This window comes from Citrobacter farmeri, from assembly GCF_019048065.1.
GTDB classification, from domain to species: domain Bacteria; phylum Pseudomonadota; class Gammaproteobacteria; order Enterobacterales; family Enterobacteriaceae; genus Citrobacter_A; species Citrobacter_A farmeri.
The window spans coordinates 4025408-4082478 of sequence record NZ_CP077291.1; the positions used below are offsets into that span (position 1 = coordinate 4025408).

At 54.0% G+C, this 57071-nt stretch carries 56 protein-coding genes and 1 riboswitch (2 of these 57 running past the window's edge); of the genes, 20 read left to right on the forward strand and 36 right to left on the reverse strand.

Going from position 1 to position 57071, the window contains the following annotated elements:
* The 7 genes from hybC to yghX all read right to left on the reverse strand — a co-directional run.
* Window positions 1-1033 carry the 5' portion of a hydrogenase 2 large subunit gene (gene hybC, locus I6L53_RS18830; protein WP_042324183.1) on the reverse strand. It extends 671 nt beyond the left edge of the window, so 1033 of the gene's 1704 nt are visible here — the first part of the coding sequence; the start codon lies at window positions 1031-1033; its stop codon lies beyond the left edge, outside the window.
* Window positions 1030-2208 carry a Ni/Fe-hydrogenase cytochrome b subunit gene (gene hybB / locus I6L53_RS18835; protein ID WP_042324185.1) on the reverse strand — a complete coding sequence of 393 codons (1179 nt, stop codon included), beginning with the start codon at window positions 2206-2208 and terminating at the stop codon, window positions 1030-1032. Before hybB ends, hybC begins: the two co-directional genes overlap by 4 nt.
* Window positions 2198-3184, reverse strand: coding sequence for a hydrogenase 2 operon protein HybA (hybA, locus tag I6L53_RS18840; protein WP_042324187.1), 987 nt, complete (start codon window positions 3182-3184; stop codon window positions 2198-2200). Before hybA ends, hybB begins: the two co-directional genes overlap by 11 nt.
* Window positions 3185-3186: 2 nt before the next feature.
* A complete protein-coding gene (gene hybO, locus I6L53_RS18845; protein WP_042324189.1) occupies window positions 3187-4305 on the reverse strand; it encodes a hydrogenase 2 small subunit in 1119 nt (372 codons plus the stop codon).
* Window positions 4306-4494: 189 nt separating this feature from the next.
* Entirely contained in the window at window positions 4495-4782 is a 288-nt protein-coding gene (locus I6L53_RS18850; RefSeq protein ID WP_042324192.1) for a DUF2623 family protein, read from the reverse strand.
* Window positions 4783-4867: 85 nt separating this feature from the next.
* Entirely contained in the window at window positions 4868-6508 is a 1641-nt protein-coding gene (locus I6L53_RS18855; RefSeq protein ID WP_042324194.1) for a methyl-accepting chemotaxis protein, read from the reverse strand.
* Between the two features lie 189 nt (window positions 6509-6697).
* Entirely contained in the window at window positions 6698-7585 is an 888-nt protein-coding gene (gene yghX, locus I6L53_RS18860; RefSeq protein ID WP_042324197.1) for a YghX family hydrolase, read from the reverse strand.
* Window positions 7586-7666: 81 nt separating this feature from the next.
* Here yghX and I6L53_RS18865 point away from each other — a divergent pair, with 81 nt between their 5' ends.
* Window positions 7667-8707, forward strand: coding sequence for an aldo/keto reductase (locus I6L53_RS18865; RefSeq protein ID WP_042324199.1), 1041 nt, complete (start codon window positions 7667-7669; stop codon window positions 8705-8707).
* A gap of 43 nt (window positions 8708-8750) precedes the next feature.
* Here I6L53_RS18865 and I6L53_RS18870 read toward each other — a convergent pair whose 3' ends face one another.
* Together I6L53_RS18870 and I6L53_RS18875 are read right to left on the reverse strand one after the other, a co-directional pair.
* The gene (locus I6L53_RS18870; protein WP_042324201.1) at window positions 8751-9245 is read right to left on the reverse strand and encodes a TIGR00645 family protein; all 495 of its coding nucleotides are present in this window, start codon (window positions 9243-9245) and stop codon (window positions 8751-8753) included.
* A 71-nt stretch (window positions 9246-9316) separates the two neighbouring features.
* Window positions 9317-9820, reverse strand: a complete 504-nt coding sequence (locus I6L53_RS18875; RefSeq protein ID WP_042324203.1) for an ESA_00282 family adhesion-associated protein — start codon at window positions 9818-9820, stop codon at window positions 9317-9319.
* A 104-nt stretch (window positions 9821-9924) separates the two neighbouring features.
* Between I6L53_RS18875 and I6L53_RS18880 the strand changes: the two genes are divergently transcribed.
* Window positions 9925-10332, forward strand: a complete 408-nt coding sequence (locus I6L53_RS18880; RefSeq protein ID WP_042324205.1) for a hypothetical protein — start codon at window positions 9925-9927, stop codon at window positions 10330-10332.
* Window positions 10332-10763 carry a hypothetical protein gene (locus I6L53_RS18885; protein ID WP_042324343.1) on the forward strand — a complete coding sequence of 144 codons (432 nt, stop codon included), beginning with the start codon at window positions 10332-10334 and terminating at the stop codon, window positions 10761-10763. The genes I6L53_RS18880 and I6L53_RS18885 overlap by 1 nt, the downstream gene beginning before the upstream one ends.
* 64 nt (window positions 10764-10827) lie before the next feature.
* Here the strand turns inward: I6L53_RS18885 and exbD are convergent, their stop codons facing one another.
* Together exbD and exbB are read right to left on the reverse strand one after the other, a co-directional pair.
* Window positions 10828-11253, reverse strand: a complete 426-nt coding sequence (gene exbD, locus I6L53_RS18890) for a TonB system transport protein ExbD (RefSeq protein ID WP_042324207.1) — start codon at window positions 11251-11253, stop codon at window positions 10828-10830.
* A 6-nt stretch (window positions 11254-11259) separates the two neighbouring features.
* Entirely contained in the window at window positions 11260-11994 is a 735-nt protein-coding gene (exbB, locus tag I6L53_RS18895) for a tol-pal system-associated acyl-CoA thioesterase (RefSeq protein ID WP_042324209.1), read from the reverse strand.
* Window positions 11995-12243: 249 nt separating this feature from the next.
* On the opposite strand from exbB, the gene metC reads away from it, so the two are divergent.
* The gene (metC, locus tag I6L53_RS18900) at window positions 12244-13431 is read left to right on the forward strand and encodes a cystathionine beta-lyase (RefSeq protein ID WP_042324213.1); all 1188 of its coding nucleotides are present in this window, start codon (window positions 12244-12246) and stop codon (window positions 13429-13431) included.
* A gap of 139 nt (window positions 13432-13570) precedes the next feature.
* A complete protein-coding gene (gene yghB, locus I6L53_RS18905) occupies window positions 13571-14230 on the forward strand; it encodes a DedA family general envelope maintenance protein YghB (protein ID WP_042324215.1) in 660 nt (219 codons plus the stop codon).
* A 51-nt stretch (window positions 14231-14281) separates the two neighbouring features.
* On the opposite strand, the gene I6L53_RS18910 is transcribed toward yghB, so the two are convergent.
* Entirely contained in the window at window positions 14282-15181 is a 900-nt protein-coding gene (locus I6L53_RS18910) for an AraC family transcriptional regulator (RefSeq protein ID WP_042324217.1), read from the reverse strand.
* A 194-nt stretch (window positions 15182-15375) separates the two neighbouring features.
* Here I6L53_RS18910 and yqhD point away from each other — a divergent pair, with 194 nt between their 5' ends.
* Window positions 15376-16539, forward strand: a complete 1164-nt coding sequence (yqhD, locus tag I6L53_RS18915) for an alcohol dehydrogenase (protein WP_042324218.1) — start codon at window positions 15376-15378, stop codon at window positions 16537-16539.
* Window positions 16540-16643: 104 nt separating this feature from the next.
* A complete protein-coding gene (dkgA, locus tag I6L53_RS18920; RefSeq protein WP_042324221.1) occupies window positions 16644-17471 on the forward strand; it encodes a 2,5-didehydrogluconate reductase DkgA in 828 nt (275 codons plus the stop codon).
* A gap of 44 nt (window positions 17472-17515) precedes the next feature.
* On the opposite strand, the gene I6L53_RS18925 is transcribed toward dkgA, so the two are convergent.
* The 6 genes from I6L53_RS18925 to I6L53_RS18950 all read right to left on the reverse strand — a co-directional run bounded on the left by I6L53_RS18925 (window position 17516) and on the right by I6L53_RS18950 (window position 25640).
* Window positions 17516-18025 carry a carboxypeptidase-like regulatory domain-containing protein gene (locus I6L53_RS18925; RefSeq protein WP_232231105.1) on the reverse strand — a complete coding sequence of 170 codons (510 nt, stop codon included), beginning with the start codon at window positions 18023-18025 and terminating at the stop codon, window positions 17516-17518.
* A gap of 15 nt (window positions 18026-18040) precedes the next feature.
* Window positions 18041-20212 carry a YgiQ family radical SAM protein gene (locus tag I6L53_RS18930; protein ID WP_042324225.1) on the reverse strand — a complete coding sequence of 724 codons (2172 nt, stop codon included), beginning with the start codon at window positions 20210-20212 and terminating at the stop codon, window positions 18041-18043.
* Between the two features lie 109 nt (window positions 20213-20321).
* Window positions 20322-21734 carry a cell division protein FtsP gene (ftsP, locus tag I6L53_RS18935; RefSeq protein ID WP_042324227.1) on the reverse strand — a complete coding sequence of 471 codons (1413 nt, stop codon included), beginning with the start codon at window positions 21732-21734 and terminating at the stop codon, window positions 20322-20324.
* 122 nt (window positions 21735-21856) lie between these two features.
* Window positions 21857-22594, reverse strand: coding sequence for a 1-acylglycerol-3-phosphate O-acyltransferase (plsC, locus tag I6L53_RS18940; RefSeq protein ID WP_042324229.1), 738 nt, complete (start codon window positions 22592-22594; stop codon window positions 21857-21859).
* Between the two features lie 264 nt (window positions 22595-22858).
* The gene (gene parC, locus I6L53_RS18945; RefSeq protein ID WP_042324231.1) at window positions 22859-25117 is read right to left on the reverse strand and encodes a DNA topoisomerase IV subunit A; all 2259 of its coding nucleotides are present in this window, start codon (window positions 25115-25117) and stop codon (window positions 22859-22861) included.
* Window positions 25118-25247: 130 nt separating this feature from the next.
* Window positions 25248-25640 carry a YgiW/YdeI family stress tolerance OB fold protein gene (locus tag I6L53_RS18950; protein WP_042324346.1) on the reverse strand — a complete coding sequence of 131 codons (393 nt, stop codon included), beginning with the start codon at window positions 25638-25640 and terminating at the stop codon, window positions 25248-25250.
* Between the two features lie 152 nt (window positions 25641-25792).
* On the opposite strand from I6L53_RS18950, the gene qseB reads away from it, so the two are divergent.
* The 4 genes from qseB to I6L53_RS18970 all read left to right on the forward strand — a co-directional run bounded on the left by qseB (window position 25793) and on the right by I6L53_RS18970 (window position 28833).
* Window positions 25793-26458 carry a quorum sensing response regulator transcription factor QseB gene (gene qseB / locus I6L53_RS18955; RefSeq protein ID WP_042324233.1) on the forward strand — a complete coding sequence of 222 codons (666 nt, stop codon included), beginning with the start codon at window positions 25793-25795 and terminating at the stop codon, window positions 26456-26458.
* Window positions 26449-27798 carry a quorum sensing histidine kinase QseC gene (qseC, locus tag I6L53_RS18960; protein WP_042324235.1) on the forward strand — a complete coding sequence of 450 codons (1350 nt, stop codon included), beginning with the start codon at window positions 26449-26451 and terminating at the stop codon, window positions 27796-27798. The genes qseB and qseC overlap by 10 nt, the downstream gene beginning before the upstream one ends.
* Before the next feature lie 108 nt (window positions 27799-27906).
* Window positions 27907-28488: an NAD(P)H-dependent oxidoreductase gene (locus I6L53_RS18965; RefSeq protein ID WP_042324237.1), complete on the forward strand. Its 582-nt coding sequence runs from the start codon at window positions 27907-27909 to the stop codon at window positions 28486-28488.
* A 30-nt stretch (window positions 28489-28518) separates the two neighbouring features.
* Entirely contained in the window at window positions 28519-28833 is a 315-nt protein-coding gene (locus I6L53_RS18970; protein WP_042324239.1) for a putative quinol monooxygenase, read from the forward strand.
* 54 nt (window positions 28834-28887) lie between these two features.
* On the opposite strand, the gene I6L53_RS18975 is transcribed toward I6L53_RS18970, so the two are convergent.
* The 4 genes from I6L53_RS18975 to I6L53_RS18990 form a co-directional block, all read right to left on the reverse strand.
* Window positions 28888-30072: an aminotransferase-like domain-containing protein gene (locus I6L53_RS18975; RefSeq protein ID WP_042324241.1), complete on the reverse strand. Its 1185-nt coding sequence runs from the start codon at window positions 30070-30072 to the stop codon at window positions 28888-28890.
* 175 nt (window positions 30073-30247) lie between these two features.
* A complete protein-coding gene (locus tag I6L53_RS18980; protein WP_042324243.1) occupies window positions 30248-31438 on the reverse strand; it encodes a glycoside hydrolase family 88 protein in 1191 nt (396 codons plus the stop codon).
* Between the two features lie 23 nt (window positions 31439-31461).
* Complete coding sequence (locus I6L53_RS18985) at window positions 31462-32730, reverse strand: oligosaccharide MFS transporter (protein ID WP_042324245.1); 1269 nt, start codon at window positions 32728-32730, stop codon at window positions 31462-31464.
* 10 nt (window positions 32731-32740) lie between these two features.
* Window positions 32741-34561 (reverse strand): DUF2264 domain-containing protein, encoded by a 1821-nt coding sequence (locus I6L53_RS18990; protein ID WP_042324249.1) that lies wholly within the window; start codon window positions 34559-34561, stop codon window positions 32741-32743.
* 165 nt (window positions 34562-34726) lie between these two features.
* On the opposite strand from I6L53_RS18990, the gene I6L53_RS18995 reads away from it, so the two are divergent.
* Complete coding sequence (locus tag I6L53_RS18995; RefSeq protein ID WP_042324251.1) at window positions 34727-35575, forward strand: helix-turn-helix transcriptional regulator; 849 nt, start codon at window positions 34727-34729, stop codon at window positions 35573-35575.
* Between the two features lie 47 nt (window positions 35576-35622).
* On the opposite strand, the gene parE is transcribed toward I6L53_RS18995, so the two are convergent.
* Genes parE through nudF form a run of 5 tightly spaced genes read right to left on the reverse strand, consistent with a single transcriptional unit; the run spans window position 35623 to window position 40027 of the window.
* Complete coding sequence (gene parE / locus I6L53_RS19000) at window positions 35623-37515, reverse strand: DNA topoisomerase IV subunit B (protein ID WP_042324253.1); 1893 nt, start codon at window positions 37513-37515, stop codon at window positions 35623-35625.
* A gap of 27 nt (window positions 37516-37542) precedes the next feature.
* Window positions 37543-38124 (reverse strand): esterase YqiA, encoded by a 582-nt coding sequence (yqiA, locus tag I6L53_RS19005; RefSeq protein WP_042324257.1) that lies wholly within the window; start codon window positions 38122-38124, stop codon window positions 37543-37545.
* A complete protein-coding gene (gene cpdA, locus I6L53_RS19010; protein WP_042324258.1) occupies window positions 38124-38951 on the reverse strand; it encodes a 3',5'-cyclic-AMP phosphodiesterase in 828 nt (275 codons plus the stop codon). The genes yqiA and cpdA overlap by 1 nt, the downstream gene beginning before the upstream one ends.
* Window positions 38952-38975: 24 nt before the next feature.
* Window positions 38976-39398: a DUF1249 family protein gene (locus I6L53_RS19015; RefSeq protein WP_042324260.1), complete on the reverse strand. Its 423-nt coding sequence runs from the start codon at window positions 39396-39398 to the stop codon at window positions 38976-38978.
* Window positions 39395-40027 (reverse strand): ADP-ribose diphosphatase, encoded by a 633-nt coding sequence (nudF, locus tag I6L53_RS19020; protein ID WP_042324261.1) that lies wholly within the window; start codon window positions 40025-40027, stop codon window positions 39395-39397. The genes I6L53_RS19015 and nudF overlap by 4 nt, the downstream gene beginning before the upstream one ends.
* A gap of 205 nt (window positions 40028-40232) precedes the next feature.
* Between nudF and tolC the strand changes: the two genes are divergently transcribed.
* The 3 genes from tolC to I6L53_RS19035 all read left to right on the forward strand — a co-directional run bounded on the left by tolC (window position 40233) and on the right by I6L53_RS19035 (window position 43695).
* A complete protein-coding gene (tolC, locus tag I6L53_RS19025; RefSeq protein WP_042324263.1) occupies window positions 40233-41714 on the forward strand; it encodes an outer membrane channel protein TolC in 1482 nt (493 codons plus the stop codon).
* A gap of 149 nt (window positions 41715-41863) precedes the next feature.
* A complete protein-coding gene (locus I6L53_RS19030) occupies window positions 41864-42529 on the forward strand; it encodes a DUF1190 family protein (RefSeq protein ID WP_042324265.1) in 666 nt (221 codons plus the stop codon).
* Between the two features lie 5 nt (window positions 42530-42534).
* A complete protein-coding gene (locus I6L53_RS19035) occupies window positions 42535-43695 on the forward strand; it encodes a glutathionylspermidine synthase family protein (RefSeq protein ID WP_042324269.1) in 1161 nt (386 codons plus the stop codon).
* Between the two features lie 34 nt (window positions 43696-43729).
* Here the strand turns inward: I6L53_RS19035 and ygiD are convergent, their stop codons facing one another.
* Window positions 43730-44518, reverse strand: a complete 789-nt coding sequence (ygiD, locus tag I6L53_RS19040) for a 4,5-DOPA-extradiol-dioxygenase (protein WP_042324271.1) — start codon at window positions 44516-44518, stop codon at window positions 43730-43732.
* 132 nt (window positions 44519-44650) lie between these two features.
* Here ygiD and zupT point away from each other — a divergent pair, with 132 nt between their 5' ends.
* Window positions 44651-45424, forward strand: a complete 774-nt coding sequence (zupT, locus tag I6L53_RS19045) for a zinc transporter ZupT (RefSeq protein ID WP_042324273.1) — start codon at window positions 44651-44653, stop codon at window positions 45422-45424.
* Window positions 45425-45443: 19 nt separating this feature from the next.
* Here the strand turns inward: zupT and I6L53_RS19050 are convergent, their stop codons facing one another.
* Both I6L53_RS19050 and ribB read right to left on the reverse strand, forming a co-directional pair.
* Window positions 45444-45620, reverse strand: coding sequence for a hypothetical protein (locus tag I6L53_RS19050; protein WP_042324275.1), 177 nt, complete (start codon window positions 45618-45620; stop codon window positions 45444-45446).
* 212 nt (window positions 45621-45832) lie between these two features.
* A complete protein-coding gene (gene ribB / locus I6L53_RS19055) occupies window positions 45833-46486 on the reverse strand; it encodes a 3,4-dihydroxy-2-butanone-4-phosphate synthase (RefSeq protein WP_042324278.1) in 654 nt (217 codons plus the stop codon).
* A gap of 105 nt (window positions 46487-46591) precedes the next feature.
* Window positions 46592-46741: riboswitch (FMN riboswitch) on the reverse strand.
* Window positions 46742-46873: 132 nt separating this feature from the next.
* Between ribB and ubiK the strand changes: the two genes are divergently transcribed.
* Complete coding sequence (gene ubiK / locus I6L53_RS19060) at window positions 46874-47170, forward strand: ubiquinone biosynthesis accessory factor UbiK (RefSeq protein WP_042324283.1); 297 nt, start codon at window positions 46874-46876, stop codon at window positions 47168-47170.
* A gap of 33 nt (window positions 47171-47203) precedes the next feature.
* Here the strand turns inward: ubiK and glgS are convergent, their stop codons facing one another.
* From glgS to I6L53_RS19080, 4 genes are all read right to left on the reverse strand, one after another.
* On the reverse strand, window positions 47204-47410 hold the full coding sequence (gene glgS / locus I6L53_RS19065) for a cell surface composition regulator GlgS (RefSeq protein WP_084196648.1): 207 nt from the start codon (window positions 47408-47410) through the stop codon (window positions 47204-47206).
* A gap of 164 nt (window positions 47411-47574) precedes the next feature.
* Window positions 47575-49008 carry a bifunctional D-glycero-beta-D-manno-heptose-7-phosphate kinase/D-glycero-beta-D-manno-heptose 1-phosphate adenylyltransferase HldE gene (gene hldE, locus I6L53_RS19070; RefSeq protein WP_042324284.1) on the reverse strand — a complete coding sequence of 478 codons (1434 nt, stop codon included), beginning with the start codon at window positions 49006-49008 and terminating at the stop codon, window positions 47575-47577.
* Between the two features lie 50 nt (window positions 49009-49058).
* Window positions 49059-51896, reverse strand: coding sequence for a bifunctional [glutamate--ammonia ligase]-adenylyl-L-tyrosine phosphorylase/[glutamate--ammonia-ligase] adenylyltransferase (gene glnE, locus I6L53_RS19075; RefSeq protein ID WP_042324286.1), 2838 nt, complete (start codon window positions 51894-51896; stop codon window positions 49059-49061).
* 109 nt (window positions 51897-52005) lie between these two features.
* A complete protein-coding gene (locus tag I6L53_RS19080; RefSeq protein WP_042324288.1) occupies window positions 52006-53307 on the reverse strand; it encodes a CYTH domain-containing protein in 1302 nt (433 codons plus the stop codon).
* 241 nt (window positions 53308-53548) lie between these two features.
* Here I6L53_RS19080 and I6L53_RS19085 point away from each other — a divergent pair, with 241 nt between their 5' ends.
* Both I6L53_RS19085 and I6L53_RS19090 read left to right on the forward strand, forming a co-directional pair.
* Window positions 53549-54169, forward strand: a complete 621-nt coding sequence (locus tag I6L53_RS19085; RefSeq protein WP_042324289.1) for a TIGR04211 family SH3 domain-containing protein — start codon at window positions 53549-53551, stop codon at window positions 54167-54169.
* 65 nt (window positions 54170-54234) lie between these two features.
* The gene (locus tag I6L53_RS19090) at window positions 54235-55476 is read left to right on the forward strand and encodes a multifunctional CCA addition/repair protein (RefSeq protein ID WP_042324291.1); all 1242 of its coding nucleotides are present in this window, start codon (window positions 54235-54237) and stop codon (window positions 55474-55476) included.
* 104 nt (window positions 55477-55580) lie between these two features.
* On the opposite strand, the gene bacA is transcribed toward I6L53_RS19090, so the two are convergent.
* Window positions 55581-56402 carry an undecaprenyl-diphosphate phosphatase gene (bacA, locus tag I6L53_RS19095; RefSeq protein WP_042324294.1) on the reverse strand — a complete coding sequence of 274 codons (822 nt, stop codon included), beginning with the start codon at window positions 56400-56402 and terminating at the stop codon, window positions 55581-55583.
* Window positions 56403-56513: 111 nt separating this feature from the next.
* Complete coding sequence (gene folB, locus I6L53_RS19100) at window positions 56514-56879, reverse strand: bifunctional dihydroneopterin aldolase/7,8-dihydroneopterin epimerase (RefSeq protein ID WP_042324296.1); 366 nt, start codon at window positions 56877-56879, stop codon at window positions 56514-56516.
* A gap of 106 nt (window positions 56880-56985) precedes the next feature.
* Between folB and plsY the strand changes: the two genes are divergently transcribed.
* Window positions 56986-57071, forward strand: partial view of a glycerol-3-phosphate 1-O-acyltransferase PlsY gene (plsY, locus tag I6L53_RS19105; RefSeq protein ID WP_042324298.1) — the 5' end (the start) only. 532 nt of this gene lie beyond the right edge of the window; only the first 86 of its 618 coding nucleotides appear in the window; its start codon is at window positions 56986-56988; its stop codon lies beyond the right edge, outside the window.

The following is a 57071-nucleotide window of genomic DNA, read 5'->3' on the forward strand; positions in this document are numbered from 1 at the left end:
ACGGTGCCTGCGGGGCTTCGTCTTTATACCAGGCGTGTTTGGCACTCTCCTGAATCCCTTTGATCAGGTACTCGTCGGAGTGGGAGGAGATCGGGCGATAGCTCGACAGATCCGCATTTTCGATATAGCCGCCCGGGAACAGGAAGCTGCCGTTCTTACCGTCGGTCGGGAATTCCGGCGCAGCCAGATAGTTGACCGCCCCTTTACCATGCTCCAGCCAGTCCGGATAGAACGCGGCAATCACCGCCGTATCCACCTTGTAGACCTGTTCAACAAAGTCGCTCAGTTTATCGATGAAAGACTTGATGTACATCAGGCGTTCCAGGTTCAGTACGCCCAGGCCGTCGAGGTTGATCGGGTTGGCAACGCCACCCACCGCCAGGTTCTGGATGTGCGGTGTTTTACCGCCCAGCAACGCCACCACGCGGTTAGCATCACGCTGACATTCCAGCGCCTGCAGGTAGTGAGCAACAGCAATCAGGTTCACTTCCGGCGGCAGTTTCATCGCCGGATGTCCCCAGTAACCGTTGGCGAAAATCCCCAACTGGCCGCTGGCAACCAGGTCCTTGATCTTATTCTGAACCTTCGTGAACTCTTCCGCGCTGTTCAGGTGCCATGTCGACACGCCGTTCAGCATCGCTGACGCTTTTGCCGGATCGGCTTTCAGTGCCGAGGTGATGTCCACCCAGTCCAGCGCCGAGAGCTGATAGAAGTGCACAATGTGGTCATGGGTGGTATGCGCCGACAAAATGATGTTACGGATATACTGGGCGTTAACCGGAACGTCGATGTTCAGCGCGCTTTCTGCCGCACGAACGGAGGCAATCGCGTGCGTTGTCGTACAAACGCCGCAAATACGCTGCACAATCATCCACGCGTCACGCGGATCGCGATTCTTCACGATCTCTTCCATACCGCGCCACATGGTGCCGGAAGCCCATGCTTTTGAAACAACGCCATTTTCGATTTCGCAATCGATACGTAAGTGCCCCTCAATACGGGTTACAGGATCAATAGTAATTCTCTGGCTCATGCTTTGCTCGCCTCATGACGATTGTGATCGTTTTGTTTTAAAGGAGGAAGTATCGGCAGTAGACGAATGAGTACGATGTAAGCGCAAATCTCAATAGCCACAAAACCAATAGAAATCAACAGTTCTTCCCAGGTCGGGAAGTAGTGGTAGCCACCGCCTGGATTAAATGCCACCAGCGAATAGGACAGACGCCATGCAGCACAACCCAGAAGCGCACTGAGCGCAGACAGGTACAGCATACGAGAGTCATTGCGCAACTTCGCAACGCGCAGCACCACTATCGGGAAGACCATCAGCACGACTTCAAGCCAGAACATTGCTGAATAGAAATCGCCGGCAAAGGCATACGACAGCTTGTCCCGGTAAATCAGTTCACCAAAGCGAAGAACGACAAAGATCGCCAACATTACGCTGATGGTGTTCGTCAGCTTAATGAACAGGTTTTTCTCATCCGGACCGTTTCCTTTCAGACCAGCCTGAACCAGCGAGCCTTCAAAGATGACGATCGAGAAGCCCATAATAAAGGCCGTCAACACCGAGAACAGCGGCAACATTTCATAGCTTTGCCACAGCGGATGCACCTTGTAGCCTGCCGAGATCATCAAAGACCCCATTGAAGACTGGTGCATAGTTGGCAGCAGCGCACCGAGGGCGATGATGAAGAACATCAGCTTGTTCAGACGCTTCAGCGACACCTTCCAGCCCAGACGTTCAAACAACGCTGGGGCAAATTCCAGTGCCATCACCCCAATGTAGATGGTCATACAGACCGCCGTCTCGAACAGAACCGAGTTCACGTTGAAGTGACCTGGAATGTAGAAGTACGGCAGGTTCCAGTAACGCCCTACGTCAATGGTGATTGACAGGCCACCCAGAGAATAACCAAACAGGCTCGCCAGCAGCGCCGGACGTACCAGCGGATGGTATTGCCCCCGGTTGAAGACATATACCGCCCACGCCAGCGCCCAACCGCCACAGGCAAAGCCGGTGCCGATTAACAGGTCAAAGGCTATCCAGACCCCCCACGGGAAACCGCCGTTCAGATCGGAGACAGACCCCAATCCAAATACCAGACGCTTCACGATCAGGAGCATACAGAGGATGATTAACGGCCCGAAGATGATGACCGGTTTGCTGATAATTTTGCCGCCCAGCGGTTTAGGATCATGACTCATGATCGTCTCCTCCGTCGTGATGGTCGTTTTTGGTATTACGACGAACCAGCACGGTCAAGCCCGCCAGCACGGCCAGTGGTAGCATCATGCCTTTATACAGGGTGTGTTGAACATGTTCGGAACGCGCGCCGGTTGAAATCTCATCCAGCTTTGGCAGATCCAGATTCTCGTAAGGCACCCCGGTCAGTACCAACACCTGAGTTCCGCCGCCCTCTTTCTCACCGTAAAGATGCGGATAGTATTTCGGCACGGTATGCACGTAGGTATCGCCCGTTTTCACGGTTTGACGCGGATAGTGGTATTCGCTGCCGGGTTTCAGCGCCAGGCGTTTTTGCGCCTCGGCCATCAACTCTTCGCGGGTACCAAAAATGACTGCACCGGCAGGACAAACCTCGACACAGCCCGGCAAGCCGCCCTTATCGAGACGTTCAACGCCTTTCTGGTTGCACAGTTCACATTTGTGGAGCGCACCAAACGGGTTGTTGTAGTCATACTTCGGCACGTTGTACGGACAGGCAACCATGCAGTAACGGCAGCCGGTACAGACGTCTTTGTTATAATGGACGATGCCGGTTTTCGGATCTTTTTTCAGTGCGGAAACCGGACAGACGGAAACGCAGTTGGGATCGACGCAGTGCATACACTGTTTCTTGATGTATGCATAGCCATTCTCTTCCTGATCTTTATTCACGCCTGTACCGCTACGCCACACCTGAATGATGTTATTGGTATACGGCGACAGTTTGTCGTTATTCGACCAGGTCTGCTCCCCTTCCGGGTTACGCATCGGGAAGTTGATATCCTGACACTTGGTCACACAGGCCTGACAGCCCACGCACAGCGTTGAGTCATACAACATGCCCAGAGAACCGGGGATGGGCGGGCGATTTTCTGCAGCCGCGTGGCTGATAGACGGCGCAGCGCCTAACAGCAACGCCCCGCCGGAGGCTGCTTTGATAAAGTTACGTCTGTTCACGGTTATTCTCCCCGTGAGTCAGCGTTATCTTTCTTTTGCTGACGCCCCAGTTCACGTACCGCCATCACGCTGACGCCGGCCACCAGACCGACAACGCCGCCAAGCAACCCGATCGCGCCAGCAGAGATGTTGCCGCCCTCTTTCATGTTCACATCAGGTTTTTCGGAGCGTGGTGTCTGATTTTCCACATGAGCAAGTTGGTGAATACCCTTATGGAAACCAATGCCCTCTTCATTACAGCCGTAGCAAGGGTGACCAATCGCCACTGGCCATACGCCACCAACGTCGCAGAATTGCAGCGTCGAGCAGTTACCCCAGGTTTCTGGTCCTTTACAACCAAGATGGTAGAGGCACCAGCCTTCGCGGTGACCTTCATCGCCGAACTCTTTCGCAAAGCGACCGGCATCGAAGTGCGGGCGTCGTTCGCAGTGTTCGTGAATCAGGCGGCCATAGGCAAAGGTTGGACGGTTTTTCGCATCCAGCTTCGGCGGCTTGCCCCAGGTGATGATATGGGCAACTGTCGCCAGGAAGTTATGCGGGTTCGGCGGGCAGCCTGGAATATTGATGATGGTTTTACCTGGCAGAACCTCCTGCAGGCCAACCGCACCGGTCGGGTTCACGCCAGCAGCGGCGACACCGCCCCACGCTGCACAGGAACCGATAGCGATAATCGCTGCTGCGCCTTCTGCCGCTTTGCGGATATGGTCCACAATCGGCTCACCGGCAACCATACAGTAAATACCGTTATCTTTTAGTGGGATAGAACCATCAACGACCAACACATACTGCCCTTTATACTTCTCAAGCGCATTGTGTTTGTTCTCTTCAACCTGGTGGCCGAAGGCGGCGGAAAGTACCTCATGATATTCCAGAGAGATGGTCTCCAGAACGAGGGTTTCTACCGTGGGGTGGGTCGCACGAAGGAGGGATTCGGTACACCCTGTGCACTCCTGAGCACCAATCCAGACAACCGGCGGGCGCTGCGGACGGGATACCGATTCAGCCATTTCGGCGGCGGCTTTGCTACTGAGCCCCATCGTGGCGGCGAGTGCTGCACAAAGCTTCATGAAATCACGACGGTTTACGCCATGGGAATTAATGAGAGTGTTATCTCCAGTCATTTTATAGTTATTCCGTTACGAAGACCTGGCTCTTATTTTGCATCAATCGCAAAACCGTAACTGCGATCGGTGCGCCATTTACCACACTTTTGTTATGGTTATGTAGCCTATAATACTGCGCGGGAATAATAAAACGAAGGGAGTAGCGGCTAGTGTAAGTAATTAAAGCAAGATAATACCCCCTTTGGATCAACCTTCGAGTCGATAACCGGCCATGAAAAAGCGAATTGTGGTGCTGGATTGATTTTCCCGAAAGAAATCCATCACCATCTCTTTATCCAGGCCGTAGCGGCGCGTCAGGATCCCCGCTTCCCAGGCACTGAGTTGCCTGTCACCGGTTTTTTCAAACATACGATGTGAGAATCCTAATACGAAGCCGCGTTTATAATCCGAACAAAAATCCGCCACATTGCGGGCGCTGTCAGCCTGCGTGGCGCTTAATCCGGCCATCAGGCCCTTGCCAAAATGATTGTTCATGTCCCCTCCTTAATCGCTATATATCAAATTATATAGCGATCTTTTAAGCAAAGGCCAGAGGGGTCATCGACTTTTTTACTGTTCCTTAGAATGCCACCCACTCATCGCCTGGCGTAGCGGCTGCCGGGCGTCTTTGACCGGCGGGAGCTGCACTTTTGGCGGGGAGATTAGGCGTGTCATTTTGCGATAAGCGGAACTGCTGAACAGAACGCTGTAGATCTTCTGTTTGTCTCTCCAGCGCAGCGGCGGCGGCGGAGACTTGTTCCACCAGCGCCGCGTTTTGCTGCGTGACGCCATCCATCTGAGTAATCGCGACACCCACCTGAGAAATCCCTTTGCTCTGCTCTTCAGACGCCGAGGCAATTTGTTTCATGATGGTATTGACCTCCGTCACGCCGCTCAGGATCGCTTCCATCGTCGAACCGGTATCCTTCACCAGCACTGCACCATGGTCGACGCGGCGAGCAGATTCAGCAATCAACGTTTCAATCTCTTTTGCTGCGTTGGCGCTACGACTCGCCAGATTACGCACCTCGCCAGCAACGACGGCAAACCCACGCCCTTGCTCACCCGCACGTGCCGCTTCGACCGCAGCGTTCAATGCAAGAATGTTGGTCTGGAAGGCAATACTATTGATGACGGTCGTAATTTCAGCAATCTGCTTCGAGCTGGCGGAAATGCCGTCCATTGTCTCGACCACTTCAGACACCAGCGCCCCCCCTTTCCCTGCCGTCCGTGATGCAGCCTCAGCCAGAAGGCTAGCCTGGCGCGCGTTATCCGCATTCAGCTTCACCGTGGCGGTAAGCTGTTCCATGCTCGCGGCAGTCTCTTCCAGCGCAGCGGCCTGCTCTTCCGTTCGTGATGAAAGATCGTTGTTGCCGCTGGAGATTTCCGTGGCACCGCGCCAGATATTGTCGCTGCCTGAACGGATCGTGTGTACCGCATCGCGCAGGCTGTCCTGCATCCCGCGCAATAAAGGCACCAGTTGACCGACACAGTTGCGGCCAATGTCGTCAATCGGCTGGCTGAGATCGCCCTGAGCTATCTGGCGAAACTGTTGACGGATCCGCGCCAGCGGTTTCACCAGCATGGTCACCAGATAGCGATCGGTGAAGAAGAGGATCGCGATGCCCAGGATCGCCGCGCCGACGATCAGCGTACGGATGATCGACGTTTTACTATCCACCATCACGCGGGTTTGATCGAGAATAACGCCTGCGGCTTTATTAAAGCGCTCCGCACTGGCACCAAACGCCCGGCTCAATGCCGGCGTCACGTTGTTTGCCTGTTCGCTCCAGGCGCTCTGAGTCCCCTGTTGCGCCAGTTGCATTTGCGGCGTGACGCCTTTGTCGAGCAGATCCTGCCAGCTCGCCAGCACGGCGGCGGAGACGTCGGGATCCATTGGGCCTGGCGAAAGGGTTTTCATCTCTTGCAGTTTTTTGCTCATATTATCCAACGCCTGTTGCACGGGAGCGAAATCCGGCGTACCGCCGCTGGCTTTCAACTCCATCGCGCGACTGAGTCGGGTAACAAAGCGGAAATACTGATCGTTGCCCTGGCTGAGCACCGTCATCTGACGAACAAGATGGCGATCGACTTCGTTGCCATCAGCGACACGAGAAAGAGACCAGGTGCTGTACAAACCCACACCCACCCACATTAAACAGAAAATACCAAGGATCGTCAGCATGACTACCCGGATGGTGAAATTACGCAGTATGTGCATATATGTTCCTTGCCGTTAGGGAAAAGTCGCCCAGAGGCGAGTCTTAATCTCGTTATCGGCAAAGAACGAAGAATATATACTGCCTTTTGGTTTTTTTACTTTCATGGACAATATCCCCGTTGCTTATATTCCTATAATTAACAATGAAAAACAGCGGGAATATTATCTGGCGAATGATTATCCTGTTATTTATGACAGATATTTGTCAAACCATGCCAGCGTTCTTTGCCAGGCCAGGTCAGCAGCGGCCTGGTCATATCGCGGCGTAGAGTCATTATGAAAACCATGATTCACGCCGGGATAAATATAAGCCTCATAAACTTTATTATTCTCTTTCAGTGCGGCTTCATACGCTGGCCAGCCCTCATTGATATTTTTATCCAGCTCCGCATAGTGCAGCAGTATTGGCGCTTTTATCTTCGGTACATCCGCCGCCGCAGGCTGGCGACCATAAAACGGCACTGCGCACTCCAGTTCCGGATAGGCTACGGCCGCCGCATTTGAGACTCCGCCACCGTAGCAAAATCCAGTGATCCCCACTTTCCCGCTGGCGTCAGGGTGTTTTTTCATAAACTCGACGGCGGCAAAAAAGTCATTCATCAACTTCCTTGGATCCACTTTCTGCTGTAAGACTTTCCCTTCTTCGTCGTTTCCAGGATAGCCGCCCACCGAGCTTAAACCATCGGGTGCCAGCGCAATATAGCCTGCTTTCGCGACCCGCCTTGCAACATCTTCAATGTAGGGATTCAGGCCCCGGTTTTCATGCACCACGACCACGGCAGGCACATTGCCCGTGGCTTTGGCCGGTTTCACTAAATAGCCGCGCACGTTGCCATGACCGTTTGGCGACGGATAGTGAATATACTCAGGCAAAATATCGGGATCGGTGAATTTCACCTGTTCCGCCAGCGCGTAGTTTGGCTTGAGCATATTGAACAGCGCCAGCGCCGTCACCCCGCCAACGGCGTACTTTGCTGCGAGGTTGAGGAACTCCCGTTTCGAGATTTTCCCGTGCGCGTAGAAGTCGTAATAATCGAGCAATGCTTGCGGAAAATCTTTGGCTGTCAGACGCGTCATCGCATATCTCCGGAATTTGTGATTTGATAAGCATAGAATGAAAACGCTGTTTCGAAAATTCATCACAAGAAAGGAGACATCATGTCCTGGAACGCCTCCCCTGATCGCTATGAGAACATGCAGTACCGTTACTGCGGAAAAAGCGGCCTCCGACTGCCTGCGCTATCGCTCGGCCTGTGGCACAGCTTCGGTCACGTTCAAGCCCTCGACTCACAGCGCGCGCTGCTGCGAAAAGCCTTTGACTTAGGCATCACCCACTTTGACTTAGCCAACAACTACGGGCCCCCTCCGGGCAGTGCGGAGGAAAACTTTGGTCGTCTGCTGCGTGAAGACTTTGCCGCCTGGCGCGATGAACTGATCATCTCAACCAAAGCCGGTTACGACATGTGGCCAGGGCCCTATGGTTCCGGCGGCTCGCGTAAATATCTGCTCGCCAGTCTCGATCAGAGCCTGAAGCGCATGGGACTGGATTACGTCGATATTTTCTATTCTCACCGCGTTGATGAGAACACGCCGATGGAAGAGACGGCGTCCGCGCTGGCTCACGCCGTGCAAAGCGGTAAAGCGCTGTATGTCGGCATTTCGTCTTACTCGCCGGAGCGGACCCAAAAAATGGCTGAGCTTTTGCGCGAATGGAAGATCCCGCTGCTGATCCACCAACCGTCTTACAATCTGCTGAACCGCTGGGTGGATAAAAGCGGTTTGCTGGATACGTTAAAAGCCAACGGTGTGGGCTGTATCGCCTTTACGCCACTGGCTCAGGGATTGCTCACCGGGAAGTATTTGAACGGCATCCCGGACGGCTCACGTATGCAGCGCGAAGGGAAGAAAGTACGAGGCCTGACAGAGAATATGCTGACGGACGCTAACCTCAGCAGTTTACGTCTGCTCAATGAGATGGCGCAGCAGCGCGGTCAGTCAATGGCGCAAATGGCGCTCAGTTGGCTGTTAAAAGACGATCGCGTCACTTCCGTGCTGATTGGCGCAAGCCGTCCGGAGCAGTTGGAAGAAAACGTTCAGGCGTTGAAGAATCTGTCGTTCACCGCAGAAGAGCTGGCACAGATTGATAAGCATGTCGCTGACGGCCAACTGAACCTCTGGCAGGCATCGTCCGATAAATAACATTCAGCGCCGGGTAGCGACTGCGGCTGCCCGGCCTGTGCTGTCAGTGCTTATGGCGGGTTAACCTGTCGAGATAGCCCATCACAAACGCCGACAAGACGAAGGTGAGATGGATAATGACGTACCACATCAGTTTGTTATCCGGCACGTTCTTCGCGTCCATAAATACACGCAGCAGATGAATGGAAGAGATAGCAACAATCGAAGCCGCGACTTTATTTTTCAGCGACGTCGCATCCATCTTCCCCAGCCAGTTCAGCTTTTCCCGTCCCTCAGAAATATCCAGTTGTGAGACGAAATTCTCATAACCGGAAAACATCACCATCACCAGCAGTCCCCCGACCAGGGTCATATCCACCAGCGACAGCAGCACCAGAATCAGGTCAGCTTCTGCCATCGAAAAGATATTGGGCAGAACATGAAAAATCTCCTGAAAGAATTTCAGCGCCAGCGCAACCAGCGCCAGTGACAAACCAAAGTAGACCGGGGCCAGCAGCCAGCGAGACGCGTACATGGCGTTTTCGAGAAAGCGTTCCATAAATTCCTGTGATGTAGCAAAAACCGGGCGACAGTATATCCCAACTGTGCAACATCAGATCAACATCTCCCTCAAACTTCGTCGGGATTGATCCACGGGCGCTGATACTCAGGCCACACCAACGCCACCAGGGATGGATACGCCTCGACGCTAAACTCCCGGAAACACTGGCGTAAGTTCAGCACATCGAGATCGGAATGGGGGACTTCTTCACCGTTGAGACAGCGTTTTTTTATCGTGTCGTAGTATTTATACACCGCAGAATTGAGATCGCTACAACGCCGTTGGGCGTCAAACAATCCTGGGATGTCATTCAATTGGGTCATCGTCATGCGTTTTATCGTTGCGTGAAGAAAATCAATATATTCGTGATTGACGCGCCAGTACCATACCGGTGTAATAGCATTCATCAACGTGGAAAAATGATCCTCTCCCTCTTCTTTGGTCAGAGGTATTGATTGCGTCGCAGAGGCCTGCTCTTCAGCATTGCGCGGTTTATTAAACTCACGCATTAATAAAAGTACGCCGCCGGTCAGCAATAACAGGGTAATGACAGAATAAAAAATACTGTTCATAGAATGACTCCATTTTTTTTGATTCTAAAATTACACCATGTTATTGTCAACGCGACCCACCAAATAAAAACAAATATCGTTTTGATATTAAAGGATATTATATCATGCTTCCTGAGCATCTTGTGCCACCGCGTTTTCATCTGTCACCCGTAGTTCAGGCGGAAGAAACAGCAGAAAACGATGTTAATTTCACTCAGGGCAAAACAACCCTCAGCGATTATGAAGCCGATATCTTAATTAGCACAACAGCCACCGGGCAATCTAAAAATATCCTGCTCGAAGAACGCGATCGTCATTTTAAAGAACGCCTTGAGCGGGTGGCTAAAATTGAGGCTTTCGCCCGGGTTATTAATGCGTTACAGGCTGAAGGCGATATCGATGCCCAGGCCTTAAGTAAAATAATCGCTGAAATGACGGCGCATATAAATGAAAATGGCAATGAAATTTGGCTTAATTTAATTACCCGGGAGAAAGACTCGCCCCTTTTCTATTCTCTGGATGACGAACAATGATTAAAGATGTTGAAGATAACAATGTCTATTTGGCTTTGGATGATAATAAAAGCGATCAATTTATCTTAAAGCAGAATCTTGCCGCGCTTATCGCCAATAAAAATGCAGTCCTCGAAAGTGTGGCGCAAGAAGTGACCTCCATTCCGGCGGCGCTGGTTCGTCTGAAATGGCAAAACCGGCGGGAAATTTACGCGCTTCAGATAAAGGAGGAGATTTATGGCGCGGCGATCAACGCCATTATCAAACAGAACCCGGCGCTGCGTGACAAAATCATGGCGCGGCTGGAAAGCACCTGGCAGCATTTTCTGGCTCGTGAGACGGCCACGCTGCGCCTGATACGCAAACTTGCCGAAGGGAACTACCGCACAATCACGATCACCACCGTCGCGCTCAATGAACGTCTGGTACAGGCCCGGAGCGACAGGCAATAAAAAAGCCGGGTAGCAATCACGCCTTACCCGACCTTTCCTCTCATCGTACCCGAGGCGACAACGATTATTTTGCTTTCGCGACCTCTTCGCCAACCAGACCAATCTTCAGATAACCCGCTTGATGCAGCGTGTCCATCACCTTCATCAGCGTTTCATAGTCGACGGTTTTATCCGCACGGAAGAAGATCGTGGTGTCTTTCTTCCCTTCAGTCAGTGCGTTCAGTTCTGCCACCATGGTCTCGTCCGTCACCGGATCGTTACCAATAAACATGCTGTTGTCTGCTTTGACCGACAGATAAACGGGTTTTTCCGGGCGCGGTTGCGGCGTACTCGAGGAGGCGGGCAGGTTTACCTTCACATCCACTGTCGCCAGCGGCGCAGCCACCATAAAGATGATCAGCAGTACCAGCATGACGTCGATAAACGGCGTCACGTTGATCTCATGCATTTCACCGTTATCGTCCAGATTTTCATTAAGACGCATTGCCATGAAACATTACCCTACACGTAATTTCTGCGCGGTACGTACCGGATGGGCAGATGCGCTTGCATCCAGATCCAGGTCGCGGCTTTGTAGTAACAACACCTGTGCTGCCACATCGCCCAGCATCGCTTTAAGACCGCCAATCTGACGGGCAAAGATGTTATAAATCACCACGGCAGGGATAGCGGCAACCAGACCGATGGCCGTCGCTAACAGAGCTTCCGCGATACCCGGCGCGACTACGGCAAGGTTAGTGGTCTGCGTTTGTGCAATCCCGATGAAGCTGTTCATGATGCCCCAGACCGTGCCGAACAAACCAACAAACGGTGAAATCGCCCCGATGGTTGCCAGATAGCCATTTCCGCGCCCCATATGACGTCCCGCCGCCGCAACGCGACGCTCCAGACGAAAACCGGTACGCTCTTTAATCCCTTCGTTGTCCTCACTGCCCTGAGACAGTTCCAGTTCGTTCTGCGCTTCATTAAGTAATTGGGTGCTTAAGCTTTTGGCACCAAAATTTGCTGCGATATCGCTTGCCTGATCCAGAGAGCGGGCTTCCGCCAACAACTGCTGTTCGCGCTTAAGCCGACGCTTCTGGGAGAAGAACTCAACGCTCTTACTGAAGAAGATAGCCCAGGTGACCACTGACGCCAGAATCAGACCAATCATCACGCACTTAACCACGATATCGGCGTGCTGATACATACCCCAGACGGAAAGATCCGTCTGCATCAAATTATTACCCACTCTGTATCTCCAGGACGCAAATCACAAATTCTGAGCGTAATAATATCAAAACGACGTCGAATTGATAGTCGTTCTCATTACTATTTACATAGTGCCGCACCTTTGGTTTCTTTTCCTTGCGCTTACGCAGTAAAACGTCACGGGAAGCGATTTTGATAAAATATTGTGCTTTATCCTGTTCCCCGGGATGCGCATTTTGTCATTCGTGGTAGTTTAGACATCCAGACGTATAAAAACAGGAAACCCAACATGGCAGATAAACAACTGGACACCAGACTGGTCAGCGCAGGGCGCAGTAAAAAATACACGCTGGGCTCGGTGAATAGTGTGATTCAGCGCGCTTCTTCGCTGGTTTTTGAAACCGTAGAAGCCAAAAAGCACGCCACCCGCAACCGCGCTAAAGGTGAACTCTTTTACGGCCGTCGCGGCACGTTGACCCATTTCTCGCTGCAGGAAGCAATGTGCGAGCTTGAAGGCGGCGCTGGCTGCGCGCTCTTCCCCTGCGGTGCCGCAGCCGTCGCCAACACTATTCTGGCCTTTGTCGAGCAGGGCGACCACGTGCTGATGACTAACACAGCCTATGAGCCGAGCCAGGATTTCTGCACCAAAATCCTCGGCAAACTGGGGGTGACCACCGGCTGGTTCGATCCGCTGATCGGCGCCGATATCGTTAAGCATCTTCAACCCAACACCAAAGTCGTTTTCCTCGAATCTCCGGGTTCCGTGACCATGGAAGTTCACGATGTACCAGCAATTGTCGCCGCCGTCAGACGCGTTGCGCCGGACGCCATCATTATGATCGATAATACCTGGGCGGCAGGCATCCTGTTTAAAGCCCTCGATTTCGGTATTGATATCTCGATTCAGGCCGGAACCAAGTACCTGATTGGTCACTCCGATGCGATGGTCGGCACCGCCGTTTCAAACGCCCGCTGCTGGGATCAACTGCGGGAGAATGCCTATCTGATGGGGCAAATGGTCGATGCTGATACGGCCTATATGACCAGCCGCGGGCTGCGCACGCTGGGCGTTCGTCTGCGCCAGCATCATGAAAGCAGTCTGAAGATTGCCGAATGGCTTGCAGCCCATCCGCAGGTCGCACGGGTTAACCATCCGGCGTTACCGGGCAGTAAGGGACACGAATTCTGGAAACGAGACTTTACGGGCAGCAGCGGTCTGTTCTCGTTTGTGCTGAATAAAAAGCTGAATAATGACGAGCTGTCCGCTTATCTGGATCACTTCAGTCTCTTCAGCATGGCCTATTCGTGGGGTGGGTTTGAGTCGCTGATTCTGGCCAATCAGCCTGAACAGATTGCAGAAATTCGCCCGGAAGGGGGAGTGGATTTCAGCGGCACACTGATCCGTCTTCACATTGGTTTAGAAAATGTTGACGATCTGATTGCGGATTTAGCCGCCGGATTTTCCCGCCTCGTGTAAGATTGACGCTAATGGACAGCTATGCAGACACGTCGAGAGAAATTGTCTGCATTTGTTGCGCCCGGGATCAAGTCATTCGGGCCTGTTCAGGAGTACAATAAGTTCATTAAGGCGTAAACGCTGTTCCACAGGAAAGTCCATGGCTGTCATTCAAGATATTATCGCTGCGCTCTGGCAACATGATTTTGCCGCGCTGGCGGACCCACATGTTGTTAGCGTCGTCTACTTTGTGATGTTCGCCACGCTGTTTTTAGAGAATGGCCTGTTACCGGCCTCATTTTTACCCGGTGATAGCCTGTTGCTATTAGCGGGCGCATTAGTCGCGCAGGGCGTCATGAGCTTTATCCCTACCCTGGTGATCCTGACGACAGCAGCCAGCCTGGGTTGTTGGCTTAGCTATATTCAGGGACGCTGGCTGGGTAATACGCGAACGGTAAAAGGCTGGCTGGCGCAACTTCCAGCGAAATATCACCAGCGCGCGACCTGCATGTTTGACCGACATGGTCTGCTGGCGCTGCTGGCAGGACGTTTTCTGGCGTTCGTGCGGACCCTGCTGCCAACCATGGCGGGGATTTCCGGACTCTCTAACCGTCGCTTCCAGTTTTTCAACTGGCTGAGCGGCCTGCTGTGGGTCGGCGTGGTCACCAGTTTTGGCTATGCGCTTAGCATGATCCCGTTTGTAAAGCGCCATGAAGATCAGGTGATGACTTTCCTGATGATCCTGCCACTCTTCCTGCTGGCTGCGGGTTTAATCGGCACGGTAGTGGTGGTTCTCAAGAAGAAATACTGTAGCGCCTGATCTGCATTTAGCCGGATGACGCGTCGCTCATCCGGCTGACTCGCAATAACGTTAACTCCCCTGCATGGTGCGGATCCGCGCCGCATCTTCTCCCGGCGTCACGCCGAAATAGCGCTTAAATTCGCGACTGAACTGCGACGCGCTTTCATACCCCACCCGCATTGCCGCCGCGCTGGCCTTCATGCCGTCGTGAATCATCATCATCCGCGCTTTATGTAACCGATAGGTTTTCAGGTACTGCAACGGCGAGGTGCTGGTGACTGACTTAAAATTATGGTGGAACGCAGAGACACTCATGTTGGCTTCGGCTGCCAGCTGCTCGACATTGAGGTTTTCGGTGTACTTATTTTCAATGCGTTTGAGCACGCGGCTAATCAGGCTGAAGTGCGTTTGACGGCTCACCAGTGCCAGCAGCGCACCGCCGCGTGGCCCGGTCAGAACGTGATAAAGGATCTCGCGGATGATCTGTTTACCGAGAATGCGCGCGTCCAGTGGCCGCTCCATGACGTCGAGCAGACGTTCTGCCGCGCAGAGGATCTCCTCGGAGAGCGTCGCGGAGTTGATCCCGCTTGCCGCCATCGACGGCTGAAAGCGCTCGTCCTCGCCAATGTCCATCAGCAGTTCCTGCAACTGCAGAATATCGACATTGATGCGAAATCCGGCGAGCGGCACGTCCGGTGTCGCATAGGTTTCACATTCGAAGGGTAATGGTACTGTCAGCAGCAGGTATTCATTGGCGTCGTAACGGAAAACCCGCTCATTGATGTAACCGATTTTATGGCCTGAAAAGAGAAATATGATGCCGGGGTCGTACATGACGGGAGTACGTAAACCCGGTTCAGTACCATACAGCAGACGGATGTCTGGCAGCAGTTCACCGAGCTTATGTTCATTGTTTTTCAACTGCTTAACTTTATCAGTCAGCAGTAAACAGATCTCTTCGCGGTTCATGACAGGTTATTTTCTCAACGGATGACGACGCCTTGATTGTGCGCAAATTTATCGTTTTTCTCCAGCACTCTGGAGAAATGGGCAAGACATTGGCAGAAATGAGCATTGAGAGGATAGCCGCGCACGACCACAATATTCTCCATCCGGCAGACCCCGCCTGCCCTCTTTTTTTTACCCACATAAGGGAACGAGCAATGAATAACTTTAATCTGCATACCCCGACTCGCATTCTGTTTGGTAAAGGTGCGATTGCTGAACTGCGCGCACAAATCCCTCAGGACGCACGCGTGCTGATCACTTATGGCGGCGGCAGCGTGAAAAAGACCGGCGTGCTGGCGCAGGTACAGGACGCACTGAAAGGTCTGGATGTCCGTGAATTTGGCGGCATCGAACCTAACCCGTCGTATGAAACCCTGATGAACGCGGTAAAAATCGCCCGCGAAGAAAACATTACCTTCCTGTTGGCCGTTGGCGGGGGGTCTGTTCTTGATGGCACCAAATTCATCGCCGCTGCCGCTCATTATGCGGATGGCGTTGACCCGTGGCACATCCTGCAGACCAGCGGTAGCGACATCAAAAGCGCGATCCCGATGGGTTCCGTGCTAACGCTGCCGGCGACGGGTTCTGAATCCAACAAAGGTGCGGTCATCTCGCGTAAAACCACCGGTGACAAGCAGGCCTTCCACTCAGCACATGTGCAGCCGGTCTTTGCGGTACTGGATCCGGTTTACACTTACACCCTGCCGCCACGTCAGGTGGCCAACGGCGTGGTTGATGCATTTGTGCATACCGTTGAGCAGTACGTCACGTATCCGGTTGATGCAAAAATTCAGGATCGCTTCGCGGAAGGCATTCTGCTGACGCTGGTAGAAGATGGCCCGAAAGCGCTGAAAGATCCGGAAAATTACGATGTTCGCGCAAACGTAATGTGGGCGGCTACCCAGGCGCTGAATGGTCTGATTGGCGCGGGTGTGCCGCAGGACTGGGCAACGCATATGCTGGGCCACGAACTGACGGCGATGCACGGTCTGGATCACGCCCAGACGCTGGCGGTGGTTCTGCCTGCACTGTGGAATGAAAAACGCGATACCAAACGTGGCAAACTGCTGCAATATGCCGAGCGCGTATGGAACATCACCGACGGGTCTGAAGATGAGCGTATCGATGCCGCGATCGCGGCCACCCGTAATTTCTTCGAACAACTGGGCGTTCCGACTCGCCTGTCAGGCTATGGCCTTGATGGCAGTTCAATCCCGGCCCTGCTGGCGAAACTGGAAGAGCACGGCATGACGCAACTGGGTGAACATAAAGATATTACCCTAGATGTCAGCCGTCGTATTTACGAGGCAGCCCGCTAAGCTTTTTTCACCTCTGGCTTTCGTTTTTGGGCATTTCGTCCAGACTTAAGTCACCCTACATCACCGGAGTCCCCCTCCGGTGATGAGCACATGAAGGAGGAAAAATGGCAAACCAAACCGTAATTAAGCTTCAGGATGGCAACGTAATGCCCCAACTGGGGTTAGGCGTATGGAAAGCCGGTAACGACGAGGTCGTCTCCGCCATTCATAAAGCACTGGAAGTCGGCTATCGGTCTATAGATACCGCCGCCGCATACAAAAATGAAGACGGCGTCGGCAAAGCGTTAGCCAGCGCAGGTCTCCCCCGCGACGAGTTGTTCATCACCACCAAGCTGTGGAATGACGATCAGAAGCGCCCCCGCGAAGCGTTAATGGAGAGCCTGGAAAAACTCCAGCTCGATTATCTCGATCTGTATCTGATGCACTGGCCGGTTCCGGCAATCGATCACTATGTTGCTGCCTGGCAAGGCATGATTGAGCTGCAAAAAGAGGGACTGATTAAGAGCATCGGCGTGTGTAACTTCCAGGTCAACCATCTCCAGAGACTGATTGACGAAACGGGCGTCACACCGGTGATTAACCAGATCGAGCTGCATCCGCTGATGCAGCAGCGTCAGCTCCACGCATGGAATGCGACGCATAAAATCCAGACCGAGTCCTGGAGCCCGCTGGCGCAGGGCGGTGAAGGCGTTTTCGATCAAAAAATAATTCGCTCCCTGGCGGATAAATACGGTAAAACCCCGGCGCAGATTGTCATCCGCTGGCATCTGGATAACGGTCTGGTGGTGATTCCGAAATCCGTCACGCCGTCGCGTATCGCCGAGAACTTCGACGTCTGGGATTTTCGTCTCGACAAAGATGAGCTGGGCGAGATCGCAAAACTCGATCAGGGCAAACGCCTGGGGCCTGACCCGGATCAGTTCGGCGGCTAATTCCCTTCTTTCAAGCCCGGCTTAACGTCGGGCTTTTACTGTCTTCACTCCTGGCATGACACCTCCCCAGGTTTGTCCGGCAACGCACACGTCATGTTGAATTCCCTACCCTCAAGCGCGTGCGGCCCACCAAAAGCACCGCCCAGATCGGTTTCATAGTCCTTGCCATTCACACTCACGTGTAGCACAGAGTGAAAATACCAGTCCCCTGGCCCTATTGGCAAAAAGAAGGTCCATTTATAGGCAGCCGGAAAAGCAAAACGACCATCGCCATCAGAGTGTGTCTGAGCGGACTTCTCACTGCTGCTCACCAGGATCAGTTGCGCACCTTGTACTGGTTCACCGGAACTATCGACAAGCCGTCCTGCCACCTCAGGCTGTATCTGCTGATGCACCACGCAACCGCTTTGCAGTAGTGCGATCGCTATCGCCCCAACCATCATCCCTGCTTTCATCTCTGCTCCCGATATTCTTTTGCTTGCTATGGACGAAAAAATGGCTGCAACAGCAGCCAAATTTATCACGCGATATAAACGACCCGGTACGTTTGACATTACCGGGCTACCGATTTATCGTCCGGCGACTTTTGCCCGCTTTTTATTGGCGGCAGGCGTCTGACGCTGATGCGCCACCGGTGTGTGCTTGGTCAACGCCGGACGGGTGTTGCGGTTCTGACGACGCGCCTCGCGCATCTCTTCCAGCGTTGGCGCAGGCACCAGACACTCGCGGCGCCCGCCAATCAGGTGCTTTTTACCCATCTCTTCCAGCGCCTGACGGATCATCGGCCAGTTTGCCGGATCGTGGTAACGCAGTAGCGCTTTATGCAGACGACGCTGCTTATCGCCTTTCGGCACCACCACATCTTCACTCTTATAGCCAATTTTACCCAACGGGTTTTTGCCGGTGTAATACATGGTGGTCGAGTTTGCCAGCGGCGACGGATAGAAGTTCTGCACCTGATCGAGACGGAAGCGATGTTTCTTCAGCCACAGCGCCAGATTCACCATATCCTCGTCACGTGTCCCTGGGTGTGCGGAGATGAAATACGGGATCAGATACTGCTCTTTGCCAGCCTGCTTCGAGTAGAGATCGAACAGTTCCTTGAAACGGTCATAGCTGCCCATGCCCGGTTTCATCATCTTCGACAGCGGCCCTTCTTCGGTATGCTCCGGCGCTATCTTCAGATAACCGCCGACGTGGTGGCTCGCCAGTTCTTTAATATAGCGCGGGTCTTCAACCGCGATATCGTAACGCACGCCGGAGGCGATGAGGATCTTTTTGATGCCTTTCAGGTCGCGGGCACGACGATAAAGGTTGATCGTCGGCTCGTGGTTGGTATCCATATGCGGACAGATGTCCGGATAGACGCACGACAGACGACGGCAGGTCTGTTCCGCACGCGGTGACTTGCAGCGCAGCATGTACATGTTGGCCGTCGGGCCACCGAGATCGGAGATCACGCCGGTGAAGCCCGGGACGGTATCGCGGATCGCTTCGATCTCATTAATGATCGAATCTTCAGAGCGGCTCTGGATAATGCGCCCTTCATGCTCGGTGATCGAACAGAACGAGCAGCCGCCAAAGCAGCCGCGCATAATGTTGATTGAGAAACGAATCATCTCATAGGCCGGAATGCGGCTGTTGCCATACGCCGGGTGCGGCACGCGCTTATACGGCAGGGCGAAGACGCTGTCCATCTCTTCGGTTGACAGCGGGATCGCCGGCGGGTTGATCCAGATGTAGCGATCGCCATGCTTTTGCATCAACGCACGCGCACAACCAGGGTTAGTTTCATGGTGCAGGATCCGCGAGGCGTGCGCATACAGCACTTTGTCGCCCTTCACTTTTTCAAAGGACGGCAGCAGAACGTAGGTCTTTTCCCACGGCTTCGGACGCGCTGGCTGCACGGTGATGGCTTTGGCCTCCTGCTTTTTCGGCGCGACGGGTTTGTTGTCGGCACACGGCAAATCTTCGCCATACGGATGCGGGATCGGGTCAATTTTCCCCGGCGTATCCAGACGCGTAGAATCGACGCCGCTCCAGCCAGGCAGCGCTTCTTTCACCATAATCGCGGTGTTACGCACATCGCGGATCTGGCTGATGGTTTCCCCCATCGCCAGACGGTGTGCCACTTCTACCAGCGGACGTTCGCCGTTACCAAACATCAGCATGTCGGCCTTGGAATCCACCAGCACGGAACGGCGCACGGTATCGGACCAGTAATCATAATGCGCGGTACGGCGCAGGCTCGCTTCAATGCCGCCAAGGATCACCGGCACGTCTTTCCACGCCTCTTTGCAGCGCTGGGTATAGACCAGCGTGGCGCGATCCGGGCGCTTGCCCGCCACGTTATCCGGGGTATAGGCATCATCATGGCGCAGGCGACGATCGGCGGTATAGCGGTTGATCATCGAGTCCATGTTGCCAGCGGTTACGCCAAAGAACAGGTTCGGTTTGCCCAGACGCATGAAATCGTCTTTGCTGTTCCAGTCCGGCTGCGCAATGATGCCGACACGGAAGCCCTGCGCTTCCAGCATTCGGCCGCAAATCGCCATACCGAAACTCGGGTGATCGACATAGGCGTCACCGGTAACCAAAATAATGTCGCAGCTATCCCAGCCAAGTTGATCCATTTCGTCGCGTGACATCGGCAAAAAAGGAGCGGGACCAAAACAGGCCGCCCAGTACTGAGGCCAGGAGAAGAGATCTCTGTCTGGCTGGATCAGGGATATTGCGCTCATAGTGCTTCCAAAAATGGTAAAAAAATAATCAAAGGCCGGCGATTATATGCCGGAACGAAAGAGAAATCGAAGGATAATCTCTCTCGCACATCAGCGAGAGAGAGGAGGATTACGCCGCCGGATTGACCAGAATCTGCCCGATAGAACCACGGTCCGCCATTTCCAGCGTCTGGCTGTTAAAGTAGAACGGGAAATGCGCCCAGGAAGGCTGTCCGTACCAGACCAGCAGTTCCACCTGCCCATCCACCCAGACGGTATCTTTCCAGCCACGATCTTCCGGGAACGGCATCGCGCCATTAACGTTACGCACGAGGAACGATACCCCTTCGATGTGGAACGACTGCGGCATATCGGCACGCACCGTCCAGCGCTCCCAGGAGCCCTGCTGCGCGGTGATATCAATGCGGTTGACGTCCCATAGCTGGCCGTTGATGCCCGGATCGTCGCCCAAACTGATATCGCGACTGCGAATCGGCGTACCGCTCATGATCTCAGTCGGCAGCAGACGCATCGGCAGGCTGTCGGTCACCAATGGCAGCAGGCCGGTTGGGCGCAGCGTTAACACCAGCGTGGAAACCAGAATGCTCGACGGTTCAAAGAAACCACGGATCCTGTCGACAATGCTCGCCGCCTCGCCACAGGTAATCGACACTTCATCGCCATTGGTCATATCGACCAGAATTTCTCGGCGCTCGCCGGGTGCCAGCGACAGTTGCTTGACTGACACCGGCGCGGGCAAAAAGCCCTGATCGCCGGAGATGACATGCAGCGCGCGTCCGTCACTCATCTGCAACTGATAACGACGGGAGTTAGAGGCGTTCAGCAGGCGCAAACGCACCCAGCCACGGGAGACTTCCACGTAAGGACTTTGCACCCCGTTGACCAACAGCGTATCGCCGACAAAGCCGCCGCTGCCAGGCTCGCTGTATTCCGGCGTGCCAAAGTTATCCAGTCGCTTATCCTGAATAATGACGGGGAAGTCATCGACGCCATAATGGTTTGGGATCGGCAGCGATTTACTCACCTCATCTTCAACCAACCACATCCCCGCCAGACCGTTGTATACCTGCTGGGCGGTACGGTTCGGCGTATTGGCGTGATACCACAGCGTGGCGGCATTCTGACGAATAGGCAGCACGGGCGCCCAGTCCGCGTTTGGCGACATCATGCGCGCCGGACCGCCCATCAGCGGACCTGGCACCTGTAGACCGGCGATAGTCATAGAGACATTTTCCGCCAGACGGTTACTGTAGATCAGTTTAACGTCATCCCCTTTCCAGACGCGGATCGTCGGACCGAGGTAACGCCCGTTAATCCCCCAGACTGGCGCCCGCGTGCCCTGGGTAAAGGACCAGTGCGAACGCTGTAGCGTCATAAACAGCGGCTGGCCCCGGCGTGACTCCAGTAGCGGCGGAACGGGCAGCGGCTGTTGCTGACCGGCAGCATTGGCCCTCAGCGGAACAGCACCGGCACACAGCGCGATCCCCGATGCCTGAATGAACTGACGCCGACTGAATGACATATAAGCTCCATGTAAAACTGGCTAAATTACGGGCAGGAACTCGTTTCCTGCAAAAACTCGTCATACTCCACGCTGCATGTACATTGGCTTGCAGCGTGAATGAGTAAGCATTTGTCGCTGAATCAAACTTTCCCGGCAGCTTCTCGCTCGGCGACTTCTTGATCAAGTTCAGCAATCTTTTGTTCCATCAGCGAGCGGCAGTGCGCGGCCAGTTCACGAACCTGATCTTTACCATACTGACTGGTATCCACCGGCGGCAGCATCTCCACAATCACCAGACCATTTTTCAGGCGATTCAGGTTAATTTTATTCGAGGTATTGGAAACGCACACCGGAATAATTGGGACGCCAGCAGCAATCGCGGCATGAAAAGCCCCGGTTTTAAACGGCAGCAGGCCACGCCCCCGGCTACGAGTGCCTTCCGGGAACATCCAGATGGAGATGCGACGCTTTTTAAAATGGTTCACTACTTCGGCAATCGTACCGTGCGCTTTTGCACGGTTATTACGGTCAATCAGCAGATTTCCCGTCAGCCAGTACAGTTGACCAAAAAACGGGATCCACAGCAGGCTTTTCTTCCCAACGGTCACGGTTGGCGGCTGCACGATATTCGCGGCGGTCACCATATCGTAATTATTCTGATGGTTAGCGATGTAGATAGCGTTGCCGTAGCTTTCCGCATCCGCGGGTTTACGGCACTCAACTTTCAGGCCGAACACCGGCGACAGACGACCAAACATGTGCCCGAAGGTCGCGACGTGTTTTGGGTTACGCGGGCTGAGTAAGCAGTAAAGAGAACCGAAAACACAAACCAGAATGGAATAGATAACGGTAATAATAAGTCGAAAAATAAATAGCATAACAACCTCTGAAGGCCTAAGAGCCCGGGATTCTACGTCACCTGCTATCCAGGTTAGGGTATTGTTAATATGGCTCTCTGGAAAACTGTATTGTTAATCGCTACTCACGAATAAACAACGGTTTTACGGGAAATTTTACTGTAATTCGGCAGGAGCGAATGGCTCGCCCCTTGCGGCGGATACCGCCGTAAGCCCTGATCCGGTCCACAAGAGGCATCTGCGTAAGCCGGATGAGGCAAAGCCCCATCCGGCATTTCACGCAAATTACTCTTCGCTGTCACCGCTGCCAGCACGACGCGGCGAATCAATGTCGATGCGATCGATGCGCTGCAAACCGCGCATCAACGTCCCGCGACGACCTCGTTCGCCGGTCACTTTCTGCAACTCTTCAGGACGCAGCTTAATTTTGCGTTTCCCGACGTGAATAGTCAGCGTGCTCTGCGGCGGCAGAACATAGAGCAGCGCCAGCGCGTCGTCACCACGCGCCGCTTCTGCGGACGGAATGTTGATGATCTTATTCCCTTTCCCTTTCGATAGCTGCGGCAGATCGCTGACCGGGAACATCAGCATACGTCCGGCCTGCGTAATCGCCAGCAGCATATCCGTTTCATCTTCAATCACCACCGGCGGCATAACGCGAGCATTTTCCGGAAGCGTAATGAGCGTCTTACCGGCACGGTTACGCGCCACCAGATCGTTGAACGTACAGACAAAACCGTAACCCGCATTCGATGCCATCAGCAGTTTCTGCTCATCGCCTTCCATCAGCATATGCTCAACGGTAGCGCCTGGCGGTAGCGTCAGTTTACCGGTCAACGGCTCGCCCTGACCGCGCGCCGACGGCAGCGTGATCGGGTCAATGGCGTAACTGCGCCCGGTGGTATCGATAAACACCACCGGCTGGTTACTCTTACCTTTCACCGCCGACTTAAAGCTATCGCCCGCTTTGTAGTTCAGTCCCTGCGCGTCGATGTCGTGACCTTTGGCGCTACGCACCCAGCCCATCTGAGACAGTACGATCGTCACCGGCTCAGACGGCAGCATGTCGTGTTCGCTCATCGCTTTCGCTTCTTCGCGCTCGCGCAGCGGTGAACGACGATCGTCACCATAGGCGTCGGCATCCGCCTGCAACTCTTTCTTCAGCAGGGTATTCATTTTGCGTTCAGAGGCGAGAATCGCCTGCAGCTGATCGCGCTCTTTCGCCAGCTCATCCTGCTCACCGCGAATCTTCATCTCTTCCAGTTTGGCGAGATGACGCAATTTCAGTTCGAGGATTGCTTCGGCCTGCGTTTCGGTAATACCAAAACGCGACATCAGCGCTGGCTTGGGCTCATCTTCAGTACGGATGATCTCAATGACTTCGTCGATATTGAGAAACGCCACCAGCAAACCTTCCAGGATATGCAGGCGTTTGAGGACTTTCTCCAGACGATAGTTCAGGCGGCGACGCACGGTATCACGACGGAACGCCAGCCATTCGGTGAGGATCTCCAGCAGGTTTTTCACCGCCGGACGCCCGTCAAGACCGATCATATTGAGGTTAATGCGATAGCTCTTTTCCAGATCGGTGGTCGCAAACAGGTGGTTCATTACCTGCTCCATGTCCACACGATTGGAACGCGGCACCACCACCAGACGAGTCGGGTTTTCGTGATCTGACTCATCGCGCAGATCGTCGACCATTGGCAGCTTTTTATTGCGCATCTGGGCCGCGATTTGCTCCAGTACGCGCGCGCCGGAGACCTGATGCGGCAGTGCAGTAATTACCACCGCGCCGTCTTCTTTCTTCCACACCGCACGCATGCGCACGGAGCCGCGTCCATTTTCATAAATCTTACGAATTTCGGCGCGCGGGGTAATGATTTCCGCTTCGGTCGGGTAGTCCGGGCCGTGAACAATATCCAGCAGCTCGTCCAGCGTCGTTTTCGGCTGTTCAATCAGGGTAATCGCGGCTTTTGCCACTTCGCGCAGGTTGTGCGGCGGGATATCCGTCGCCATGCCGACCGCGATACCGGTTGTGCCGTTAAGCAGGATATTCGGCAGACGCGCGGGCAGCATTTTCGGCTCCTGCATCGTCCCGTCGAAGTTGGGCACCCAGTCTGCGGTTCCCTGTCCCAGTTCGCTCAGCAACAGTTCAGCGTATTTTGACAGGCGGGATTCGGTATAACGCATCGCCGCGAAGGATTTCGGATCGTCTGGCGCCCCCCAGTTCCCCTGGCCATCAACCAGCGGATAACGGTAAGAGAACGGCTGCGCCATCAGCACCATGGCCTCATAGCAGGCGCTGTCCCCGTGCGGGTGGTATTTACCCAACACGTCGCCGACGGTACGGGCGGATTTTTTAAATTTGGCGCTGGCGTTCAGCCCCAGCTCTGACATCGCATAGACGATGCGGCGCTGAACGGGTTTCAGACCATCACCAATAAACGGCAACGCCCTGTCCATGATGACGTACATGGAGTAATTCAGATAGGCGTTTTCCGTGAATTCATGCAGCGCAAGGCGCTCTGCCATATCGCTCATTAATCGTGATTCCTCAACTGTAAGCCCGCCAGATACCCGGTATCTTTTCAGGCAATATTGCCGCAGATACTACCTTATCTGACGCGTTGAGTCACAAAGAAAAGGGCCGCGAACGCGGCCCTGACAGGGATTATTTGCTGACTTTACTGATTTGCTTCACGTCAATTTCAACGGAATTCCAGTCTTTGTCCACTTCCCCCTGAATTTCAACGGTATCCTGCGGGGTGACCGTCACGCCGTTCCAGCGTTTGTGGTCGATATCGACATTGATGGTCCCTGTCGCATCTTTAAACAGATAAAGGTCATCGGAAATGCGTTCAACGATGTTGCCGCGCAGCGTCACCCAGGTGTCATCACGCAGGGATTTCGCACTTTCTACCGTCGTGCTACTGCCGTTAGGCCCCTGGAAGCCGCCGCTCTGCGTTTGCGTCGCGGACGGGCCAGAAAAACCACCCTGCTGCGCCGCCAGAACCGGTGCGGAGCAGAGCGCCATAACGGCAACAATTGCAGCCAATTTTTTCATGATCATTTCTCCCTTTGATGTCATTTCGCATCCATTAAATACCGTAATTCTTAACGAGTTCTTAAGGCAAAAAAAAGTCTCATTTTTGCTGTACATCACGTGTGACATCGGGGTTTACTTGCCTCTGTCACAGCGGGCGCAGGGATGAAACGATGCGAATTTTACTGATTGAAGATGATGCGATGATTGGCGATGGCATTAAAACCGGGTTAAGCAAAATGGGCTTTAGCGTCGACTGGTTTACCGAAGGTCGTCAGGGAAAAGAAGCGCTCTACAGCGCGCCTTATGATGCGGTGATCCTCGACCTTACGCTGCCAGGAATGGACGGACGCGATATTCTGCGCGACTGGCGTGAACAGGGAAAGCGCGAACCGGTGCTGATCCTCACCGCGCGTGATGCCCTGGCCGAGCGCGTGGAAGGACTTCGCCTCGGGGCGGATGATTATCTGTGTAAGCCATTCGCGCTGATTGAAGTCGCCGCCAGGCTGGAAGCGCTGATGCGTCGCGCCAGCGGTCAGGCCAGCAGCGAACTGCGCCACGGGCAGGTCACCTTAAATCCCGGCGATCGGGTCGCGACGCTGGCGGGAGAACCGTTGATACTCAAGCCAAAGGAGTTCGCCCTGCTGGAATTATTGATGCGCAATGCCGGGCGCGTATTGCCACGCAAACTCATCGAAGAGAAGTTGTATACCTGGGACGAAGAGGTCACCAGCAATGCCGTTGAAGTACATGTTCACCATTTGCGGCGCAAACTGGGCAGCAATTTTATTCGCACCGTTCACGGCATTGGCTATACGCTTGGCGAGGCATCATCGTGACCCGGCAACTCAGCCTGCGCGTCAGGCTTACCCTCATCTTTCTAATTCTGGCAGCCATTACCTGGGCGGCATCGAGCTTTGTCGCCTGGAAGAAGACTACCGATAATGTCGATGAGCTGTTTGATACGCAGTTGATGCTCTTCGCCAAACGCCTGATCACGCTTGATATCAATGAATTGCATGCGACTGAGCGGATGGCGCATACGCCCAAAAAATTTAAGCACGGTCATGTCGATGATGACGCGCTGACCTTTGCCGTCTATACCACGGACGGCAAGATGATCCTGCACGATGGCGACAATGGTCAGAACATCCCCTATAGCTATCGTCGGGAAGGGTTTGATGACGGCCAGCTCAACGGTGATGACGACAAATGGCGTTTTATCTGGCTGACCTCCCCCGATGGTAAGTACCGCATCGTGGTCGGCCAGGAGTGGGAATATCGTGAAGATATGGCGCTGGAGATTGTGACGGCGCAACTGGTCCCCTGGCTTATCGCGCTGCCGCTGATGCTGCTGTTAATGATTATGCTACTGCATCGGGAACTCATGCCGCTGAAAAAACTGGCGCAGGCGTTGCGCCTGCGCGATCCGGAATCCAGCGAGCCGCTCAGTTCACACGGCGTCCCGAGTGAGGTGCGTCCGCTGGTCGAATCGCTCAACCAGCTTTTTACCCGCACCCATAATATGATGGTGCGCGAACGACGCTTTACCTCAGACGCCGCTCATGAACTGCGCAGTCCGCTAACGGCGCTAAAAGTCCAGACGGAGGTGGCGCAGCTTTCTGATGATGATCCGCTGGCGCGGGAGAAAGCCCTGACGCAACTCCACACGGGCATCGATCGCGCCACGCGTCTGGTCGACCAACTCCTGACGCTTTCCCGTCTCGACTCGCTGGATAACCTGCAGGACGTCGCCATGCTCTCTCTTGAAGAGCTCCTTCAGTCTGCGGTGATGGACATCTGGCAGCCCGCGCAGCAGGCGCAAATTGATGTGCGTTTGCAGATCAATGCCCACAATGTGATGCGTACCGGTCAACCGCTGCTGCTCAGTCTGCTGGTGCGCAATCTACTGGATAACGCCATCCGCTACAGTCCGAAAGGCAGCGTGGTTGATGTCACGCTTGACGCCAGGCAGTTTACCGTCAGAGATAACGGCCCCGGCGTCACAGCGGAAGTCCTCCCCCACATTGGTGAGCGTTTTTATCGCCCGCCGGGCCAACACGTTACCGGTAGCGGACTGGGCCTGTCGATTGTCCGCCGCATTGCCGCTCTGCACGCAATGACGGTGTCATTTGGCAATGCGCCAGATGGTGGTTTTATCGCAACGGTGCAGTGGTAACTGTCGATTATTGCGCCATACACAAAAGACTTTGCACATTTTGCTAATTTCACCGTATGGCCTGTTGACGTAAAATTAGCCTCAAACGCATTCCTGAGAGGATAAAAAATGAGCAACGTCCTGATTATCAACGGCGCAAAAAAATTTGCACACTCCAACGGTCAACTGAATGACACGCTGACGGAAGTCGCTGACGGCACCCTGCGTGACCTCGGCCATAGCGTCAAAATCGTCCGGGCTGACGGTGATTACGACGTGAAAGAAGAAGTGCAGAACTTCGTCTGGGCTGACGTGGTTATCTGGCAGATGCCTGGTTGGTGGATGGGTGCACCGTGGACCGTGAAAAAATACATTGATGACGTGTTCACCGAAGGTCACGGCACACTGTATGCCAGCGATGGTCGTACCCGCTCAGATGCCTCGAAAAAATACGGTTCCGGCGGCCTGATTCAGGGGAAAAAATACATGCTCTCCCTGACCTGGAACGCGCCGATGGAAGCCTTCACCGATAAAGATCAGTTCTTCCACGGTGTGGGTGTCGATGGCGTTTATCTGCCATTCCATAAGGCGAATCAATTCCTTGGAATGGAAGCGCTGCCGACCTTTATTACCAATGACGTCATTAAAATGCCGGATGTACCACGTTATGTTGCAGAATATCGCGAGCATCTGCAGGCGATTTTTGGTTAACTAGTAATCTGGAATTAGAAGGAGTTAACCATGCTTACAGTTATTGCTGAAATCCGCACCCGTCCGGGACAACATCACCGTCAGGCCGTCCTGGATCAGTTTGCGAAAATCGTTCCTGTCGTACTGAAGGAAGAGGGCTGCCACGGCTACGCGCCGATGGTAGATCATGCGGCAAACGTGAGTTTCCAGACCACGGCGCCAGATTCAATCGTCATGATTGAGCAGTGGGAAAGCATCGCGCATCTTGAAGCGCATCTGCAGACCCCGCATATGAAAGCCTACAGCGAAGCCGTTAAAGGCGACGTGCTGGATATGAATATTCGTATTCTGGAATCCGGTATTTAAACATACCGCGTTGCGCCGGGTCAGCCATCAATGCCAGACCCGGCAAAAGCGACCTCAGGGCAACGCCTTTTTCAGTCTTCGCACCGCTTCTTCCAGTTCATCCGCCGTTGGTGTGGCAAAAGACATGCGCAGCGTACGTTTATCCGGATTACTGCAGAAGAAAAACTCGCCCGGTACGAACACCACTTTTTCCTGCAAGGTGCGGGAAAGCCAGGCCGTAGCATCGAAATCGTAACGGAATGTCCCCCACAGGAACATCCCCCCCTGCGGCATATGGAATGAGATATGCTCATCCAGTTCACTGCGAATCGCCTCCGCCAGCACATAACACTTCTCACGATATGACTGACGAATAACCTGGATTTGATCTTCCAGACGCCCTAACGTCAAATAGCTGGCCGCCATCGCCTGCGAATGCGCACTGGTATGCAGATCGGTCGCCTGCTTAACAATGGTCGCTTTTTGTCTGATCCATTCCGGCAGCACCACCCAACCCACGCGCAGGCCAGGGGCCAGAATCTTGGAAAAGGTCGAGGTATAAATCACCTGCTCAGAGCATCCGCTCTCGCGGGCATGCTGGAACAGCGTTTTATAGGTCTCATTGGTGAAATTGATCTCGCCGTAGGGATCATCCTCAATGATGGCAAAGTCATGCTGTTTCGCCAGTTGAACCAACTTCTGCCGACGGGAATCACTCAGAACCACGCCGCCAGGGTTACCAAACGTCGGCACGATATACACGAACTTGATCGTGTTGCTCTGGAGCAACACTTCCAGATCGTCCACGATCATGCCGTCTTTATCAGTGCCAACAGACAGAATATCCGCCTGGGACAGTTGCAGAACCTGCAATGCGGCAAGATACGTCGGGCGTTCGACCACCACTTTATCGCCCGGATTGATCAACGTTCTCACCAGAATATCCAGCGACTGCTGTGACCCATTGGTCACCAGGATCGCGTCAGAGGCAGCCTGAATGCCGCGTTTCTGGCATAACTGACTAATCGCTTCACGCAGAGGTGGAAAACCTTCGCTCAGACCGTACTGGAACGCATTCAGAAATTGGCTTTCCATCATGTTGCGTGTGGCCATTTTCAGCCCTGTTTTATCAAACAGTTCCGGGCTGGGAATGCCGCCGCCCAGCGAAATTACGCCAGGCATTTTGCTATGTTTGAGTAATTCCCTGATAGCGGAGGGTTTAAGGGCGTCGACGCTCTTAGACAGATGTGTGTTGTTCATCCTGTTTCCTTATTATGTATTTTGGCGTCCGTCCCCGGTCATTGCCTTATCGTAAATCCGCGTTCTCGCCTCGATTGAGACTAATAGACCTCTCTGGCAAGATCAATCAGATATCATAATGGCAAAAGGGTAAGCTCCCGAGGCTTACCCTTTTGATCAACCGTGAAATTCACACTTACCAGTAGAGCTTCCAGCACTGAGTAAATCGCACCAGCGCCTCCACGTAGAAGTAATCTCCCCAACTGGCACACTCATCCACCCCTTTATTACTCGAGAGGTGATAAACCGAGTGTTTCAACAGGCCGTTACCCTTTTCCTCTTTCGCCATCAAATAGTGCCTGGTCAGCGACGACATGATCGCCATTGCCCACTGCTGGTAACGTTCGCGATCCGGATCGGTAACGGGCAAATGTTTAATTAATTCCAGCAAACCGCAAACCGCGATGGCCGCGGAGGAGGAGTCACGTAGCGCATCGGTTCCGACCAGCGCCAGATCCCAATGGCAGACGGCATCTTCCGGCAGGCGATTCAGGAAGTAATTGGCCAGTTTTTTCGACAGCGCCACCTTCTGCGTATCGCCGGTGTAGATATAGCTCAACAGGAAACCATAAATGCCCCACGCCTGGCCGCGCGACCAGCACGAGTCATCGGCATAGCCCTGCTGTGTGTTCCCGTAGCGCGGCGCACCGCTGTGCACATCCATGTAATAGGTATGGAAAGTGGATGCATCTTCACGAATTAAATACTTCGCCGCCTGGGCAACGTGCGCCTTCGCGGCGTCCGCAAAACGCGGATCGCCGGTCTGCTCGCTCGCCCAGTACAGCAGGGGTAAATTCATATTGCAGTCGATGATCATCCGTCCGGCCTGTTCCGGGTCGCTCAGATCGCCCCACGCCTGAATGATCTGCGCTTTCTCGTGAAAACGCTCCAGCAGCGCTTCTGCTGCCAACAGTGAAAACCCGCGTGCATCGCGATTTCCCGTCAACCGCCAGGCCGCTACGCAGGAAAGGGTATACAGAAAGCCCAGGTCGTGGGTATTGGTGTCGTGACGTCCGGCAATTCGCAGACCAAAAGAGCGAACGTGCTTTTCCGCCATGTCACGGAATACCGCGTCGCCACTCATCTCCCAGGCCAGCCATAGCTGCCCGGTCCAGAAACTGGTTGTCCACTCGATATTATCCGTTAACGGGTAATACCCTTTCACACAGGTTTCGGCTGGAAAGTGTTCACCGAATTCCGTTAAATGACGACGAATCAGTTCAAGGACATGCTCACGCGCGCTGCGCATCTCATCCTGAAATGCCCCTGCATCGATCGGCTGTCCAGGAAAAGCGCGCAGGCGTTCCTCAACGATGTGATTTAACATATTTCGGTTCCTTATGACGTAAATTATTTTGTCGCGTTATTTTCAGCGATATCAAGAGCAGTATTATTATTTCGTTTACTCTGGCATGCCGATAAGGTAAATGCCGAAATAAGCGTAAAGACCAGGGCGATAATCCCCATGATGATGTAGGTTTTCTCAAAACCAATACGGTCATACATTAATCCGGCAGGTGAAGAGACCACCACATTCCCGACATACAGCATCGCCTGATATCCCAGTAAATACATGGTTGCATTGACACGTTTATCAAAATGCTCTGCGATATATTTAAATACCGAGACCAGCAGTAAACAGATCTCCAGACCATATAACGGTTTGAGCACAGAAATTAACAGGTGAGAATCGCAGAGACCAGAAATCACCAGTCGCGCCCCGACCAGTACGCCGACAATCAACAGTCCGCGTTTAGCACCGATAGCATTAACAAATAAGGGGATCACCATATACATGACAAATTCCATACCTGACTGTACGGTGCCCAGATAACCAAAGACCGCATTGCCTTCGTGGATGTCAGAGAAGAAAGTCACAAAGTAGCGGGAGAACTGCTGCTCGGCGATAAACATCATCCATGCGACACCCGCCACATACAGACAGAATGCCCAGAACTTACGGTTTCGCAGCAGGGCGTAGACATCTGCCGGGACGATTTTCTCTTTGGTCAGCACCTCAGCGGCATTAGCGGCGTTGACGTTCACCTTCAGACTCAGCAGAACCATCAGCATCACGACCGACGTCACGCTGCCCATGATGAAGTTATAGGCCGGAGAAAGGTTAAACAGCAGTCCCGAGAACGATGATGCCACCGCCCAACCGAGTGACCCCCACATCCGAATCTGACCAAACTCCATACCGTTAAGACGACTGTAGCGATCGGAATACGATTCACAGGCCGCCACGCCGGCATACCACGCAAAACTCAGGTAAATTGCGCCAACAATAATCCCCAACAGGGTCTGAGAGAGTAATAATGGCTGGTAAATATAAATAAAGAAGGGTGCCATTAATGCCGACATCCCTACGACAAAATAAAGCAGATATTTACTCATACCAATTTTATCGAGAATATAGCCGTAAATAGGTTTCAGGATAACCGAGAAAATACCATTCACGGCAAAAACCGTTCCTATAACCGTACCGCTAAGCTGTGCTTTCTGCCCCAGCCAGATTGCCAACAAACCGATGCTGGCCGACCACGTAAAGAAATAGAGAAAAATAAAACTACTGATTTTATAGTATTCCGTTCTGTAATCCGGTGAACGTATATTCATACCACCCTCGCTATAAAGAGAACGCCAACAGGCGCGCAGATTCAGGTTCGCGAATAACGACCTGATGAGCATCAATGTGCAACCGGGGAATGGCGGTGCAGGCCTTGTGTTGCCCGGATGCACTGACCGCGCAACAAAGCCAACTTTCCCCAGCCGTAATCTCTGTTGAGAGCACGGGGATCGCGGCACATTCGGCAAACATAATGCTGCTGTTTGGCGGCGTGATAATGCTGTCCGGACTGCGCGAAATCACCGGTGACAGGTCCACAATCATGCTGCTGCCGTTGCTGGCGGCAACCACGCACCCGCGTCCGTGCACCTGGTGCTCCGCTTTCATGACTGCAAAGCCTCCTTCCACCGTTTGCAGTACCCGCGCGCTGTGGATGCGGTGCAAACGGATATGCCATTCACCGAACGGCATCAGCCAGGTCTCAATGGCAACGTCATGCCACGGCGACCAGCGCGAGAAAATGAAGCTTTCATCTACGCGGACCTCGTCGCAGTCGCGCCGCCCGCGAAAATAGGCATCACCGTCAGCTAACAGCAGCATGGAATCACACGCCGCATGCTTGATGCCAAAACGCCCGCGTTCAATGGTGAAACCAAAACGGCTGGAATAGGCAAACTTGGTATATTTCGCCTCGGTATTAACGTAGTTATTCAGCTCCAGTTGGCCGGATGTCAGCATTGTGACAAGCCCGGAATGTTCGCTGTGTTGAAGAATTTGCCCGGCATGGGGGATCGCGCGCGCTTCCGCCAGTCGTGGCAGGGGCTGCTCTTCAGCCAGCCAGAACGGGTGATTTTCCGGCAGCGCGAGGATCAGAAAAACCTTCAGCGCCCAGTAAGGAGAACCTGGCGAATTGTAGTCCTCGCACATCGCCAGATTCGGATAAGCGAAGCCTAACGTCAGGATCCCATCACGATCAAAAATGGGCTGCTGCTGCCACCAGCGCAAATGTCGCAGGATCACCCCTTTAATGATGCCCGGCGTAAGCACATCCAGCTCAGCAAACGCCACCGCGCTCCAGAACGCGACCATCGCAAATCGATAGGTCAGGCTGCGACCGAACGGCACCGAAGCCCCGTCGGCAGCCGACATAAAGATAAAGTCTTCGGCAAACCGCCGGGCACGTTCGCGTAACGTTGCGGCGCGAGTGGCGTCTTCCGGATTCAGCGTGGCATACAGCACGCCATAGAAATGGAAGGCCATTGAGATGTAGTAATCCTGAGGTCGTCCGGGGCCATCGGAATACCAGCCGTCGCCCAGATAGTAGGCCTCCATCAGCGCAAAGCGACGATCGATAGCCGCCTGATCGAACGGTAGTCCGGCACGTTTAAAACCGAGCTGAACGAGGATGGCAAAGTAGTTCCAGTTGCTGTCCGGCATCTGCGCATCGGTTATCTGATTCAGCCAGCGATGCAGGTTTTTTTGTTCCGACGGGCTGAACGCCGCCGTTAACTGACGCGGTAGTAGCGCCAGCCCCATCCCATACGCAGCCATTTCCACCAGACGCTGATCGTAAGGCCCGGTATCGCCCCAGTAATGTGGACTCTGCGGATCGGTCCCCAGCCTGATCGCCTGAATGTACTTGTCGGCAAACGGAACCTCAGCACCTCCGGCCATCAGCGGGAAAAGCCCCCACAGCGCTCTCGAAAGCCCTTCCATACAGGCAATATCCACACTGTAATGCGCACAGGTATCACCCAGTGAAAACCGGGCCTGCCCTGCGGGAAACTGCTTATCCAGTGCCCCCAGAATGGCGTTAACGGCACGCGTAACATCTTCACGGGATGACAATGGATTTGATTTTTCTTCAGTTGCCGACCACATACTCTGCCCCTCTGAATAAAGTGGCTAAAGCATAGTGAATCGCGCATTGGCAGAAATGTTACCTCAATCACACCCGACACATTCTTTTAAAACAGGGATTGAGAAAATTTAAAAATAGAGTTTATAAACGTAATCAGTCTGGTAAAAATTTAATTCTATTGCACTATGAACGCACCGCTTTGTTCAGAACGTCTGGAACTGATCACCCTCAACGACGCGATTGCGTCGTTTAGTCGTCTGTTTGCCAACACGGTCCGCTACCACCACTGGCATCAATGTCTGGAAATGCTGTATGTGGAAGAAGGTTTCGGCGTGGTCACGGTCGATCATAAGCAGTACACCATGCGGCCAGGCCGGATGTTCTTTTTCCCGCCGTTTACCCTGCACAAAATCATGGTGGATGAGCAGGCGCAGAATAGCTACCGGCGTACCATTATTCATCTCGACCCACATGCGATACTGAAGGTTCTGCGTGATTTCCCGCTCAATCAGGCTCGCCTGCAAAACCTGGCTGTGCGCGGCGGTGAAGCCTGGGTGATCGACGCCAGTGAGATCCATACACACATCGATTTCCTCTTTAGCCGTTACGAGAAAATGGCGACGCTGAAGCCGCTCAACACCGAGCACATTGCCTGCCTGGTATTAAGTTTATTCAGCCTGTTACCCGAAGATAAGAGCAGTATGCAGGGCATCGCCACCGGCATCGCCAGTCAGGTGATGTTCTGGCTCGACGAAAATTACACGCACAAATTCAGCCTGAGCGTGCTGGCAAATGAACTGGGAAAATCGAAAAGCTATGTGTCGCGGCGGTTCCATATTGAGACCGGAGAAAGCATTCTCGACTATCTCAATACGTTACGTCTGAGAAAAGCCTGTGAAGCGCTACTTCACAGCGAAGCAAGCGTGCGGGAGATTGCTAACATGGTGGGATTTTCAGACGTGACGTACTTTATCAGCGCGTTTGGCAAGGGAATCGGCGAAACGCCGTTGCAGTACCGTAAACGACATAAATGAGGGTGCCGGAGGACGCGCTAATGACGCCACCCGGCACAACAACACTATTACCCGTCGATATCCGCGAGATCGCCTTTTTCCTGCAACCAGTTACGGCGGTCTTCGGAGCGTTTCTTCGCCAGCAGCATATCCATCATGGCGTTGGTGCGCTGATCGTCTTCATCATCAATGATAAGCTGGACCAGGCGACGCGTGTTGGGATCCAGCGTAGTTTCACGCAGCTGCATCGGGTTCATTTCACCCAGCCCTTTAAAGCGCTGTACGTTCGGTTTACCTTTCTTGCGCTTCAACTGTTCCAGTACACCCGCTTTCTCTTCTTCCGTCAGCGCGTAATAAACCTCTTTGCCAAGGTCAATACGGTACAACGGCGGCAGCGCGACATAGACGTGCCCGTGTTTCACCAGCGTGCGGAAATGACGTACAAACAGCGCGCAAAGCAACGTGGCGATGTGCAGCCCATCGGAGTCCGCATCCGCCAGAATACAGATCTTGCCGTAACGTAACTGGCTCAGATCGTCGCTGTCCGGATCGATGCCGATCGCGACAGAAATATCGTGTACTTCCTGTGAGGCCAGCACTTCATCAGAAGAGACTTCCCAGGTGTTCAGGATCTTACCCTTAAGCGGCATGATCGCCTGATATTCACGATCGCGTGCCTGTTTGGCTGAACCGCCCGCCGAGTCCCCTTCCACCAGGAACAGTTCGGTACGATTCAGATCCTGCGCGGTACAGTCGGCCAGTTTCCCCGGCAGTGCCGGACCGCTGGTCAGCTTTTTACGCACCACTTTCTTCGCCGCACGCAGTCGACGCTGGGCGCTGGAAATAACCATCTCCGCCAGCAGTTCGGCTGACTGAACGTTCTGGTTCAGCCACAGGCTGAAGGCATCTTTCACTACGCCAGAAACAAATGCCGCACACTGACGCGACGAGAGACGCTCTTTGGTCTGTCCGGCAAACTGTGGATCCTGCATTTTCACCGACAGCACGTAGGCGCAGCGATCCCAGATATCTTCCGCCGAAAGCTTCACGCCGCGCGGCAAAATGTTGCGATATTCGCAGAACTCACGCATTGCATCGAGCAACCCCTGACGCAGACCGTTCACGTGCGTCCCGCCCTGCATGGTCGGGATCAGGTTCACGTAGCTTTCGGTCAGCAGTTCGCCCCCTTCCGGCAGCCACAGCAATGCCCAGTCGACCGTTTCCGTGTCACCGGAGAAATTGCCGATGAAGGGTTTTTCCGGCAGCGTTGGCAGGCCGTTCACCGCTTCGCCCAGATAGTCGTTCAGACCATCCTGATAACACCAGCGCTGTTCGCTGTTATTGACTTCATCTTTAAAGGTGATTTCAACGCCAGGGCACAGCACGGCTTTGGCTTTCAGCACGTGTGTTAAGCGAGAGACGGAAAAGCGCGGACTGTCGAAAAAGGTTTCGTCAGGCCAGAAGTGGACGCTGGTGCCGGTATTGCGCTTACCGCAGGTACCTACGACCTGCAAATCCTGAACCTTATCACCATTCTCAAACGCAATGTTATACACCTGCCCATCACGACGCACGTTCACTTCCACGCGTTTCGACAGGGCGTTAACCACGGAGATCCCTACGCCATGCAGGCCGCCGGAAAACTGATAATTCTTGTTCGAGAACTTGCCGCCCGCATGCAGCCGACAAAGGATCAGTTCAACCGCCGGAACGCCCTCTTCCGGGTGAATGTCCACAGGCATGCCGCGACCGTCATCAATAACTTCCAGAGATTGATCGGCATGTAAAATCACATCCACGCGTTTCGCGTGGCCCGCCAGTGCTTCATCCACACTGTTATCAATCACTTCCTGCCCAAGATGGTTGGGGCGGGTCGTATCGGTATACATCCCTGGGCGACGGCGTACCGGCTCAAGCCCAGTGAGTACCTCAATGGCATCAGCGTTATAAGTTTGCGTCATGGTTTTAATAGCAATTCGAAATGATTGTCAGCAACTGTGCAGTCCAAGGAAATCGACAATCGGGTTGAAATAATCTTCGAAGCCCGTGAATGCATGGTTTCCACCTTCAATAACAGTCTGGCGGCAAGAGGCGTAATACGCCACTGCCTGGCGGTAGTCCAGCACTTCATCCCCCGTCTGTTGTAGCAGCCAGATTAAATCCGACGCTTCCAGCGGGTCGATCTGCATGACTTTAAGATCGTAAATATGGCGTGACTCTAGCACATATTGCTGCCCCGTGTAGGGGTTCTCGTTCTGACCGAGGTAGTCGATCAACAGTTCAAATGGCCGAACCGCCGGGTTGACGACAACCGCAGGCAGCATAAAGCACTGTGACAACCAGGTGGCGTAATAGCCGCCTAAGGAAGATCCCACCACGCCCAATGCCTCACCGCCGTGCTCCAGCACGATAGACTCCAGCATCTCTGCGGCATCGGCCGGATACGGTGGCAACTGAGGCACAATCATCTCGACATGGGGATACTGTTCGCGCAGCCAGTTTTTCAGCAGGCAGGCCTTCGCGGACCGGGGCGAGCTATTGAAGCCGTGCAGATAAAGAAGCGTAGACATCAGTAGCCTTCAGAAGCAGTATCAGGTCGGAATTCAGTACCCTGCAAACGACAGACGTCCGTTTTTAACGTACCGTCAGCAAACAGCTCCAGCGTACGCCAGCCAGGACCGATGCTATCAAGGGTAAAGTTCGCGCAATGGGGTTTAAACTGGACGCAGGTAGAGGGGGTCGCCAGCAGACGGCGGCCATTCCAGTCAAGATCCAGTTCCTGATGAATATGCCCACAAAGCAGATACTTCACGCGCGGGTAATTCACCAGCACGTTGTCCAGTTCTGCCGCGTTACGCAGGCTGTGTTGATCCAGCCAACTGCAACCCGCAGGCAATGGGTGATGATGCAGAAGCAGCAGAGTGTGCCGCTCAGGCGCCTCAGAGAGTTTGCGCTCCAGCCACTCAAGCTGAAATTCACTCAGTTCACCGTGAGGCACGCCGAAAACCTGGCTATCCAGCAGCAGGATTTGCCACTGCTCACCAACCATGACGCACTTTGCCGGGGAGATCCCGGCCTCTTGTAACGCGCTGTACATCGCGGGCTGAAAGTCATGGTTACCGGGTAACCAAACGCAAGGCGCGCGAAAACTTGCGATACCTTCAGCAAAATGCTGATAGGCCGCAGCGGTTTGATCCTGAGCTAAATCACCTGTCGCCACAATCAGATCGTATTCCTGCCTGTCGGCATGAATGGCATCCAACACGGCCTGGTAGCTTTCCCAGGTGTTTACGCCCAACAGCGTTTCGTGCTTTTCGGCAAACAGGTGAGTATCAGTAATTTGTAAGATCCTGACCCTGGCCTCACCAGCCAGAGAAAGGTTTAACAGGCTTTCCAAATGGTGTCCTTAGGTTTCACGACGCTAGTAAACCGGAATCGCCATCGCTCCATGTGCTAAACAGTATCGCAGCCAGTCGGCCAGAAACTGATTAATTTGATGCTTTTCGTCGCGTTGATGCAACTTTTTATTTGGATAATCATACCGTGCTTTGAAGCGAAAGATCTGCTGACTTGAACACACTTCGGCGACCATAGCGTCATGGTAGAGCCGCACTGTCAGTGACGGCAGGCTCCAGTAGGTGATGGTCGGCGCCGTTTGCTCGATGGTCACCAGCGTTGTGTATCGGGTCGATTCAACGATCGTTAACCGATATTGTGCGTTGCCCACCTGGTAACTTACCGTTTCGCCAGGCGCATCATTGCGCGGCAGCAAGCGTCGCAACTGCGAAAAGTTCGTTTCGCAAAGACGCATCATTTCAGGGAAGTCAGGTGTATAGCGCTTCATTTTTTCCACTCGTTTATTAACTCTTTATAGTGCAGTTGCAGCCATTGCAGGGCAATGACCGCCGCCGCGTTATCAATTTTCCCCTCTTCAACCCAACGGTATGCCTGTTCCCGGCTTACCACATGAACCCGAATATCTTCGTTTTCATCAGCCAGACCGTGAATCCCGCTTGCGGTCGTGGCGTCCACTTCACCCACTATAATTGACGAGCGCTCACTGGTGCCACCAGGGCTTGCCAGAAAACTGAGTACCGGTTTCGTCCGTTGTACCTTGATTCCGGCCTCTTCCATTGCTTCACGGCGGGCCACATCCTCAACGCTTTCGCCCTCTTCGATCATCCCTGCCACCATTTCCAGTAGCCACGGCGTTTCACTGGTGTCATACGCCGCAATGCGCACCTGTTCGACCAGCACCACTTCATCCCGCTCAGGGTCAAAGGGTAGCAAGACTGCCGCATGACCGCGCTCAAAAATTTCTCTACGCACTTCCTGGCTCATTTCACCGTTGAACAAACGATGGCGGAAGCGATAAAGATCCAGCGAAAAAAAACCGCGATATAGCGTTTCTCGTGCAATAATTTCTACATCGTTTTTGGAGAAAGTTACTGGCGAGTTGTCTGATTTACGCATTGTGTCGTCCTGTACCAATAATGATTTAAATGTGAATATCATAGGCGTTTGACTGCCGTTTCATCGACCTTGTGGTAAATTGGTGCAAATTAACGCCTGATGGCACAGAACGCCAACTTTTTGCAGTGGCGGATTCTGCTAGAATCAGCAATTATTTTTTGAAATTTGATCAGCGCTAAATACTGCTTCACAACAAGGAATGCAAATGAAGAAATTGCTCCCCATCCTTATCGGCCTGAGCCTGTCGGGGTTCAGCACACTGAGCCAGGCAGAGAACCTGATGCAAGTTTATCAGCAAGCACGCCTGAGCAACCCGGAATTGCGTAAATCCGCCGCCGATCGCGATGCTGCATTCGAAAAAATCAACGAAGCACGTAGTCCTTTACTGCCTCAACTGGGCTTAGGTGCCGATTACACCTACAGCAACGGCTACCGCGATGCTAACGGCGTGAACTCGAACGCCACCAGCGCCTCCCTGCAATTAACGCAGACTCTTTTCGATATGTCGAAATGGCGTGCGCTGACCCTGCAGGAAAAATCAGCGGGTATTCAGGACGTGACTTTCCAGACGGACCAGCAGACGCTGATCCTCAACACCGCAAGCGCCTATTTTAAAGTGCTGAACGCCATTGACGTTCTCTCTTACACCCAGGCGCAGAAAGAGGCGATCTATCGTCAGTTGGATCAAACCACCCAGCGTTTCAACGTGGGCCTGGTCGCCATCACTGACGTGCAAAACGCCCGTTCCCAATACGATACCGTGCTGGCGAACGAAGTGACTGCCCGTAACGATCTCGACAATGCGGTTGAAGAACTGCGTCAGGTTACCGGCAACTACTACCCGGAACTGGCGTCGCTGAACGTTGACAGCTTCAAGACCGACAAACCGCAGGCGGTGAACGCCCTGCTGAAAGAAGCCGAAAACCGCAACCTGACGCTGTTGCAGGCCCGTCTGAGCCAGGATCTGGCACGCGAGCAGATTCGCCAGGCGCAGGACGGACATCTGCCAACGCTGGATTTAACTGCCTCGACCGGCGTGTCTGACACCTCGTACAGCGGCTCTAAAACACGTGGCGCGACAGGTTCCCAGTATGACGACAGCAACATGGGCCAGAACAAAATCGGCCTGAGTTTCTCCCTGCCAATCTATCAGGGTGGAATGGTTAACTCGCAGGTGAAACAGGCGCAATACAACTTTGTTGGTGCCAGCGAGCAACTGGAAAGCGCCCACCGCAGCGTGGTGCAGACCGTACGTTCATCCTTCAACAACATCAATGCGTCAATCAGCAGCATTAACGCCTACAAACAAGCGGTTGTTTCCGCCCAGAGCTCATTAGATGCGATGGAAGCGGGCTATTCCGTGGGTACACGTACTATCGTTGATGTGTTGGATGCGACGACCACGCTGTACAACGCCAAGCAGCAACTGGCGAATGCGCGTTATAACTACCTGATCAACCAGCTGAATATCAAGTCAGCGCTGGGTACGTTGAACGAGCAGGATCTGGTGGCGCTGAACAACACGCTGGGCAAACCGATTTCCACCTCGCCGGAACACGTCGCGCCGGAAACCCCGCAGATGGACGCTAACGCCGACGGCTATGCCGCCAACGCGGCAGCCCCCGCCGCGCAACCTGCGTCAGCACGTTCTTCCAGCAGCAACGGTAACAATCCGTTCCGCAATTAAACACGATGACGGGGCTTCGGCCCCGTCTGAACGTAAGGCAACGTAAAGATCTCGCCATTGGGCCGCATTCCAGCCTCTTCTCGCTTCATTTTCAACCACTCATCCTCTATCCTGAGCAGTATTAACCACTGGGTCCAGGAAAGACGAAAATGAAACGGACAAAATCCATCCATCACGCCTCGTTCCGCAAAAGCTGGAGCGCGCGCCATCTGACACCTGTCGCATTCGCCGTTACCGCTGTGTTTATGCTGGCGGGTTGTGAGAAAAGCGATGAAACTGTGTCGTTGTATCAGAATGCAGATGACTGTTCGGCAGCCAATCCGGGCAAAAGCGCGGAATGTACTACAGCGTTCAATAACGCGCTGAAAGAAGCGGAACGTACCGCGCCAAAATATGCCACTCGCGAAGACTGTGTCGCTGAGTTCGGTGAAGGCCAGTGCCAACAAGCCCCGGCTCAGGCAGGCATGGCACCAGAAGCACAGGCCCAGCAGTCCAGCGGCAGTTTCTGGATGCCGCTGATGGCGGGTTATATGATGGGCCGCATGATGGGCGGCGGCGCGGGCTTTGCCCAGCAACCGCTGTTCAGCTCGAAAAACCCGGCCAGCCCGGCATACGGCAAATACACCGATGCGGGCGGTAAAAACTATGGCGCAGCGCAGCCTGGCCGTACGATGACGGTTCCTAAAACCGCCATGGCGCCGAAACCTGCAACCACCTCTACCGTAACGCGCGGCGGCTTCGGTGAATCTGTTGCCAAACAGAGCGCCATGCAGCGTAGCGCAAGCGGCACCTCCACGCGTTCAATGGGTGGCTGATACGCATGGAAAGAGTCAGTATTACCGAGCGTCCGGACTGGCGCGATAAAGCCACTGAATACGGTTTCAATTTTCACACGATGTACGGCGAGCCGTACTGGTGTGAAGACGCCTATTACAAGCTAACGCTGGCCCAGGTTGAAAAGCTGGAAGATGTGACCGCCGAGTTGCACCAGATGTGCCTCAAGGTAGTTGAGAAGGTGATCGCCAGTGACGAGCTGATGACCAAATTCCGTATTCCTAAGCACACCTGGGGCTTTGTTCGCCAGTCCTGGCAAACGCATCAACCGTCGCTCTATTCGCGTCTTGATCTGGCGTGGGATGGCACCGGTGAACCGAAGCTGCTGGAGAACAACGCCGATACCCCGACCTCGCTATATGAAGCGGCGTTTTTCCAGTGGATCTGGCTTGAAGATCAGATCAATGCAGGCAATCTGCCGGAAGGCAGCGATCAGTTTAACAGTCTGCAGGAAAAACTCATCGAGCGTTTTGCCGAGCTGCGTGAGCAGTACGGCTTCCAGCTTCTCCATTTAACCTGCTGTCGCGACACCGTTGAAGATCGCGGAACCATTCAGTATCTACAGGATTGCGCCGCAGAGGCGGAGATCGCTACCGAATTTCTCTATATCGAAGATGTTGGTCTGGGTGAAAAAGGTCAGTTCACGGATCTACAGGATCAGGTGATTGCCAACCTGTTCAAGCTCTATCCGTGGGAGTTTATGCTGCGCGAGATGTTCTCCACTAAGCTGGAAGACGCTGGCGTGCGCTGGCTGGAACCGGCGTGGAAGAGCATTATCTCCAATAAAGCGCTGTTGCCGCTGCTGTGGGAGATGTTCCCAAACCATCCGAACCTGCTTCCTGCCTATTTCGCCGAAGACGACTATCCGCAGATGGAAAAATTCGTCGTGAAACCGATCTTCTCGCGTGAAGGCGCAAACGTCTCCATTGTCGAGAACGGTAAAACGATCGAGGCGGTGGAAGGACCGTATGGTGAAGAAGGCATGATCGTGCAGCAGTTCCATCAACTGCCCAAGTTTGGCGACAGCTATATGCTGATCGGCAGCTGGCTGATCAACGACCAGCCTGCCGGGATCGGCATCCGCGAAGACAGGGCGCTGATCACCCAGGATCTGTCCCGCTTCTACCCGCATATTTTTGTTGAGTAATCGCTGAGGCCCGGTCGTTACCGGGCCTGCATTGCTATCCTATCTGTACCGACAGCATACTCAGGCTGCCCATCTCAATGCCATCAACCGGGATCGTCACCGACTCTTTGCCATCCCACGCACCTAACACGTAGAGCAGTGGTAGATAGTGATCCGGCGTCGGGTTCGACAGGGAAGCCCCCTCGTGATCGAGATAATTTACCAGCGGATGCTGCTCAACCGGTCCCTGCCAGGTCAGGTTCGCTTTGACAAAATCATTGAACGAAGTTGCCCACGGATACGGCGTATTATCGCCGTGCCAGCGTGCCGTACGCAGGTTATGCACCACGTTACCGCTGGCCACCAGCATGATGCCTTCATCACGTAGCGTCGCCAGTTTGCGTCCAATCTCAAAATGCCAGGCCGCCGGTTTGGTGCTGTCGATGCTCAACTGCACCATCGGAATATCGGCATCTGGATACATTTTGATCAGCACGCCCCAGGAACCATGATCAAACCCCCAGGCCTCTTTGTCGAGTGCGACCGGCACCGGTGAAAGCAAATCAACTAACTGCTGCGCCAGTTCAGGAGAGCCAGGCGCCGGGTAATGCGTATCGTACAACGCCTGCGGGAAACCGCCAAAATCATGAATGGTCTTTGGCGCGTCCATTGCAGTGACGCCGGTACCTCGGGTGTACCAGTGTGCAGACACCACCACAATCGCTTTTGGACGCGGTAATGTCTCCCCAAGCCGCTGCCAGGCACGGGTATACAGGTTATCTTCCAGAACGTTCATCGGGCTGCCGTGTCCCAAAAACAATGCTGGCATACGAATTGAAGACATGATGATATCCTTACTCAGGGAGTCATTTTGATGGTCTTACAATACCCTCTTTCGGTGAATGAAGAACTCTGATAACCATGATGATCATCATCAGTTATTTTGAAGGTCAGTGAGATGTATAAGGAGTCATTGATGTCAGTACCTTTAATTCTCACCTTACTGGCGGGGGCCGCCACGTTTATTGGCGCCTTTCTTGGCGTACTGGGGCAAAAACCCTCCAATCGCCTGCTGGCGTTTTCGCTGGGATTTGCCGCCGGGATCATGTTGCTGATCTCCTTAATGGAGATGCTGCCCGCCGCGCTGGGCACAAAGGGAATGCCGCCAGTTCTGGGCTATGGCATGTTTATCATCGGCTTACTGGGTTACTTTGGCCTGGATCGTCTTCTTCCGCACGCTCACCCGCAGGATCTGGTGCAAAAAAGGACACAGCCCATCCCCGGCTCGATCAAACGCACTGCTATTCTGCTCACGCTGGGGATCAGTTTGCACAACTTCCCGGAAGGAATTGCCACCTGGGTGACCGCCAGCAGCAACCTGGAGTTGGGATTCGGCATCGCAGTGGCGGTTGCCCTGCATAATATTCCGGAAGGTCTGGCGGTCGCCGGGCCAGTCTACGCGGCCACCGGTTCTAAACGCACGGCTATTTTCTGGGCAGGCATTTCCGGGATGGCGGAAATACTGGGCGGCGTGCTGGCATGGCTGATTCTTGGCAACCTGGTATCACCCGTCGTCATGGCAGCAATTATGGCCGCTGTCGCCGGCATTATGGTTGCGTTGTCGGTGGATGAACTGATGCCGCTGGCAAAAGAGATTGATCCCAATAACAACCCCAGCTATGGCGTTCTGTGTGGAATGTCAGTGATGGGGCTGAGTCTGGTCGTACTTCAGGCGATGGGGATCGGGTAACGGAGAGGGCAGGAAGCGGTTATTCCTGCTCTTTAGTCATGTCGCGTTCTTCGTCATCACGACGAAGTAATTTATTGCGGATTTCCAGTAGCGCATCACGATCCTGCCGAAACGCCTTACAGTAACGTTTCATATGGCAAAAATATCCCACGACCACCAAAACAATTAAGACAATCCAGTACCAGGCAATAAACATCCTTTTACCCTTTAAATTTAACATTAACAGATATTTATCGTTAAAATTTAACATACCTATTAGTAGGTACGATTATATACTGGCACAGTATGAATTCGAAAAGATGATTTCGATCATAGAGAAAAAGATTGGATGTTTATTAACCGACAGGATGTTTGAAAAAGCGAAATTTGCCGGATAAGGTGCTTGCACCGCTATCCGGCAAGGCTGGATTAGCTGGCTTTACGTTCGTGTGCCTGACTGTAAGCCACCAGGTCTTCGATCGTCACCACAGCCATATTGTGTTTGCCCGCAAATTCGATGCACTCCGGCGCGCGCGCCATGCTGCCATCATCATTGGTCAGTTCACACAGTACACCTGCGGGTTTATACCCGGCCAGCGTCACCAGATCAATGGTCGCTTCGGTGTGGCCACCGCGAGTCAATACGCCGCCCGGCTGAGCACGCAGCGGGAAAACGTGTCCCGGACGGTTCAGGTCGGAAGGTTTTGCGCCATCGGCAATTGCCGCGCGAACGGTGGTCACGCGATCGGCCGCCGAAACGCCGGTTGTGACACCTGTCGCCGCTTCAATGGTCACGGTAAAACCGGTGCCATAAGCGCTGGTGTTATTTTCCACCATCATCGGCAGATCGAGTTGTTTACGACGATCTTCGGTGATGCACAGGCATACAATACCGCTACCGTGACGGATGGTCAGCGCCATCTGCTCAACGGTCATGGTCTCTGCCGGGAAAATCATATCGCCTTCGTTTTCACGATCTTCGTCATCCAGCACCATCACACCGCGGCCTTCGCGCAGCGCAGACAGAGCGTGTTCGACACGTTCAAAAGGCGTACCAAAAGAGGAAAGTAGCGTCTGATTCATGGTAAAAAAACCTCACTAAAATTATGGTTACCAGAATCAGGGCAGTCTTAGGAGTACCGACGAGCGGCAATAAAATAACGTGAGCGGGTCCATGCCCGACTGGATCGTTACTCTCTCCCATCCGGACTCTAACCGTCGGCCCCGGAATTACACCGGATCTGCTGACCTTTGAGTTTGCACCCAAAGCGCTCGCGGGCTTTCAACCTGAGTTGATTTACCGCCGGTGGGGAATTTCGCCCTGCCCTGAGAATAAGCGGGTTAACTATAACGCTATTGATTACCTTCATCAACGCCTTTACCCGCATTAACATCACACAATTCTGGTTTATGCCTCACGCAGATCGCACTACAATGGGCGATAACACTTACCAGTTCAGGGAAACCACTATGATTGACCCGAAGAAAATTGAGCAGATCGCTCGCCAGGTTCACGAATCGATGCCGAAAGGGATCCGGGAGTTCGGGGAAGATGTCGAGAAGAAGATCCGTCAGACGCTGCAATCTCAGCTGACGCGTCTCGATCTGGTGAGCCGCGAAGAGTTTGATGTTCAGACCCAGGTGCTACTGCGCACCCGTGAAAAGCTGGCGCTGCTGGAGCAACGTTTAAGTGAGCTGGAAGCACGTCAGGCGACTGAAGAAGTTAAACCTGCGCCCGCCATTCCACCGGTAGAACCGCAGGCGTAAAAACAGCAACGGGCCGCAAGGCCCGTTGATATATCAGTGTTCTACTTCTAGCTTTCTGGCGTTCATTGCCTGCTGGCAGTAGTGCGCGTAGCGTTTGCAAAACCAGCTGCGGTGCTCCTCGTCCATATTGCCGGTAACGGCCTGGATATCAACAGGGCGACCTTCAGCCTGCATTCTGGCAAAACTCCGCGCCAGGAAATCGAAATTGCTCATCGAATAAACACTGTTGTTCATCAGCATATCCTCCAGTAGGTGAATCTCTGTTAAGGTCATATGCTTTTTTCTGATTCCAGTATTTACCGGGAAGCGTAGCAGGTTTGTACATATTGTGCGCAAATCAGTTGCCTGAGTTCACACTTTAGGAACACAGGTGATGCCCGGTTTCCAGGCATCACCTTCAGCCATTATTTATCGCTGTCTTTCTGGATTTTTTTGATGATATTGGTGGTGGAGCAACCGTCTTCAAAGTTGAGCACCAGCACTTCACCGCCGTTGGCCCACACCTCTTCACTACCCGCAATTTCTTCCGGCTTATAATCACCGCCCTTCACCAGCAGATCCGGCAATACGCCTGCGATCAGGCGCTGCGGCGTGTCCTCTTCAAAAGAGACGACCCAGTCAACGGCTTCCAGCGCCCCCAGCACGATCATGCGCTGTTCGAGCGGATTCACCGGACGCGTTTCCCCTTTCAGACGTTTCGTCGACGCATCGCTGTTGACCGCGACGATTAACCGATCGCCCAGCTTACGGGCGTTTGCGAGATAGGAAACGTGGCCCGCGTGCAGAATGTCAAACACTCCGTTAGTCATCACGACTTTCTCACCGCGCTTACGCGCGCTGGCAACGGCCTGTTTCAGTTCGTCTTCAGTCATCACGCCAAAGCCGGTTTCCGCACGACCACGTACCGCATTTTCCAGTTCGATAGGCGAAACGGTGGAAGTCCCCAGTTTGCCGACGACCACACCCGCCGCCGCATTGGCAAAGAAGCAGGCTTCCTCCAGCGAATTGCCGGCTGCCAGCGTCGCTGCCAGCACACCAATGACCGTGTCACCCGCACCGGTTACGTCATACACTTCCTGCGCCTGCGTCGGCATATGCAGTGGGGCTTTCCCCGGTTGCAGTAGCGTCATCCCCTGCTCGGAACGAGTGACCAACAGAGCGGAAAGTTCGAAATCGGCAATCAGCTTCATGCCGCGTTCAACAATCTCTTCTTCGCTTTTGCATTTACCCGCAACCGCCTCAAATTCAGACAAGTTCGGCGTCAGCAGCGTCGCACCGCGATAGCGTGCAAAATCGGTCCCTTTCGGGTCGATCAGCACCGGCACACCGGCTTTACGCGCCAGAGCAATCATCTGCTGGACGCTGGCCAGTGCGCCTTTCGCGTAGTCAGACAGCACCAGCGCCCCAATCGAGCTCAGCGCCTGGTTGATACGCTCATGCAGCGGCTGAGGATCCACGCCTTCGAAGCCTTCTTCAAAATCCAGACGAATCAGTTGCTGGTTACGTGAAAGCACACGCAGTTTAGTGATGGTCGGATGGGTCGGCACAGAAACGAAGTCGCATTTCACGTTCACGTCCGCCAGCGTTTTGCTAAGCGCGCGCGCGGCGTCGTCAATACCGGTCAGTCCGACCAGACGCGAATTCGCTCCCAGAGAGGCAATGTTCATCGCCACGTTCGCCGCACCGCCCGGACGTTCTTCGATGGTATCGACTTTCACCACCGGTACCGGCGCTTCGGGCGAAATACGGCTGGTGGGTCCGTACCAGTAGCGATCCAGCATCACATCACCGACAACCAAGACTCCTGCACGTTCAAACTCTGGCAGCGTTACTTTCATTCCTGTCTCCTGAGAGATTCAAAATTTGCGCGCGATAATAGCACACTTCATCAGGCAACCAGCCACTTCTGCCAGCTTGCCCCGACCTGCGTACGTTCCGCCTCAAAACAGGTTTGTGCCACATGACCCGGTTGTTCCTGCAAAGCCAGGTGATGCAGTTCATCGCGCAGCGTGGTATAGGCGTGGGTCAATGCCATCGCCTCCTGCTCGTCCATAATGTCGTTTTGCGCTAACAGTTCCAGAATACGCACATTATCCGACCAGCGGGTCAGTTTGGGTTTGTCATGGGCATAACGTAGAACCAGATATTGCGTGATAAATTCGATATCCGTAATACCGCCTTCATCGGCTTTAATATCAAAGCGATCGCGATGCTTATTGCCCAGATGCGCACGCATTTTTTCGCGCATCTCACGCACCTCGGTCTGTAACGTTTTACCGTCGCGAGGCAGCGTCATGATATCGCGGCGCACTGTATCAAACTGCGAGGTCAGCTGCGGGTCGCCGTAAACAACGCGTGCGCGCACCAGCGCCTGATGCTCCCACGTCCAGGCCTCGTTTTTCTGGTAATCCGCAAAAGATTCAGCGGAGGTCACCAGCATCCCCGCCGCCCCTGACGGCCGCAGTCGGGCATCGACTTCATACAAAATGCCTGAGGAGGTGCGGGTACTGAACAGGTGCATAATGCGCTGCGCCAGCCGCAGGTAGAACTGCCGCCCGTCAATTTCACGATCGCCGTCGGTCATTACGTCAACGGGGCAGTCATGCAGGAAGATCAAATCGAGATCGGAGCTGTAACCCAGCTCCCAGCCGCCCAGTTTGCCGTAGCCGACCACCGCAAAGCCACGCCCGATCCGATCGGCAAGATGCGTCGGTTGCCCATAGCGCGCCACCATTTGCAGCCACGCCTGCTGCACAACGGCATCAATCATCGCTTCCGCCAGCCAGGTCAGATGATCGCTGACTTTCATCACCGGCAGCGTGCCGGCGATATCCGCAGCGGCAATACGCAGCAGTTGCGTTTGTTTGAACTGACGCAACGCCTCCAGCTGTTGCTCTTCATCATCTTCCGGAACGCGCAGTAAATACTGACGTAGCTCATCACGATAAGCGTCGGTTGCCGTTGGCTGATAGAGCGTATTCGGATCGAGCAGTTCATCGAGTAGCAGCGGATAACGCGCAAGCTGACTGGCAACCATCGGCGACGCCGCGCAGAGCGAAATCAGATGCTTCAGCGCGCCGGGGAATTCGCTCAGCAACTCGAGATAGGTGGTGCGGGTAACAATGCCCACCAGCAGCGGCGTAATGCGCGACAGCGGGAGGAAAGCATCCTGGCGCGTGCAGACATCGCTGAGCAAATGCGGCATCAGGTGGTCGAGCACCTGACGCCCACGCGGGCCAATGGTGCGCTTATCCAGCTCTTTACGGAAGTCAGCAATCAACGCCAGCACACGCATACGATCGTCATCTGTGAGATGCGCCAGCACCGGCGGTGTATCATCCTCCTGCAAAGCGTCCTGCCATAGCTCACGCCACTGTTCCGAGAGCGCGTCTTCCTGCGTTTCGGTTTCGTCATCACCGATCAGCTCGTTAAACACGCGGCGGACGTTCGCCATGTGTTCCTCAAGCGTTTCAGTCAGTTGCAGCCAGTCATCAACGTTCATTCCCCAGGCCAGCCGCGCCCGGTTAAGTTCATCGCCTGGCAGCGTCTGGGTTTGTTCATCGTTAATGCTTTGCAGCAGGTTTTCCAGACGACGCAGAAAGAGATAGGCCTGTCGCAGTTGCTCGGCATCGCTCTCCTGCAGCAGATGCAGTGCGGCAATCGCGCGTAAAGTCGGCAACAGTGAACGGGATTGCAGCGACGGCTCGCGTCCGCCGCGAATCAGTTGAAACACCTGCACGATAAATTCGATTTCGCGAATGCCGCCCGCGCCGAGCTTGATGTTATCTTTCAACCCCCGGCGCCGGACTTCACGCGCAATCATTCCCTTCATATTGCGCAGCGACTGAATCACGCTGAAGTCGATGTAGCGACGGAAGACGAACGGGCGCAGCATGGCGCGCAGTTCTTCGACATAGCGACCGTCGGTATCGCCCATGATCCGCGCCTTGACCATCGCATAGCGCTCCCAGTCGCGCCCCTGCTCCTGGTAATAATCCTCCAGTGCGGCAAAGCTCAACACCAGCGGGCCACTGTCGCCAAACGGACGCAACCGCATGTCCACCCGATAGACAAAGCCATCCTGGGTGGGCTGATCCAGCACCTTGATCAGCCGCTGCCCCATGCGGGTAAAAAACTGCGCGTTATCAAGTTCGCGGCGCCCTCCCTGAGTGGAACCGTGCTCCGGCCAGGCAAAGATCAGATCGATATCCGAGGAAAAATTCAGTTCGCCGCCGCCCAGTTTCCCCATGCCTAAAATCAGCAGCGGTTGCGGAATGCCTTCCTGACTGCACGGCGTTCCCCATTCGCGACAGCAAGCGTTGTACAGCCAGTCACGCGCACTGACAATCAGCGTTTCGGCCAAATGGCTTAACTGTTGCAGAATGTCGGTATCCTCCACCAGCGACAGCGCCTGTGCCCAGGCAATGCGTACCATCACCCGGCGGCGAAACAGACGTAGTTCATGCATCAACGCCGCTTCATCGTTCACCGTTGCCAGCGCCGCCTGTAACCATTCGCCGTACTGCTGCCATTCATCGGCCTGCGGCGGGACGCTTTCCAGCTCCGCCAGCCAGTGTGGATGCGCAATCACACCGTCCTGCACAAAATCACTCAATGTAAGTACTGACTTCGCCTGAGCGCTAAGCTCAGTCTCAGGTAAGGAGGCTGGCAGCCGCTCTACAACGGTCGGCCAGTACTGCTGTAACGGGGAAGAAAGCGGCTTCATTTAAGGGGTATCCTTTGAATGATGCCGGAAACAGGCATCTCGCCTTATCCGGCCTACAGGTCGTGCTGGCGTCAGGCCTGCCAGGCGCTGCGCCATCAACATTCCATCTTTATCGTTTTCCGCTGTGCAGCCAGAACGGTTCCTGGTTGTTCGCTTCGTTGCGGAAATGTTCAATTTCAATATGTTGGCCGGTGGTAATAGCGTGAAGCAGACCTTGCCAGTTCTCCAGCCATGCCTGCACCACCACCGCATCGTAAGACCCCGCCAGTAACAAAACGGTGTCGATATCACGGCGTAAACGCGGCAGTTGATCGCGATACTGGTCGCCCAGCGGCCGTCCAAATACGCTTTTCAGTTCAGCGGCGGTACGCGAAAGGTGGATGTCAGCGAAGCGCTTAAAAGAATCCGCCATTTTGGCCTGCGCCCTGGCATCCAGAAACGGCTGCCAGGCTTTGGTCACCAGCCACTCGGTCAGCGCCAGTTTCGCCGTTGCCGTCTGGGTGGTGTAAACCGCCGTCTCGGCAGAGACCGCTGACGCGATAGTCGCTTCCGACTGGGTTAACAAATCACGTAAGTGAGCGCTCGCTTTACGTGGAACAATACCGCCAAACAGCATCAGGGTGTGACGTACCAGGCCCATCGCGGCCAACACGTCGGCCTTTGCTGCCTTATGGCCGCGAACCCAAAGTTCTTCATGGTACTGCCATTGTGCCAGCGCCAGCTCCAGCGACGCTTCCAGCCCGTGTCCCACGCTGGCTTTCGCGGGGACTTTCAGTACGGCTGTCGGTTTACTCTCGCGCGGGGGATTCCCCTGCGCCAGATGATAACCGCGCGCCGCTTTACTCAGGCTACCCTGACGTAGACTCGCCTGATTCACCAACTGATTTGCCAGCTTCAGCACCGCCCGGGTATCCCCGCTTAGCAGTTCAAGCTCCAGCTCACAAATCGGCTCAGCCAGCTCACCCGCTTTCACTTCGCCTAAATCGAGGGCGATCTCAATCTGGCTGCCGTCCACCGTCAGCAGCCATTTTTCACGTTCAAAATCGGTGCTGAACAGCGGCTGCACGCGGGAGATAAGATCGACCGGCACCTCACCGTTTGGCCACACTTCCGACGGAAATTGCGTTAAATCCAGCGCAGGCTCATTCAGGGAGACATTGTATTCCGGCCGCTGGTGTAAACCGCCGATCACTCGCCCGGCAATTTTCATGGTCATCTCGTAGCGCCCCTTCTCACCACGAATACGCAGTCCCATATCGTGACTGCGCAGCCACTGGTCCTCGGTTTCGTAGTAAATATTCAACAACGGGCTGGGCGCACGATGCTCGCCTCCGAGCGTATTCAGATGGTCACGCAGCGCGTTCACCGCCTCGTGATTAACGATAAATTTTAATTCAATTTCCTGAGCCATGGCCTTGTACTTACCGGTTATGTCACATAAGAGAGAATCACGACGAACTTACGGTGATCTTTTTTGTCAGTAGATAGTATTTTGCGCCAAATTGCCATGCAACGGACAATTTGACGGGCGTAAAAGTTTTGAAGTAGCGGTAAAACGGACACAGATGATTCCGATTGATGTCGAATGCTTTGCGTAGAGACACTGATACCACTACTATCGTTCCACTTTCTATGACAATAACGACAGCCTGATGCCAAAATTACGCCTGATTGGATTTATGTTACTCGCACTTAGCGCTACTGCCGTGTCACACGCCGAAGAAAAGCGCTATGTCTCTGATGAACTGAACACCTGGGTCCGCAGTGGTCCGGGGGATAATTATCGCCTCGTCGGCACGGTTAACGCGGGCGAAGAAGTCACGTTATTACAAACTGACGCCAATACGAACTACGCGCAGGTCAAAGACAGTACGGGGCGGACAGCCTGGATCCCGATGAAAGAGCTGAACACTACGCCAAGCCTGCGCACCCGCGTGCCGGATCTGGAAAATCAGGTCAAAACGCTGACCGATAAGCTCAACAATATCGACACCACCTGGAATCAACGCACGGCTGACATGCAGCAGAAGGTGTCGCAGAGCGACAGCGTGATCAACGGGCTGAAAGAAGAGAACCAGAAGCTGAAGAACGAGCTGATTGTGGCGCAGAAGAAGGTCAGCGCCGCAAATCTGCAGCTTGATGATAAGCAACGCACCATCATCATGCAGTGGTTTATGTATGGCGGCGGCGTGCTGGGACTCGGCCTGCTTCTTGGTTTGATTCTGCCACATATGATCCCAAGCCGGAAACGCAAAGACCGCTGGATGAACTAAATCGCCTTCTCCGCCGCACTGTCATATGATTAAGGGATTGTATTTCCCTGGAGAGGTGGTGTGGCGTGAAGATTTATCTGGTCGGTGGTGCGGTTCGGGATACGCTGTTAGGGCTACCGGTTAAAGATAAAGATTGGGTGGTGGTTGGCGCGACACCGCAACAAATGCTCGACGCGGGCTACCAACAGGTAGGTCGCGATTTTCCTGTTTTTCTCCATCCGCAAACCCACGAAGAGTATGCCCTTGCGCGTACCGAGCGGAAGTCCGGCTCGGGGTATACCGGATTCACCTGCTATGCCGCGCCGGACGTCACTCTGGAAGACGATCTCCAGCGCCGTGATCTGACCATTAACGCCCTGGCGCAAGATGATGACGGCCAGATCGTCGATCCCTACTACGGACGTCACGATCTGGATAAACGTCTGTTGCGCCATGTCTCACCCGCCTTTAGTGAAGATCCGCTGCGCGTACTGCGCGTAGCGCGCTTTGCCGCTCGCTATGCGCATCTGAGTTTCCGTATTGCTGACGAAACCATGGCGCTGATGCGCGAAATGACGCACGCTGGTGAGCTGGAGCATCTGACGGCAGAACGCGTCTGGAAAGAAACCGAGAACGCGTTAACCACGCGCAACCCGCAGGTCTATTTCCAGGTCTTACGCGACTGCGGCGCGCTGCGCGTGTTGTTTCCGGAAGTCGATGCGCTGTTTGGCGTTCCGGCCCCGGCGAAGTGGCATCCGGAAATCGATACCGGGATTCATACTCTGATGACGCTGTCGATGGCGGCGCTGCTCAGCCCGGCGGTTGACGTGCGTTTCGCCACGCTGTGTCACGACCTCGGCAAAGGTCTGACGCCGCCGGAGCTCTGGCCGCGCCACCACGGGCACGGCCCGGCGGGAGTCAGGCTGGTAGAGCAGTTGTGCCAGCGGCTGCGCGTACCAAATGAAATTCGTGATTTAGCCAAACTGGTGGCGGAGTTCCACGATCTCATCCACACCTTCCCGATACTGCAACCTAAAACCATCGTGAAATTGTTTGATTCGATCGACGCCTGGCGCAAACCGCAGCGCGTGGAGCAGATTGCGCTCACCAGTGAAGCCGACGTACGCGGACGGACGGGGTTTGAAGCCGCGGATTATCCACAGGGACGTTTACTGCGCGAAGCGTGGGAAGTTGCCCAGTCTGTCCCCACCAAAGACGTTGTCGAGGCCGGATTTAAAGGCATTGAGATTCGTGAAGAGCTGACCCGACGCCGGATTGCGGCGCTGGCCCACTGGAAAGAGCGCCGTTTCCCGAAGGCGGTCAGTTAAGGTGTGAATGCCGGATGGCGCTGCGCTTATCCGGCCTATGGTATCGCATCTCAACGCGTAGGCCGGATAAGGCGTTTACGCCGTCATCCGGCATGAAAGATCGGTCAGAAAAACACCACATAAACCGCCGCGGCGACGATGAAGCGATAGATCGCAAACGGAATGAACGAGATCCGCTTAATCAACTGCAGGAAGGTTTTGATGGCAACCAATGCAACCACGAAGGCGGTGACAAAACCCACGGCAAACATTGGAATATCGGCTACCGTCAGGAACGACCAGCTTTTGTAGAGATCCAATGCGGTGGCACCCATCATCATCGGTACCGCCAGCAGGAATGAAAACTCAGACGCGGCGTAACGGCTCACGCCCATCAGCATCCCGCCGGAAATGGTTGCTCCGGAACGAGAGAAACCCGGCCACAACGCCAGACACTGGAAGCAGCCAATCATGAATGCCTGGCGGTAAGTCATATCATCCAGACCCGGCGCGCGCGGTTCTTTCGGCTTCAGACACTCTGCGGCGATCAGCAGTAAACCGCCCACCACCAGCGCATACATCACATTCACCGGGTTAAACAACGATTTGATCGTATCGTGGAAAACCAGCCCCAGCACCACGGCCGGGATCATACCCAACAGAATGTGGATCAGCGTTAAACGGCCTTTACTTTCCCCTTCACGCTGTAGCGGACGACCGAAGTGAATGCCGATCAGACCAAACAGACGCCGCCAGAACATCACCACTACGGCAAGAATAGATCCCAACTGGATCACCACCTCAAACGTCTTTGCCGTATCCCCCTCAAAACCCAACAGATGACCTACGATGATCATGTGCCCGGTACTGGAAACTGGCAAAAATTCCGTCAATCCTTCGACCACACCCAAAATTGCCGCAATCAGCAGCGAGTGCATATCGCTCATCAATAAACCCCTAAATAAAAAATCTACAGTGCAGTCAACGCACATGCAACTTGAAGTATGCCGGGTATAGGACTCTTTTATATCCGTTTGGTTTAACAAATATGAAGATAATTATTTTTCTTTCAGATTATTGCTACGCTCAATGATTACGCCCACATTGGCTGCGCGCGCCACCGCGCCGGGCTTACTGAGCTTGATGCGCACCCACGGCGAGTTAAAGCGCGTGAGCAGCAGTTCAGCAACCTCTTCGGCAACACGTTCAACCAGTGCAAAACGCCCACCTTCAACATGACTAACGATCGTCTCAGCGATATCCGCATAGCTCAGACAGTCGGCGACATCGTCGCTTTTTGCTGATTTTCGGTTATCCCACGCCATTTCGATATCGAACACCAGCTTCTGTTCAATCGTCTGTTCCCAGTCGTAAACACCGATAGTGGTGATTACCGAAAGTTGCTCTATAAATACAATATCCATCACGACCTGCCTGCTTTTTGGCTAACCCGGATACCACTTCCGGCGAAATATGCGTATTATCCACAGAAGTAGCGTTTTACACGACATTTTCAAAACGGAACAGCTTATGAGTGCAATCGCGCCTGGAATGATCCTCTTCGCGTACCTCTGCGGCTCCATTTCCAGTGCCATTCTGGTCTGCCGCATTGCTGG

Coding starts and splice junctions, on each gene's coding strand:
- I6L53_RS18980 (WP_042324243.1), bottom strand. CDS start 31,438: ATGTTAAATCACATCGTTGAGGAACGCCTGCGCGCTTTTCCTGGACAG.
- parC (WP_042324231.1), bottom strand. CDS start 25,117: ATGAGCGATATGGCAGAGCGCCTTGCGCTGCATGAATTCACGGAAAAC.
- glnE (WP_042324286.1), bottom strand. CDS start 51,896: ATGAAGCCGCTTTCTTCCCCGTTACAGCAGTACTGGCCGACCGTTGTA.
- yghB (WP_042324215.1), top strand. CDS start 13,571: ATGGCTGTCATTCAAGATATTATCGCTGCGCTCTGGCAACATGATTTT.
- I6L53_RS18970 (WP_042324239.1), top strand. CDS start 28,519: ATGCTTACAGTTATTGCTGAAATCCGCACCCGTCCGGGACAACATCAC.
- I6L53_RS18865 (WP_042324199.1), top strand. CDS start 7,667: ATGTCCTGGAACGCCTCCCCTGATCGCTATGAGAACATGCAGTACCGT.
- I6L53_RS19085 (WP_042324289.1), top strand. CDS start 53,549: ATGCCAAAATTACGCCTGATTGGATTTATGTTACTCGCACTTAGCGCT.
- I6L53_RS18910 (WP_042324217.1), bottom strand. CDS start 15,181: ATGAACCGCGAAGAGATCTGTTTACTGCTGACTGATAAAGTTAAGCAG.
- ribB (WP_042324278.1), bottom strand. CDS start 46,486: ATGAATCAGACGCTACTTTCCTCTTTTGGTACGCCTTTTGAACGTGTC.
- I6L53_RS18990 (WP_042324249.1), bottom strand. CDS start 34,561: ATGTGGTCGGCAACTGAAGAAAAATCAAATCCATTGTCATCCCGTGAA.
- I6L53_RS18975 (WP_042324241.1), bottom strand. CDS start 30,072: ATGAACAACACACATCTGTCTAAGAGCGTCGACGCCCTTAAACCCTCC.
- I6L53_RS18875 (WP_042324203.1), bottom strand. CDS start 9,820: ATGAACAGTATTTTTTATTCTGTCATTACCCTGTTATTGCTGACCGGC.
- I6L53_RS19080 (WP_042324288.1), bottom strand. CDS start 53,307: ATGGCTCAGGAAATTGAATTAAAATTTATCGTTAATCACGAGGCGGTG.
- I6L53_RS18995 (WP_042324251.1), top strand. CDS start 34,727: ATGAACGCACCGCTTTGTTCAGAACGTCTGGAACTGATCACCCTCAAC.
- plsC (WP_042324229.1), bottom strand. CDS start 22,594: ATGCTATTTATTTTTCGACTTATTATTACCGTTATCTATTCCATTCTG.
- metC (WP_042324213.1), top strand. CDS start 12,244: ATGGCAGATAAACAACTGGACACCAGACTGGTCAGCGCAGGGCGCAGT.
- I6L53_RS19030 (WP_042324265.1), top strand. CDS start 41,864: ATGAAACGGACAAAATCCATCCATCACGCCTCGTTCCGCAAAAGCTGG.
- dkgA (WP_042324221.1), top strand. CDS start 16,644: ATGGCAAACCAAACCGTAATTAAGCTTCAGGATGGCAACGTAATGCCC.
- qseB (WP_042324233.1), top strand. CDS start 25,793: ATGCGAATTTTACTGATTGAAGATGATGCGATGATTGGCGATGGCATT.
- bacA (WP_042324294.1), bottom strand. CDS start 56,402: ATGAGCGATATGCACTCGCTGCTGATTGCGGCAATTTTGGGTGTGGTC.
- glgS (WP_084196648.1), bottom strand. CDS start 47,410: ATGCTGATGAACAACAGTGTTTATTCGATGAGCAATTTCGATTTCCTG.
- ftsP (WP_042324227.1), bottom strand. CDS start 21,734: ATGTCATTCAGTCGGCGTCAGTTCATTCAGGCATCGGGGATCGCGCTG.
- yghX (WP_042324197.1), bottom strand. CDS start 7,585: ATGACGCGTCTGACAGCCAAAGATTTTCCGCAAGCATTGCTCGATTAT.
- folB (WP_042324296.1), bottom strand. CDS start 56,879: ATGGATATTGTATTTATAGAGCAACTTTCGGTAATCACCACTATCGGT.
- I6L53_RS18870 (WP_042324201.1), bottom strand. CDS start 9,245: ATGGAACGCTTTCTCGAAAACGCCATGTACGCGTCTCGCTGGCTGCTG.
- ygiD (WP_042324271.1), bottom strand. CDS start 44,518: ATGTCTTCAATTCGTATGCCAGCATTGTTTTTGGGACACGGCAGCCCG.
- I6L53_RS18850 (WP_042324192.1), bottom strand. CDS start 4,782: ATGAACAATCATTTTGGCAAGGGCCTGATGGCCGGATTAAGCGCCACG.
- yqhD (WP_042324218.1), top strand. CDS start 15,376: ATGAATAACTTTAATCTGCATACCCCGACTCGCATTCTGTTTGGTAAA.
- I6L53_RS18930 (WP_042324225.1), bottom strand. CDS start 20,212: ATGAGCGCAATATCCCTGATCCAGCCAGACAGAGATCTCTTCTCCTGG.
- I6L53_RS18855 (WP_042324194.1), bottom strand. CDS start 6,508: ATGCACATACTGCGTAATTTCACCATCCGGGTAGTCATGCTGACGATC.
- I6L53_RS18950 (WP_042324346.1), bottom strand. CDS start 25,640: ATGAAAAAATTGGCTGCAATTGTTGCCGTTATGGCGCTCTGCTCCGCA.
- hybB (WP_042324185.1), bottom strand. CDS start 2,208: ATGAGTCATGATCCTAAACCGCTGGGCGGCAAAATTATCAGCAAACCG.
- I6L53_RS18880 (WP_042324205.1), top strand. CDS start 9,925: ATGCTTCCTGAGCATCTTGTGCCACCGCGTTTTCATCTGTCACCCGTA.
- exbD (WP_042324207.1), bottom strand. CDS start 11,253: ATGGCAATGCGTCTTAATGAAAATCTGGACGATAACGGTGAAATGCAT.
- I6L53_RS19035 (WP_042324269.1), top strand. CDS start 42,535: ATGGAAAGAGTCAGTATTACCGAGCGTCCGGACTGGCGCGATAAAGCC.
- I6L53_RS19015 (WP_042324260.1), bottom strand. CDS start 39,398: ATGAAGCGCTATACACCTGACTTCCCTGAAATGATGCGTCTTTGCGAA.
- hybO (WP_042324189.1), bottom strand. CDS start 4,305: ATGACTGGAGATAACACTCTCATTAATTCCCATGGCGTAAACCGTCGT.
- I6L53_RS18965 (WP_042324237.1), top strand. CDS start 27,907: ATGAGCAACGTCCTGATTATCAACGGCGCAAAAAAATTTGCACACTCC.
- tolC (WP_042324263.1), top strand. CDS start 40,233: ATGAAGAAATTGCTCCCCATCCTTATCGGCCTGAGCCTGTCGGGGTTC.
- I6L53_RS19050 (WP_042324275.1), bottom strand. CDS start 45,620: ATGTTTATTGCCTGGTACTGGATTGTCTTAATTGTTTTGGTGGTCGTG.
- ubiK (WP_042324283.1), top strand. CDS start 46,874: ATGATTGACCCGAAGAAAATTGAGCAGATCGCTCGCCAGGTTCACGAA.
- hldE (WP_042324284.1), bottom strand. CDS start 49,008: ATGAAAGTAACGCTGCCAGAGTTTGAACGTGCAGGAGTCTTGGTTGTC.
- I6L53_RS18925 (WP_232231105.1), bottom strand. CDS start 18,025: ATGTCAAACGTACCGGGTCGTTTATATCGCGTGATAAATTTGGCTGCT.
- yqiA (WP_042324257.1), bottom strand. CDS start 38,124: ATGTCTACGCTTCTTTATCTGCACGGCTTCAATAGCTCGCCCCGGTCC.
- nudF (WP_042324261.1), bottom strand. CDS start 40,027: ATGCGTAAATCAGACAACTCGCCAGTAACTTTCTCCAAAAACGATGTA.
- zupT (WP_042324273.1), top strand. CDS start 44,651: ATGTCAGTACCTTTAATTCTCACCTTACTGGCGGGGGCCGCCACGTTT.
- parE (WP_042324253.1), bottom strand. CDS start 37,515: ATGACGCAAACTTATAACGCTGATGCCATTGAGGTACTCACTGGGCTT.
- I6L53_RS18985 (WP_042324245.1), bottom strand. CDS start 32,730: ATGAATATACGTTCACCGGATTACAGAACGGAATACTATAAAATCAGT.